46 protein-coding genes and 2 pseudogenes (1 of these 48 only partly in view) are annotated in these 56859 nt (G+C 71.2%); 24 read left to right on the top strand and 24 right to left on the bottom strand.

Annotation, left to right across the window (positions count from 1 at the left end; all coding sequences use genetic code 11):
- Positions 1–953: 953 nt before the first annotated feature.
- From ACFY9I_RS19900 to ACFY9I_RS19910, 3 genes are all read left to right on the top strand, one after another.
- Positions 954–1046, top strand: a complete 93-nt coding sequence (locus ACFY9I_RS19900) for a hypothetical protein (RefSeq protein ID WP_391003691.1) — start codon at positions 954–956, stop codon at positions 1044–1046.
- A 363-nt stretch (positions 1047–1409) separates the two neighbouring features.
- Complete coding sequence (locus ACFY9I_RS19905; protein ID WP_391003314.1) at positions 1410–1931, top strand: MarR family transcriptional regulator; 522 nt, start codon at positions 1410–1412, stop codon at positions 1929–1931.
- A gap of 320 nt (positions 1932–2251) precedes the next feature.
- Entirely contained in the window at positions 2252–3346 is a 1095-nt protein-coding gene (locus ACFY9I_RS19910; protein WP_391003693.1) for a GDSL-type esterase/lipase family protein, read from the top strand.
- A 101-nt stretch (positions 3347–3447) separates the two neighbouring features.
- On the opposite strand, the gene ACFY9I_RS19915 is transcribed toward ACFY9I_RS19910, so the two are convergent.
- Entirely contained in the window at positions 3448–3699 is a 252-nt protein-coding gene (locus ACFY9I_RS19915) for a hypothetical protein (RefSeq protein WP_391003695.1), read from the bottom strand.
- Between ACFY9I_RS19915 and ACFY9I_RS19920 the strand changes: the two genes are divergently transcribed.
- The gene (locus ACFY9I_RS19920; RefSeq protein ID WP_391003729.1) at positions 3625–3843 is read left to right on the top strand and encodes a hypothetical protein; all 219 of its coding nucleotides are present in this window, start codon (positions 3625–3627) and stop codon (positions 3841–3843) included. The two genes, ACFY9I_RS19915 and ACFY9I_RS19920, sit on opposite strands and share 75 nt — an antisense overlap.
- Before the next feature lie 83 nt (positions 3844–3926).
- On the opposite strand, the gene ACFY9I_RS19925 is transcribed toward ACFY9I_RS19920, so the two are convergent.
- Positions 3927–4076 carry a TIM-barrel domain-containing protein gene (locus ACFY9I_RS19925; RefSeq protein ID WP_391003316.1) on the bottom strand — a complete coding sequence of 50 codons (150 nt, stop codon included), beginning with the start codon at positions 4074–4076 and terminating at the stop codon, positions 3927–3929.
- Between the two features lie 298 nt (positions 4077–4374).
- On the opposite strand from ACFY9I_RS19925, the gene ACFY9I_RS19930 reads away from it, so the two are divergent.
- From ACFY9I_RS19930 to ACFY9I_RS19940, 3 genes are all read left to right on the top strand, one after another.
- Positions 4375–5421, top strand: a complete 1047-nt coding sequence (locus ACFY9I_RS19930; RefSeq protein ID WP_391003318.1) for an alcohol dehydrogenase catalytic domain-containing protein — start codon at positions 4375–4377, stop codon at positions 5419–5421.
- Between the two features lie 36 nt (positions 5422–5457).
- Positions 5458–5967 carry a gluconokinase, GntK/IdnK-type gene (locus tag ACFY9I_RS19935; protein ID WP_391003320.1) on the top strand — a complete coding sequence of 170 codons (510 nt, stop codon included), beginning with the start codon at positions 5458–5460 and terminating at the stop codon, positions 5965–5967.
- Between the two features lie 933 nt (positions 5968–6900).
- On the top strand, positions 6901–7353 hold the full coding sequence (locus tag ACFY9I_RS19940) for an NAD(P)H-dependent oxidoreductase (protein ID WP_391003322.1): 453 nt from the start codon (positions 6901–6903) through the stop codon (positions 7351–7353).
- A 312-nt stretch (positions 7354–7665) separates the two neighbouring features.
- Here ACFY9I_RS19940 and ACFY9I_RS19945 read toward each other — a convergent pair whose 3' ends face one another.
- From ACFY9I_RS19945 to ACFY9I_RS19955, 3 genes are all read right to left on the bottom strand, one after another.
- Positions 7666–9228, bottom strand: coding sequence for a mucoidy inhibitor MuiA family protein (locus tag ACFY9I_RS19945; protein ID WP_391003323.1), 1563 nt, complete (start codon positions 9226–9228; stop codon positions 7666–7668).
- Positions 9229–9234: 6 nt separating this feature from the next.
- Positions 9235–11367: a DUF4139 domain-containing protein gene (locus ACFY9I_RS19950; RefSeq protein ID WP_391003696.1), complete on the bottom strand. Its 2133-nt coding sequence runs from the start codon at positions 11365–11367 to the stop codon at positions 9235–9237.
- 269 nt (positions 11368–11636) lie between these two features.
- Positions 11637–13415: an FAD-dependent oxidoreductase gene (locus tag ACFY9I_RS19955; protein ID WP_391003325.1), complete on the bottom strand. Its 1779-nt coding sequence runs from the start codon at positions 13413–13415 to the stop codon at positions 11637–11639.
- Between the two features lie 208 nt (positions 13416–13623).
- Between ACFY9I_RS19955 and polX the strand changes: the two genes are divergently transcribed.
- Complete coding sequence (polX, locus tag ACFY9I_RS19960; RefSeq protein WP_391003698.1) at positions 13624–15384, top strand: DNA polymerase/3'-5' exonuclease PolX; 1761 nt, start codon at positions 13624–13626, stop codon at positions 15382–15384.
- 3 nt (positions 15385–15387) lie between these two features.
- On the opposite strand, the gene ACFY9I_RS19965 is transcribed toward polX, so the two are convergent.
- Both ACFY9I_RS19965 and ACFY9I_RS19970 read right to left on the bottom strand, forming a co-directional pair.
- Positions 15388–16803 carry a cysteate synthase gene (locus ACFY9I_RS19965; RefSeq protein WP_391003327.1) on the bottom strand — a complete coding sequence of 472 codons (1416 nt, stop codon included), beginning with the start codon at positions 16801–16803 and terminating at the stop codon, positions 15388–15390.
- A 444-nt stretch (positions 16804–17247) separates the two neighbouring features.
- Positions 17248–18153 carry a family 16 glycosylhydrolase gene (locus ACFY9I_RS19970; protein ID WP_391003328.1) on the bottom strand — a complete coding sequence of 302 codons (906 nt, stop codon included), beginning with the start codon at positions 18151–18153 and terminating at the stop codon, positions 17248–17250.
- 216 nt (positions 18154–18369) lie between these two features.
- Between ACFY9I_RS19970 and ACFY9I_RS19975 the strand changes: the two genes are divergently transcribed.
- The 4 genes from ACFY9I_RS19975 to ACFY9I_RS19990 all read left to right on the top strand — a co-directional run bounded on the left by ACFY9I_RS19975 (position 18370) and on the right by ACFY9I_RS19990 (position 21517).
- Positions 18370–19368, top strand: a complete 999-nt coding sequence (locus tag ACFY9I_RS19975) for an SDR family oxidoreductase (protein ID WP_391003330.1) — start codon at positions 18370–18372, stop codon at positions 19366–19368.
- Positions 19369–19663: 295 nt separating this feature from the next.
- Positions 19664–20071 (top strand): DUF2243 domain-containing protein, encoded by a 408-nt coding sequence (locus tag ACFY9I_RS19980; protein WP_391003700.1) that lies wholly within the window; start codon positions 19664–19666, stop codon positions 20069–20071.
- Entirely contained in the window at positions 20068–21036 is a 969-nt protein-coding gene (locus ACFY9I_RS19985) for a cytochrome c oxidase assembly protein (protein WP_391003332.1), read from the top strand. Before ACFY9I_RS19980 ends, ACFY9I_RS19985 begins: the two co-directional genes overlap by 4 nt.
- Positions 21029–21517 (top strand): DUF5709 domain-containing protein, encoded by a 489-nt coding sequence (locus ACFY9I_RS19990; RefSeq protein ID WP_391003334.1) that lies wholly within the window; start codon positions 21029–21031, stop codon positions 21515–21517. Before ACFY9I_RS19985 ends, ACFY9I_RS19990 begins: the two co-directional genes overlap by 8 nt.
- Before the next feature lie 531 nt (positions 21518–22048).
- On the opposite strand, the gene ACFY9I_RS19995 is transcribed toward ACFY9I_RS19990, so the two are convergent.
- Complete coding sequence (locus tag ACFY9I_RS19995) at positions 22049–22975, bottom strand: LysR substrate-binding domain-containing protein (RefSeq protein ID WP_391003336.1); 927 nt, start codon at positions 22973–22975, stop codon at positions 22049–22051.
- A gap of 72 nt (positions 22976–23047) precedes the next feature.
- Here ACFY9I_RS19995 and ACFY9I_RS20000 point away from each other — a divergent pair.
- Positions 23048–23359: pseudogene (locus ACFY9I_RS20000) on the top strand (RidA family protein); the annotation flags it as partial.
- A 90-nt stretch (positions 23360–23449) separates the two neighbouring features.
- The gene (locus tag ACFY9I_RS20005; protein ID WP_391003702.1) at positions 23450–23833 is read left to right on the top strand and encodes an antibiotic biosynthesis monooxygenase; all 384 of its coding nucleotides are present in this window, start codon (positions 23450–23452) and stop codon (positions 23831–23833) included.
- A gap of 90 nt (positions 23834–23923) precedes the next feature.
- On the opposite strand, the gene ACFY9I_RS20010 is transcribed toward ACFY9I_RS20005, so the two are convergent.
- The 3 genes from ACFY9I_RS20010 to ACFY9I_RS20020 form a co-directional block, all read right to left on the bottom strand.
- Positions 23924–24097 carry a hypothetical protein gene (locus ACFY9I_RS20010; protein ID WP_391003338.1) on the bottom strand — a complete coding sequence of 58 codons (174 nt, stop codon included), beginning with the start codon at positions 24095–24097 and terminating at the stop codon, positions 23924–23926.
- A gap of 92 nt (positions 24098–24189) precedes the next feature.
- Positions 24190–24783 (bottom strand): hemerythrin domain-containing protein, encoded by a 594-nt coding sequence (locus tag ACFY9I_RS20015; protein WP_391003340.1) that lies wholly within the window; start codon positions 24781–24783, stop codon positions 24190–24192.
- A 10-nt stretch (positions 24784–24793) separates the two neighbouring features.
- Complete coding sequence (locus ACFY9I_RS20020) at positions 24794–25993, bottom strand: hypothetical protein (RefSeq protein ID WP_391003342.1); 1200 nt, start codon at positions 25991–25993, stop codon at positions 24794–24796.
- 361 nt (positions 25994–26354) lie between these two features.
- Here ACFY9I_RS20020 and ACFY9I_RS20025 point away from each other — a divergent pair, with 361 nt between their 5' ends.
- On the top strand, positions 26355–26828 hold the full coding sequence (locus ACFY9I_RS20025; protein WP_391003344.1) for an SPW repeat protein: 474 nt from the start codon (positions 26355–26357) through the stop codon (positions 26826–26828).
- A 734-nt stretch (positions 26829–27562) separates the two neighbouring features.
- Here ACFY9I_RS20025 and ACFY9I_RS20030 read toward each other — a convergent pair.
- The 5 genes from ACFY9I_RS20030 to ACFY9I_RS20050 form a co-directional block, all read right to left on the bottom strand.
- Positions 27563–27736 (bottom strand): hypothetical protein, encoded by a 174-nt coding sequence (locus ACFY9I_RS20030; protein ID WP_391003346.1) that lies wholly within the window; start codon positions 27734–27736, stop codon positions 27563–27565.
- A gap of 49 nt (positions 27737–27785) precedes the next feature.
- A complete protein-coding gene (locus ACFY9I_RS20035) occupies positions 27786–28769 on the bottom strand; it encodes a cytochrome c oxidase subunit II (protein ID WP_391003348.1) in 984 nt (327 codons plus the stop codon).
- Between the two features lie 142 nt (positions 28770–28911).
- Entirely contained in the window at positions 28912–31341 is a 2430-nt protein-coding gene (locus ACFY9I_RS20040; protein WP_391003350.1) for a prolyl oligopeptidase family serine peptidase, read from the bottom strand.
- A complete protein-coding gene (locus ACFY9I_RS20045) occupies positions 31314–33098 on the bottom strand; it encodes an N-acetylglutaminylglutamine amidotransferase (RefSeq protein ID WP_391003352.1) in 1785 nt (594 codons plus the stop codon). Before ACFY9I_RS20045 ends, ACFY9I_RS20040 begins: the two co-directional genes overlap by 28 nt.
- A gap of 139 nt (positions 33099–33237) precedes the next feature.
- The gene (locus ACFY9I_RS20050) at positions 33238–34416 is read right to left on the bottom strand and encodes a YbdK family carboxylate-amine ligase (RefSeq protein WP_391003354.1); all 1179 of its coding nucleotides are present in this window, start codon (positions 34414–34416) and stop codon (positions 33238–33240) included.
- 297 nt (positions 34417–34713) lie between these two features.
- Here ACFY9I_RS20050 and ACFY9I_RS20055 point away from each other — a divergent pair, with 297 nt between their 5' ends.
- From ACFY9I_RS20055 to ACFY9I_RS20080, 6 genes and pseudogenes are all read left to right on the top strand, one after another.
- Positions 34714–35274, top strand: coding sequence for a sigma-70 family RNA polymerase sigma factor (locus tag ACFY9I_RS20055; RefSeq protein ID WP_391003356.1), 561 nt, complete (start codon positions 34714–34716; stop codon positions 35272–35274).
- Positions 35271–36095: a zf-HC2 domain-containing protein gene (locus ACFY9I_RS20060; protein ID WP_391003358.1), complete on the top strand. Its 825-nt coding sequence runs from the start codon at positions 35271–35273 to the stop codon at positions 36093–36095. The genes ACFY9I_RS20055 and ACFY9I_RS20060 overlap by 4 nt, the downstream gene beginning before the upstream one ends.
- A 53-nt stretch (positions 36096–36148) precedes the next feature.
- A pseudogene (locus ACFY9I_RS20065) lies at positions 36149–36383 on the top strand (ABC transporter ATP-binding protein); the annotation flags it as partial.
- Positions 36384–36706: 323 nt separating this feature from the next.
- Positions 36707–37894 carry a hypothetical protein gene (locus tag ACFY9I_RS20070; RefSeq protein ID WP_391003359.1) on the top strand — a complete coding sequence of 396 codons (1188 nt, stop codon included), beginning with the start codon at positions 36707–36709 and terminating at the stop codon, positions 37892–37894.
- Positions 37895–37987: 93 nt separating this feature from the next.
- Positions 37988–38833 (top strand): GNAT family N-acetyltransferase, encoded by an 846-nt coding sequence (locus tag ACFY9I_RS20075; RefSeq protein ID WP_391003361.1) that lies wholly within the window; start codon positions 37988–37990, stop codon positions 38831–38833.
- 314 nt (positions 38834–39147) lie between these two features.
- A complete protein-coding gene (locus tag ACFY9I_RS20080; protein ID WP_391003363.1) occupies positions 39148–39711 on the top strand; it encodes a hemerythrin domain-containing protein in 564 nt (187 codons plus the stop codon).
- 88 nt (positions 39712–39799) lie between these two features.
- Here ACFY9I_RS20080 and ACFY9I_RS20085 read toward each other — a convergent pair whose 3' ends face one another.
- The 3 genes from ACFY9I_RS20085 to ACFY9I_RS20095 all read right to left on the bottom strand — a co-directional run bounded on the left by ACFY9I_RS20085 (position 39800) and on the right by ACFY9I_RS20095 (position 41955).
- Positions 39800–39970, bottom strand: a complete 171-nt coding sequence (locus ACFY9I_RS20085) for a hypothetical protein (RefSeq protein WP_391003365.1) — start codon at positions 39968–39970, stop codon at positions 39800–39802.
- 96 nt (positions 39971–40066) lie between these two features.
- Positions 40067–40951 (bottom strand): SDR family oxidoreductase, encoded by an 885-nt coding sequence (locus ACFY9I_RS20090; protein ID WP_391003366.1) that lies wholly within the window; start codon positions 40949–40951, stop codon positions 40067–40069.
- Positions 40952–41295: 344 nt separating this feature from the next.
- Entirely contained in the window at positions 41296–41955 is a 660-nt protein-coding gene (locus ACFY9I_RS20095) for an ANTAR domain-containing protein (RefSeq protein ID WP_391003704.1), read from the bottom strand.
- Between the two features lie 353 nt (positions 41956–42308).
- Between ACFY9I_RS20095 and ACFY9I_RS20100 the strand changes: the two genes are divergently transcribed.
- On the top strand, positions 42309–43466 hold the full coding sequence (locus ACFY9I_RS20100) for an aromatic acid exporter family protein (RefSeq protein ID WP_391003368.1): 1158 nt from the start codon (positions 42309–42311) through the stop codon (positions 43464–43466).
- A gap of 496 nt (positions 43467–43962) precedes the next feature.
- On the opposite strand, the gene ACFY9I_RS20105 is transcribed toward ACFY9I_RS20100, so the two are convergent.
- The 4 genes from ACFY9I_RS20105 to ACFY9I_RS20120 all read right to left on the bottom strand — a co-directional run bounded on the left by ACFY9I_RS20105 (position 43963) and on the right by ACFY9I_RS20120 (position 51247).
- Complete coding sequence (locus ACFY9I_RS20105) at positions 43963–45459, bottom strand: family 43 glycosylhydrolase (protein ID WP_391003370.1); 1497 nt, start codon at positions 45457–45459, stop codon at positions 43963–43965.
- The gene (locus ACFY9I_RS20110; RefSeq protein WP_391003372.1) at positions 45456–48746 is read right to left on the bottom strand and encodes a discoidin domain-containing protein; all 3291 of its coding nucleotides are present in this window, start codon (positions 48744–48746) and stop codon (positions 45456–45458) included. Before ACFY9I_RS20110 ends, ACFY9I_RS20105 begins: the two co-directional genes overlap by 4 nt.
- Positions 48747–48970: 224 nt before the next feature.
- The gene (locus ACFY9I_RS20115; RefSeq protein ID WP_391003374.1) at positions 48971–50095 is read right to left on the bottom strand and encodes a SpoIIE family protein phosphatase; all 1125 of its coding nucleotides are present in this window, start codon (positions 50093–50095) and stop codon (positions 48971–48973) included.
- Positions 50096–50212: 117 nt separating this feature from the next.
- Positions 50213–51247: an alcohol dehydrogenase catalytic domain-containing protein gene (locus ACFY9I_RS20120; protein WP_391003376.1), complete on the bottom strand. Its 1035-nt coding sequence runs from the start codon at positions 51245–51247 to the stop codon at positions 50213–50215.
- A 689-nt stretch (positions 51248–51936) separates the two neighbouring features.
- On the opposite strand from ACFY9I_RS20120, the gene ACFY9I_RS20125 reads away from it, so the two are divergent.
- Positions 51937–53649: a dihydroxy-acid dehydratase gene (locus tag ACFY9I_RS20125; RefSeq protein ID WP_391003378.1), complete on the top strand. Its 1713-nt coding sequence runs from the start codon at positions 51937–51939 to the stop codon at positions 53647–53649.
- A 320-nt stretch (positions 53650–53969) separates the two neighbouring features.
- On the top strand, positions 53970–56660 hold the full coding sequence (locus tag ACFY9I_RS20130) for a LuxR C-terminal-related transcriptional regulator (protein WP_391003706.1): 2691 nt from the start codon (positions 53970–53972) through the stop codon (positions 56658–56660).
- 162 nt (positions 56661–56822) lie between these two features.
- On the opposite strand, the gene ACFY9I_RS20135 is transcribed toward ACFY9I_RS20130, so the two are convergent.
- Positions 56823–56859 carry the 3' portion of a hypothetical protein gene (locus tag ACFY9I_RS20135; RefSeq protein ID WP_391003380.1) on the bottom strand. 440 nt of this gene lie beyond the right edge of the window, so only the last 37 of its 477 coding nucleotides appear in the window; the start codon falls outside the window, past its right edge; it ends in the stop codon at positions 56823–56825.

Here is a 56859-nt window from a genome sequence, read left to right on the forward strand (position 1 = left end):
ACCACCCCCCCCACCCCCCCCCGCCTGCTTTGTATGTGGGTTACGGTGTATTTTTAATGTGTACCCCCGGGGGGGGGGGGCCCCCCCCCGCGCGGCGCCCCCCCCCCACGGCCATGTCCGCCGTCATTCGATGAAACGTACTCATCGAGGCTGATCCAAAGATGCGGCGAGGAAATAGGCATGTACATGCTTTCCTGGGTAGCGCCGACGCTGAACAGCTGCCCCGCGGACGGAAAGACGCCCTCCATCCTCAACAGGGAAAGAAAAGCAGGTAGATACACCTACCCACGCGCCCATCAGGGCTATGCGACAGCGGCCACCAGCTGTCGACCTGGAAATGAATACTACTCATCATGGTCAAATTGATCTTGTGTGTCGGAACCATTGACGAGGATCCCGCGTGACATCTACTTTCCTCGTCAGAGCCGCGCAGCTCTTCGTTTCGCCCCTTGGTCCTTCCCTGAGGAATCCGATGCTCAGACGCGTCTTCAACGTGGTACATCGCCGACGCCACGGCCTACGGCTCCAGACCGCGTACGTCCTGCCGGCCCAGGGCACCTCCGGCACCGAGTACCTCTACATGGGCGACCGCTGGGGCAACTCCTTCGGGCAGGACGTCAACGCCTCCCAGTACGTCTGGCTGCCGCTGGAGTTCCCTACCGACACCACCATGACCATGGACTGGTACCCGCAGAGCACCGTCGACACCGCCACCGGGAAGGTCGACGGTGTCGGAGCGTGGGAGCCCCTCGCCGCACGGCGCAGCGGCAAGTGCCTCGACGTACCCGGCAAGTCGGTGAACGACGGCGTCCAGCTCACCCAGTACACCTGCACGGCAGCACAAGATCATCCAGTGGGGTTGCTCCACCGGCACCAACCAGCAGTGACAGCTGCAGGGCACCGGCGACGGCTACGTCCGGATCGTCTCCCGGCTGAGCGGCAAGTGCCTGGACATCAGCTCGGCATTCCTCGACAACGGCGCCAAGCTCATCCAGTGGACCTGCGGCGCCGGCGCCAACCAGCAGTTCCAGCGACGGGCCGCCTGACGGCGGGAGCGCAACCGGAGCCCGGCGGGCAGCGGTGCATGCTGCCCGCCGGGCTCCGAACCGTTCCGCACCGGGCCTCTACCCGCGCCCTGGCCGAGGTGCAGAGCAGATCGTCGCGCGCGGCGACAGCCAACTGTCAATTCCTCTTGGGCGCCCTCGCACCCGCACCGGCCGGCCTCGGCGGTCAATCCAGCGCCCTGCCCGTGGTCGTGTCCGTCCTCGGCCTCACGCCGGCCGTGGCGGGCTCCTTCCTCACCCTCTGCCGCCCCTAAAGCCGGGTCCCCGACCCGCTGACCCGGTGCGCCAGAGGTAGAAAACCGCATCCGCCCTCATCGTAAACGCCTCAGGAAACGAGCCTTCATTATGGAAGAAGCACCCTTTGCGGCAGACATTCCGGCCTACGAAACTTTGGCGCTGCTCGGCCGCCTTGTCGAAACCGCGGTGAACCGATCTCTGCAGCAGCAGGCCGGCATCACCTGGGAGGAATACCTGACCCTTTCTCACCTGCACAGAAATCCGCACCATTTTCTTCACATGACGGAACTCGCCACCCGACTCGGATTCTCCAGAAGCCGCGTATCCCGTGCCGTCGCCCGCCAGGAGCTTCGCGGACTGATCACCCGATCGGCATGCCCCAGGGACGCACGCGCGGCCCACGCGACGGTCACCGAACAGGGTGTCACCTTCCTTCTCCAGATCAGGAGCACGTACGAGGCCGCCGTCCGCAGCTGCCTGACGGAACTCCGCGTAGGGGCGGACCGGATGGAGGTCCTGGCGAAGCAACTCCACCCGCTCACTGACCACTACGGCCGGCCGGCGGCGCTCACCGGCTGCGTCGGGGCACCGACGCCACAATGCCGTCCATTGGCCATCACGGAGAGATGAGTTACGAGCGGGTCGGGTCACGAATTTACGACCGAACGGACCCTTCTGACACTTACACGTGTCATAACAGGCTTCAATTTGTCCTGCTCACAGGCCCAAGTGGATCTCGAGCCCACTACATTGATCCACGCGTCTCCAGTACGACGTCGGGCAGCTCCCGCACTCGCACGGGGGCAGCACTTCTCCCCCTGCCTTAACCAAGGCGATTCATCGGATGCTCGGGACTGCAGCGTTGAGTGTCGCTCCCTCTTCAGTCGCATTTCGCGCCGTTCTCTCCGGCATCCGACCCCTCCCCCCAAAAAATGGAAAGCGCGTAAGTGATGAGAATCCTTCAGCGGTTCGGCCCGGGACTCGCCGTCTCCGCGTTGACGGTCGTGCTCAGCACGCCCGGCCTGGCCGCCGCCGACGAGGCGACCAGCAGCAGTGACACCACGTACTACATCTCGCTAGGCGACTCCCTGGCCTCCGGCTACCAGCCGGACGTGGACAAGGACACCGATCTCGCCTACACCGACCAGCTCTACGCGCAGCTCAAGCAGCGCGACCCCGGACTGAAGCACATACGCCTCGGCTGCTCCGGGGAGACGACGGAGTCCCTGCTCAAGGGCGGGAAGTGCGACTACCCGCAGGCCAAGTCCCAACTGGACGCCGCCGTGAAGGCCATGGCCCAGCACCACGGCAAGGTCGCCTACGTCACCCTCAGCGTGGGCGCCAACGACATCCAGGCATGCGTCAGCCCGGCCGGCACCCTCGACGGGGCGTGCCTGAACACCGCCAGCCAGGCCATGAGCCAGAACCTCGCCCAGGTCATGGGCGCGCTCCGCAAGGCGGGCACGAAGAACACCCAGTTCGTCGGCTCGACGTACTACAACCCGTTCCTGGCGAGCTGGTTGCTGGGCGACGCGGGGCAGAAGGCCGCCAAGGAGTCGGCTCCCCTGATCAAGGCCGGCAACGCGGGTATTGCCCAGGTGTACAACTCCACGGGTTTCAAGGTGGCGGACGTGGCCGGGGCCTTCTCCTCGGACGACTTCGGCACCCTTGTCGACCTCCCGAACGCGGGCAAGGTGCCGGTGAACGTGGCCAAGGTCTGTCAGCTGACCTGGGCGTGCACGCCGAAGAAGGATCCCCACCCCAACGCCGAGGGCCACAAGGCGATCGCGGGCGCCTTCGCGGCCGTGCTCTCGACGAGCGAGGCGCCCGGCCCGGGCACGTCTCCGACCCCCACCACGTCGGCCACGCCCGGGACCGGCGAGGGCGGTGCGGGAACGAACGACCCGAAGACGAACGGTGATCTAGCCGAGACGGGCGCGTCGAGCAGCGCTCCCATCATCGCGGGCGCCGGTCTCGCGGTCGTGGTGGCCGGCACCGGCGCGGTCTACTTCGCGCGCAGGCGCCGTACGGCCGGCCAGAGCTGACGGCCAGAGGACACACCCTGAGGAAGCAGGCCGCTCGCGATGTCGCGGGCGGCCTGCTCGTCACCGGGGCCGTTCAGCGGTGCGCGGCCTCCCGAGACGGATCAGCCGCGGAGCCGAACGGCTTCACCCCATTGCACGCGCACGTCAGTACACCTGCGTCCCGGTGAGAGGTGACCCGGCGCGGACGAAGACGGGTATGCGCTCCAGTGGCGCGGCGACGGGCAGCGTCCTGCCCCCCTCGTGTTCCGTCCCGGTCGCGGGGTCGATCCAGTGGACCCGTGCGGCAGGTGGACGGCCCGCTCGCGGGCGCCCGCCTCGACCACCGGTGCGACGAGCAGGTCGGGGCCGAACATGTACTGGTCGTCGACGTCCCAGGCGGTCTCGTCGTCGGGGAAGTCGAGGAACACGCGGGCGCATGGGCGGGGTGCCGTGCGGTGGGCGGTCTCGGCGAGCTCGTGGAGGTAGGGGCGCAGGCGTTCGCGCAGGAGGAGGTGTAGCGCAGGGTCGGGCAGGCCTGTTCGCGGTACGACCAGACCTCGTTGGGGTCGCCGGTCATCCACGCGCTGAACGGCTGGTTCGGTTAGCGGTCACCGTGCAGGCGCATGACGGGGCTGAAGGTGCCGTACTGGAACCAGCGGATCAGCTGTTCCCGGTAGGCCGGGTCGTCCGGTTCGCCGCCCAGGAAGCCGCCGATGTCGGTGTGCCGCGAGGCCGCGCCGCATGGCGGCACGGCCCCCTCTGAACGTCCTGCCTCACGATGTGATGCCGCCGCCCCTCCGCCGAAATCGGCTTCCTGTGGGGCTTTCAGCCCGGGTCCTATGCGGGCACGGGCCTCACAGGGCATGGACCAACCGCCCGGCCTCGGACGCGATCTTCCGCAGCCACATGTGCGCGGGTTCGCGCTCGTGGAGTGGATGCCACCACAGTGACTCCACCAGCGGCTGCGGGAAACGCGTCAAGGCGGGACATACGTCAAGACAGCGGCGCTCGGACATCAGGCGTCGGCGGACGAGAGGGGCGACTTGACGATGCGTGCATTGACCGTGCGACCTGGCGAAAAGGACTCCCTGGAGGTGCGGGATGTGCCTGAGCCCGTCCCCGCTTCCGGGGAACTGCTGGTGGAGGGCCTGGCGGTGGGGGTGTGCGGAACGGACAGGGAGATCGTCCGGGGTGAGTACGGTTGGGCCCCTGCGGGCCGTGAGTGGCTGGTGCTGGGGCATGAGTCGCTCGGGCGGGTGCGGCAGGCGCCGCACGGCAGCGGCTTCGCGGCCGGTGACCTTGTCGCCGGGGTGGTACGCCGCCCGGACCCCGAGCCGTGTGGGGCCTGCGTTCGTGGGGAGTTCGACATGTGCCGCAACGGCCGTTACACCGAACGCGGTATCAAGGAGATCGACGGTTTCGGCGCGCAGGTGTGGTGCGTGGAGGCCGACTACGCGGTGAAGCTGGAGTCGCATCTGCAGCACGTCGGTGTGCTCATGGAACCGACCACCGTGGTGGCGAAGGCATGGGAACAGGTGGAGCGTGTCGGTGCCCGTTCGTGGTTCGAGCCGCGCCGCGTTCTGGTGACCGGTGCCGGGCCCATTGGTCTGCTGGCCGCCATCCTGGGCACGCAGCGCGGACTGGAGGTGCATGTGCTCGACCGGGTGACCGAAGGGCCCAAACCCGCTCTGGTACGGGACTTGGGTGCCATATACCACGCGGAGGACATCGAGCAGGTCGTCTCCGCCGTGTGCCCGGATGTCATCGTCGAAGCGACGGGCGCGAGCGACCTCGTCCTCGCCTCGCTGACGGGCACTGCGCCCTACGGGGTGGTGTGCCTGACCGGTGTGTCGCCCGCCGGCCGCCGGGTGAGCGTGGACGCGGGCGCCATCAACAGGGAGGTCGTGCTGCAGAACGACGCGGTAGTGGGCTCGGTCAACGCCAATCTGCGGCACTACCGCCAGGCTGCCGATGCGCTGGCGAAGGCAGACCTGTCATGGCTGGAGCGCCTGATCAGTCGGCGGGTTCCCCTGGAGCGGGCGATGGAGGCGTTCACGCCACAACCGGACGACGTCAAGGTGGTCATCGAGTTGTAGCGGGCAAGATCCGAACGCAGGCCCTAGCCTGGAGGGATGTCTCACAACAGTGCTCCATTGGTCGTGGTCATGGGCGTGTCGGCCTCGGGAAAGACCACTGTGGGCCAACTGCTGGCGCAGCGCCTCGGTGTTCCTTACGCCGAGGCGGACGACTTCCACCCCGCGGCCAATGTGGCGAAGATGCGAGCCGGTCATCCGCTCGATGACGAGGACCGCCGCCCCTGGCTGGACGAGATCGCACGGTGGCTGACCGGGCACGCGGGCAGTGGTGGAGTGGTGTCATGTTCGGCGCTGAAGAGGCGCTACCGTGACCGGCTGGCTTCCGCCGCGCCGTACGTCTTCTTTCTTCATCTCGATGGCTCGCCTGAGCTGATCGCTGCACGGATCAGTGCGCGGAAGGGCCATTTCATGCCGCCCGGCCTGCTCGCTACGCAGTTTGCCGACCTCGAACCGCTGGGCGACGACGAAGCGGGCGCGGCCATCCCGATCGACGGTACGCCGCAGGAAACCGTAGCCCTGGCTCATACGGCCGTCACCGCCTCCTGAACCGTTCAGGGCGTGCAGCCCGCTTCTGCCCTGCGAACTGCCTGGCGGCCAAGTAGAGGCATTGCCGCCGTTGCTGTTCCCTTGCTCCGTGTCGAAGGGCAGTTCACCCGCCACGGCGCGGCAGCTCTCCCGTCGGCGTCCTTCTCATCCGCGTTTCCCGAAAGGCCCGGGTTGCACGGTGTGCTTCGACGAGTTCGCGTGGGTGGACTTGACACTGCGCCCTGATGGCGGCGACGGCCTGTCATCCGTTGTGGCGTCGGTGGTGAGCAGCCGGGTTCCCGCGTTGTCGAGGCCGGCGATTGCTGTGGCATCCGCACCGATGCGTGCCAAGAAACGTGCGACAAGTTCCCGGGCGGGTGTCCAGGACTCGGTGACCATGAGGGACACCAGTGTGGTCGCTCCGGATGCCGTCCCTACAAGCGCCGCGGCGCCACCGCCAGCCGGGAGGCCGAGGCAGAGTCTTCCCCCAGAAGATCGTTGACAAGGAACGCGTCATCCTCGCCTTCCTTTACCTGCGAGACCTGTGCACCCTGGACGTTCTCGCCGACGCTCTGGGCGACGTGAGCAGATCCCTGATCGGAAACGTCATCCGCGACATCCGCCCCTGCTCGTGGAAGGCCGACTCCTCCCTCCTCCGGCCACCACCCGCTACCGCACGCAGCCGATCTCCTCACTGCCGCGCATGGCGAAGACGACACACCGACACGTTGATTTTCGTGTCGGCGCTGCCCACGTCCCTGAGACCGCGAGAGAGAAGAGGAAATCCTTACTCATCCTGTTCAGCCGTGGCTGCGCACACCGTGCGGGACCACGGCGTGCGATGCCGGGCGTCCGGCGTGGCCGTGTGCCGCAAGGCGTTGCGGAAGCGCCACGTGGTGGGGTCCGCCGCTGCGCTTCTTGCGGTCGGCCGGGTCGGGGGGCAAGGTTCGAGGTGTGGCCACTTTGCTGATCGTCCATCACACGCCGTCGCCCAACTGCCAGGCGATCTTCGAAGCCGTCGTCTCGGGCGCGACGGCACCGGAGATCGAGGACGTCCGGATCGTGCGGCGACCGGCATTGTCCGCCACGGTGTCCGACGTGCTTGACGCCGACGGGTACCTGCTCGGGACCCCAGCGAATCTCGGCTACATGTCCGGCGCACTCAAGCACTTCTTCGACCAGATCTACTACCCCTGTCTGGATGCTTCCCGAGGTAGGCCCTTCGGCTACTACGTGCACGGCGGCAGTGACGTCACCGGCACGGTGCGGGGAATCGAGTCGATCACCACGGGCCTTGGCTGGCGGCGTCAGGCCCAGGCCGTCATCGTGACAGGGGAGCCGAGCAAGGAGGACATCGAAGCGTGCTGGGAACTGGGAGCGACGGTCGCGGCCCAACTGATGCGCTGACCAGCCGTGGGCCGGACCTCTGCGACCTCGGCACGCCCGCGCTCTCATGTCCACGTCCACGTCCACGTCCGCGTCCCCGTTCTCACGTCCACGCCACGTCCACGTCCAGGTCCGCGCCCCCGTTCTCACGTCCACGTCCAGGTCCGCGCCAGCCCCACACCCACACCCACCCCGCGCCTTCGCCCGGCACCGGCCACACGGGAGCGCTGTCCGCCGTCCCGCGGGGAGGCCCGCCCAGACAGACGGATATCCCTCGGCTCGGGGCGGAGCCGGAACAGGCCCGCGTCAGCGGGTGGGCTCAGCCCTCAGCGCTCAGAGCCCGGTGACCTTGGAACTCGCCGACACCTCGTAGACCAGGGTGACCGTGCGGTGGCTGTCGGGCGGGAGAGTGACGTCCCAGCGGGCGATGCCCTCGTCGTCAACCACGTCGGGCGCCGGGGAGCACGCATCCTTGTGCAGACGTACCTCGACCGCCGCGACCTCGGAGACCGGGATCCGCTCCCGAAGGACGACGAGCCGGTCGCCGTGCTCCCCCGGAGAGGAGAACCGTGACAGGTGCAGCCGGACCGTCCGGGTGACCACGGTCCGCTGGGTGATTCCCGCGGAGTCGCGGGACTCCTCGGCATGCCGGGACACCCTGTAGTCGTCGCGGCTGCCGAAGGCCAGTTCGACGGGGGCGCCGGGGGAGGTGAAGTCCAGCGTGCCACGGCCGCTGAATCCGCTGCCGCGGACCAGATCCACAGGCCCGGCGAGCAACGCGTGGCCGGACAGGTTGTCGAACCGCACCACCTGGGTGACCAGCGGCGACACCTCGGGCACGCAGGCGTACTCGCTGCTCGCGGCCGTCGTGAACACGGAGAGCGGCACCCGGTGGGCGCGGCCGTCTCCGGGCACGGAGACCGGCGGGGGGGACCTCAGCACCCGCGCCTCGCCACCGTCGTCCACGCCGGGCAGACCGAGCACCGGGGCTGGTCCGAGGTCCCCGATCTCCTCCTCACGCAGTTCGACGTCGACGGTGCGACGCTCCGCTGCGGAGCGGTCCACCAGCGTCAGCCGGTCCTCGCCCAGCCGTGGCGGATCGCCGGCCAGCGCCGAGCGGGCCGTCGACAGTGTCAGTCGTACGCCCGACCAGTCCTCACCGGTGCGCTGCCAGACCATCGCATCGGTCTCCAGCGTCAGGGAGTCCCCGTCAAGCACGGCACGGTAGGCGGGTCGCCACAGCGCGCACGGGGTGAGGTGGCTCAGGCGCAGACCGACCGTCCCGGCGACCGCGGCCTCCACGGTCAAGTCGACATGGCCGACCAGCTCGGCGGGCTCCGTCTCGGAGAGGTGCATGGCCCGCTGGACTTCCCCGAGTTCGGCAGCGAGGGCGGCCAGCCGCGCCTCCACGGTTCGGAGTTGCTCGCCGTACGCGTCACGCTCGCCGTCCACCCGATCCAGTTCGCGGGCCCAGCGGGGCCGTTCGCTCTCCCCGGCGCCGGTGCCTTCGCCGATCTCCCGCAGCAGATCGGCGGCGAGGCGGCCGAGCAGGTCGAGGCGGGCACGCAGCCGGTCGCGTCGCTGTCCCAGCGCGAGCCGCTCCTCTTCGAGGGCGTGTACGCGGTGGCGCAGGGCGGAGTCGTCGTCGGTGGACGGCAGCGGCCCGCGTGGCGTCCAGCTGCGGACGATCCGCGCGTCGAGCACGGTCGCGGAGTGATCGGCGGTCAGCTCGGCATGGAGGGTCCGGTCGACTGCGAGCGCGCTGACCGGACCGAGACGCAGCCGCTGGACCCCGGCCTCCAGGTCGAGCACGGTGGCGCGCTCGATGTGGGCGCGATCCTCCAGGCACGTGACGGCGGTGACAGGGAGGGCGATCGGCTTCGGGGCCGTGGACATGGTGTGTCAGCTCCTGCGGTTGCCGCCGGCCAGGGCCTTGCCGGTCGGGATGCGGATCTCGTAGCCGCCGTCGAGGGCGGCAGCGGCGCCTGCGGGCAGCTCCAGGCGCCAGACGCGCGTGCCCGGCGCATGACGATCGGGTCCCGTACCTTCCTCGGGTGCCGTCCAGTCGGCTCGTTCCTCGATCCGGACGCCCGGTTCGGAGGTGACCGGTACCCGCTCGCGGATTTCGACGGTGACGGGCCGCGCGAGCCGGTTGGCCAGCTCCACGTGGACACGGTGGTCGAGCACGGTGGTGTTGTTGCGCAGGCCGGAGGTCGACTCGTGCACGCTCGTACGACGGGTGACCCGGATGCCCTCGGCCGGCCCCAGCCCCACCCGGCGGACACTGCCGGGGGCGAGTGTGGGCAGGGCGGCGGTCAGGAGGAAGTCGTCATCGACGGTGACCTCCACGGGGCCGGCCAGCAGTGCCTGGTCGGTGGCGTTGGAAATCACCAGCGTCGCGTACACGGTCTGCTCCACGGACGGCACGCACAGATACTCGGCGCGCAGGCCGACCGGGATCTCGCCGACGGTGACGGTGTGCCAGGTGCCGTCCGACGGAATGTCGGCGCGGGCGGTGGCATCGAAGCGGTGGTCGAAGGAACCGGCTGACTCGCGGGGCCGCACGGCCTGTCCGGGCAGCTGCAGCGTGGCCACCGCTTCGGCGCGGCGGCGGTACTCGGCCGCCACCGGGTCGAAGGAAGAGGCGGGAAAGACCCGGCCTCTGCGACCGCCCTGCTCGTCGGGGCCGCCCAGGACGAGCGCGGCGTAGTCGAGCTCGGCGTCGCTCGGCTGTGGTGGACCGGCCACCGGTACCGGAGGGGGTGGCGGTGCGGACCGGCCGGGAGCCGCGGGCCCCATGGGCGCCGGGGCACCCGCGAAGGAACTGCCGCCGGTCCGCGGCCGGCCGGCCGGCCGCGAGGGGGCCGGCTGCGCGAGGTCGACCATCTCGCTGCCGAACGACTTCTGGGAGGGGCCGTACCCGCCACCTGGCACCGGGACCGCGGCCGGTGGACCGCCGTAGCCCTGCGGTGCCGACGGCGGGGGAGGGGGCGGTGGCGGAACGGGACCGGACGCGACCGCCACGGGCGCGTAGACGTCCGCGGCACCCACGGGCGCGGAGCCGACCACGAGGGCCGCCGCTGCGGCCGTCGGTGCGGCCGTCGGCGTAGGGCGTGGGCCGGCTGCGTCGTATCCGGTGAACAGGTCGGCGAGCCCCGCCGGAGGCTCGCGCCAGCCGGAGGGCGCGGGAGCCGGCTGACGACGTCCGATCCGGAGCGAGCGGAGCCTCGGCAGGTCGGTGCGGCGCCGAAGATCGGCGGTGGCCAGGGCGATGCGCACGCCGGTCCAGTCCTCGCCCGTCCGCTGGGCGACCGAGGCGCGCAGCACCAGACGGCCGGTGCCGTCGCCCTGATGGTGCGTCAGACGGTAGGTCGGCACCCAGACGGCGCCCGGCACCCCGTATTCCAGCTCCAGTTCCACCTCCGCGTCGTCGGCGCCGACGAGCGTCAGGACGGCGCACACGGTGGTCTCCACGTGTGCTGACGGTGCGTCGGTGGAGGCCCGGGCGAGTCTGTCGGCGGCGACGGAGAGTGCGTGTTCGGCGTGGCGCAGCGCCTCCTCCAGCTCGACGAGGCGGACATGCAGGCCCGTCAGCCGCTCGTCCACGAAGTCGGCGAGCTCCAGCCAGGCGTCGACCGGGGTGCGGCGGTGCGGGTCCTCGCGCCTGCGGGCAGGGGGGACCGGATGGAGTGCCCTGACCTCCTCGATCAGGCCGAGCTGCCGGTCCCGGCGTCCCCGCGCCGCCGCGTACTCGTCGCCCAGACGATCGACCTCGCGCCGCAACTCGTCGGGTGTGCCCGTGTCGAGCGGCTCGGCCTCGATGTCCACCCGGGCCTCGGTGACACGCGTCCCGGGGGAGTCCAGGACCCGGGCCCGCAGCGAGCCCGGGTCCAGCGAGCGGGGCAGTCCCGTCACCCGTACCCGGCCGTCGGGCGGCACAGCGCCACGGGCCAGGCGGCGGCAGAGCGCGCCCTGCGCGTAGACCACGACCGCGTCGAGGGTCGACCCCCACCTCTGTGTCGACTCAGCCGTCATGTGCTCCGCCCCCGTCGTGTCCATGCTGAGCGAAGCCTACGCCTGGGCGGTCTGCTGGTCCGCGTCGACTCGGGAGGATGGCGCCCAGGTCCAAGGGCGCGGGTGGGCCATGGGTGGCGTCGGATCGCCCCGACGGAGTTTCGCGGATACGAACACGGAGTTTTGCGGATACGAACAAGGACAACCCGGATCGCCAGGTTCGGCTGTCGTTCCCCGGCCGAGGGGCGGGGGTGACGACCGCCGGGCTGAGGTGCGTCCGCCGGTGGCCGTCAGCCGACGTCGAAGAGATTCGGCAGTCGCAGGAGGTGACGTGTGCGGTCGTGGCGTTTGAGCGCCTCGAACTCGGGGGCCCGGTACAGCGGGGTGACCGTGCATCGCTCGGCGGCCGAACCGATCCCGTCCAGGAGGGCGTTGACCGCCTGCCGGGCCGAGGTGTTGGCGCCTTCCATGGTGGCCAGGTCGATGGGAACGGCCACGTAGTCGCCGGACAGGAAGAGGTTGGGGATCTTCGTGGCCGACCGCGGACGGTGGTGAAACGTACCGACGGGATGGATGAGCAACTGTTCCTCGTTGACCGGGTGCGGGGTGCCGAGTCCGTCCACGGCCGGATCGAGGAACCAGGAGTGCAGCACGGAGTCCTTCAGGACCGTACGTCCGCTGTCGTTGAGGGCGGCCTTGAGCTGTGCCCAGACCTCGCGGGCGACCTCGGTGCGCGTGCACTGCTTGGCCGTCCTGCCGTAGAGGATGCCCGGCTGGTCCCACTCGGAGACGTCCACGGACAGGCAGTCCGCGACCGTGCCGTCGCCGAAGTCGGAGGGGAAGTCATGGTGCGGCCAGTGCTGGGCCTGGGCGATCGCGGTCAGTGACCAGGGCGAGTCGATCAGGTCGAGGTGGCCGTGCAGGATCGGCGTACGCTCGGTCAGATAGAACTGGATGCCGGTCATCCAGTCCGTCTCCAGGCGGTCGCACGCGGCCAGTTGGGGGTCGGCGGCGCGCAGGGCGGAGTTCCAGGTGCGGCGGGCGTGCTCGACCGGCATGGCCGAGACGTAGTGGTCGGCGACGACGGTTCGGCGGGCACCCGAGGGGTCCTCCATGACGGCGCCGGCGATCCGGCCCGCCTCCAGGGTCAGATCCCGGACGGTCCAGCCGATGTGGAACTCGACTCCGAGCGACTTCAGGTACGTCACCCAGGGATCGATCCAGGCCTCGTTGGTGGGCGCGTTGAGGATCCGGTCCAGCGGTCCGTCGGCGCCGCGCCCGAGGAGGTTGAAGACGAAGGCCTCCAGCAGGGTGGCGACCGTACGGGTGCTGGCCTCCTCCGCCTTGGTGGCCACGATGTTGCGGGTGATGCCGACGGCGAGGATCCGCTGGTAGTCGTACGACATCCGTCCGGCCCGTACGAACTCCCACCAGGGCGTCTTCTCCCAGGTGTCGTCGCGGCGTTCGTCGCAGCTCGTGAGGAAGACCAGGAAACGGTTGGCGAAGTAGAGGGCCTCGTGGAGGGGGAGGTTGAAGGCGGTGTCCAGGACCGAGGTGAGAGCGCGGCGGACCTCGTCGGGGGTGAGTTCGGCCGGGGTGCTGTCCGGCCAGGGAAGCGGGATCCGGATGTCCTCCCGGCCACCCGAGCGGGCGAACAGCATCTCCTTGGGGGCGACGAGGTTGTCGTGCACACCGTTGGGGTTGCCGGGGAAGGGAATGCGTCGCATCGTGTCGGGCAGGTTGTGGTAGATGCCGGGGATGAAGCGGAAGCCGTGCTCCCCGGGCAGGGGACCGCGACCGCCCGTGCCGGTGCCCGGCACGTCCATGCTGCGGGCCTTGCCGCCCAGTGCCTTGCGTTCGTAGACCGTGACCCGGAAGCCGCGTTCGGCGAGTTCGTGCGCGGCCGTGAGCCCGGCGACGCCCCCTCCCAGTACGGCCACGGTCTGTGTGGCCACGGTCTGTGCGGCGGTGCCCTGCCGGTCCGGGGCCGGCTGAGGGGTTCCCAGGGGGATCGCGCCGCCGGCGGCCGCGGCCGTGCCCAGGAACCCTCTGCGTGTGGTGCCGCCCATCACTACCCCTTACCGTCGGTAACTACTGGCGCACGAGGATAGGAGCGGCGCACCGAACTCGGAAGGCGACCGACGTCGCTCGGGTCACTTTGGCTTGATGCCGCAGGGGTACCCGTGGCGGACGGCGGAGCCGGAGACCGCCGAGCACCGGGCGAGAGAGCGTCTCATGGCCCAGCGCGTACGCGACATCCTGAGTGGGGAGGCCCCCATGACCCGGCCCAACGACGAGGTCGCCGCACTGTTCCAGGAGTACGCGGATCTGATCTCGATCACAGGAGGAGAGGCGTACCGGGTACGCACCTACGAGAAGGCAGCCCGCTCCATCGGCGGCTACCACGCCGACGTGTCCAAGCTCGACGGCAAGGGCCTTCAGCAGATCCCCAACGTCGGCAGGTCGATCGCCGAGAAGGTCGCGGAGTACCTCCGCAGCGGTCACGTGTCCGCGGTCGAGGAGCTGCGGGCCAGGATCCCGGCGGGGGTCCGGCGACTGACGGCCGTCCCCATGCTCGGTCCGAAGAAGGCGCTGGTGCTGTACGAGGAGCTGGGCATCTCCTCGATCGACGAACTGACGGACGCCATCCACGGGGAGCGGCTGCGCGACCTGAAGGGTTTCGGGCCGAAGACGGAGGAGAACATCCTCCACGGCATCGCGCTCCTACGGGCCGCCGGGGAACGCGTCCAGCTCGACGTCGCCCTGGACCTCGCCGAGGACATCGTCTCCGAGCTGTCCCGGGTGACCGGCTGCCGACGGTGTGCCTACGCCGGGTCGCTGCGTCGCCTCCGGGAGACGGTCGGCGACATCGACGTTCTCGCCACCGCGGAGAAGCCGGGACCGCTGATGCGGGCGTTCACGGAACTGCCCTACGTCTCCGAGGTGATCGTGCGCGGTGAGAAGAAGACGTCGGTGCGCACCACCAAGGGTCTCGCGGTCGACCTGCGGGTCGTACCGCCGGACTCGTGGGGAGCGGCGCTGCAGTACTTCACCGGCTCCAAGGCGCACAACATCCGCACCCGGGAACTGGCCGTGCGCCAAGGGCTCAAGCTCTCCGAGTACGGGCTGTTCGACACCGAGAGCGGGGAGAAGATCGTCTCGGAGACGGAGGAGGAGGTGTACGAGCGGCTCGGCCTGCCGTGGATTCCACCGCCGCTGCGTGAGGACCGCGGCGAGATCGAGGCCGGGCGGGCCGAGGAGTTGCCCGCCCTGGTGGCCGAAGGCGACATCCGGGGAGATCTGCACACGCACACCGACCTCACCGACGGCCTCGCCCCGCTGGAGGAGATGATCGCCGCGGCGGCCGAGCGCGGCTACGCCTACTACGCGATCACCGACCACGGACCGAACCTCTACATGCAGCGGATGACGGACGAGCGGATACTGGCCCAGCGCGAGCGCGTACGGGGCCTCGACCGCGCCGGCCGCGAGCACCGAGGCCGGCGCGCCGTGCGGCTGTTGCACGGCGCGGAACTGAACATCGACCCCGACGGCGACGTGGACTGGCCCGAGGAGTTCCTCGCCGGCTTCGACCTGTGTGTGGCCTCCGTGCACTCGCACTTCCACCAGGCGCGCGAGGCGCAGACCCGCCGACTCGTCCGAGCCTGCGAGAACCCGTACGTCAACATCATCGGCCACCCCACCACCCGGATCATCGGCAGGCGGCCGGGCATCGACGCCGACCTCGACGAGGTGTTCGCCGCCTGCGCCCGTACCGGTACGGCCCTGGAGATCAACGCCCATCCGGACCGGCTCGACCTGCCCGACGAACACATCCTGTCGGCCAAGCGTCACGGGGTGAGGTTCGCCATCGACAGTGATGCCCACTCCGTCGTCCACCTGACCCACATGCGCTACGGCGTGGGGACGGCACAACGGGGCTGGCTGACCAAGGACGACGTGATCAACACCTGGCCGGAGGGACGGCTGCGGCGCTTCCTGCGCAAGGGACGGCCGCCGCGGCACGCAGCGGCGTGACGCTCAGCGGTGCTCCGCCAGGTCGGGCTCCGGGGCCTGGACCGAGCGTGACTGGGGCGGTGGCAGTAGGTGTCCGACCTGCGCCGCGACCACACTGGGGCCGGTGCCGTCGGTGAACCAGGGGACGCGTAGCCACGGGTCGGCGGGGACCAGGGGGAGGTCCTGGGCCCGCCGGGCCCGGCCGCCTCCGGTGATGTTGAGGAGCACCAGCTCGTCCCGGTCGACGCGCCCGGCGCGTACGGCGTCGGCGAGGGCGGCCAGGGCGACTCCGGCGCCGGGTTCGATGTCGATGCCCTCGGTCTCCTCGAACAGGGCCATGGCGGCGAGCGTGGCCGCGTTGTCCGCGCGCAGTACGTCGCCGCCGCTCTCGGTGAGCACCTCGCGCACCCCGCCGCGTACGAGGAACGGCGGACGGCGGTTGGTCAGTTCACGGGCCAGGGGCTCGTGTTCCCGCTCGGCCGGAGCCGGGCCGCCGGTGCGCCAGGCCTCGAACAGGGGGGCGAAGGGGGTGTTCTGGCACATCAGCAGGCGTGGCGGCGGTTCGTCGTCCGTCCGGATCCGGCGCGCGGTCTCATGGGCGCCGATCGCTCCCGTCCCACTGCCGACGGCCTGCACGTAGGTGCGCGGGAGGCGGCCGATCGCCTCCACCGCCGTGAGCATCACGCTGCCGAGGCCGTCGCGTCGCCCCACGTTGCGGCAGCCGCCCTCCGCCACGTGGCCGGGCATCCGGGCCAGCGACTCGGCGCAGACGATGGCGTCGCTGTAGGTGGCACGACCGTCCAGGACCACGACGCGGACGCGAGGGTCGAGCGGGGCGGGGAAACGCAGGCCGTCCAGGGCCGGAGCGGGGACGACGATCAGACACGGCACCTGGTGGAGCGAGGCGGCCCAGGCGAAGGCGGCGGCGGTGTTGCCCGCCGAGGGGATCACCAGGGCGGGCGGATCGGCGGGCAGCCTGCCGAGCACCGTGTAGGCCTCCAGGTCCTTGAACGTGCAGGTGGGCAGCCAGGCCCCGCGCTGCGGCCAGTACCCGTTGAAGGCGACCCACAGCCGGGAGAGACCGATCCGGCGGCCGAGCCGGTCGGCGTGGTACACGACGGGGCCGGGCACACCGGGGAACGTCCGCGTCACCGGCAGCGAAAATGTGTGTCGGAACAGTCCGGTCACGGTGGGGCCGACTGCGTCGGCCCAACCGTCGGACGTGACGGGCCCGTCGTGCCCCAGGTACTCGGTCCGCAGGAGCGCCGGTTCGTGCGGCACCGCGCAGTCGAGCATCAGGCCGTCGTCCTCGTAGCGGGCTCCGCACGCCGAGCAGACGACCGTGTAGTGCCGATTCCCCGGGGCCGCTTGGGGGCGTACGGGAGGTACGGGGCGTACCGGGTGTACGGGGAGTGTGCGGGACGTTTTCCTTGCCTTCACCGAAGGACTGTCGGACACACCCGGTGCACACAGCCGCTGCGACACGCCGGGCGCCGAGACCCGGTGTCTCTCCCCCGGGGGAAGGGGTGATGGTCTTCGGCGTGAGGTCGGTCCGACGGTGCCGGGAGAGGTGGGATCGTCCCTGCGGGAGTGCGGGAGTGCGGGAGTGCGGGAGTGCGGGAGTGCGGGAGTGCGGGAGTGCGGGAGTGCGGGAGTGCGGGAGTGCGGGAGTGCGGGAGTCCTCGTCCAGCTCACGCAGCACCGACTCGCACTTCTCGTGCGCGCCGTTCTCGTGCGCGCCGACCGCCTCCAGCAGACGGAAGGCCTCGCCGCACGGACGTGATGAGCGTGGCACCGGGGCCGTCGTGAGCAGCCATACGACCGGCGTGCGCCGGGTGCGCCGGGCAGGCGAGCCTCACCCGGGCGAGGCCGGGGCGGGGGCGATCACTTCCACCCGTACGCGTAAGCGGCGACCCAGGTGATGTCGAGTTGGGCGCTGCTGCCCGGAGCCGCGCCCGGTCCCTGCAGGGCACTCTCGTTCTGGAGCACCCAGGACAGGGGCCGGTCCGGCACATCACGGGTGTCGTGCCCCACCTGTCGGCCGTCCACGAAGAACCGCACATGTCCGGGCGTCCACTCCGTCGACACGGTGTGCCACCGAGTCCAGTCGTCGCTCCCGGGGAAGTAACCCTGTTCGCCACCACCGCACGGATGGTGGAAGGCGGTCAGGTCGCCGGTCCACTCGCCCTCGGGGTGGTCCATCTCGCAGCCCCCGCCGTAGTGCAGCCAGGCGGACTTGTATCCCGGAGCCAGCTTCGTCACCTTGATGCGGGCGCTGTACTTGCCGTACCGCATCTGCATGACGGCACGCGGTACCACTGCCGCCGCGTGCACGGGTCCTCCGTCGGCGGGCCGCCACATCCGGATGTACATCCGCCCGTCGCCGTTCTCCGCAGGGCCGACGCTCACCGTGTCCTCCGGGTGGTAGACACCCACGACCTCCCGCCCCCGGTCGTTGGCCGTGTCGCGCCAGCCGGTGGGGTAGGCCCACCAGTTGTCGCGGTACTGGCCGCTCAGGCCCTCGCAGTGGGCGGCGGACGTGTCGGCGCGGTGGTCGCAGTCGCTGAACGCGCCGAGCGGCACCCGGTCCCCGTCGAAGTCCTCCGCCAGGACCTGCCAGAAGGGCCCGCAGTCGCCGCGCGGCAGCGCGGTGCCGGTGGTGCGGCAGGCGTCGGCCGACCCGGGTGCGCCGTCGGCACGGGGGACACCGAGGAGCACGGCCAGGAGCAGGAGGCCCAGGGGCGCGGACAGCTTGCGTCCACGGTGTTTCGGTGCCGCGTGCGAACCCATCGGACAGCCCCTTCCGATCCACTGCGGGAAGTGCGGTGCGAGGGAGCATCCTCACCGGACGACCGGGGCCGCGCCATCCCCGCGACGGGCCGCGTTCCGGACGACCGCCGTCCGCCGAGCTGGGGGAGGTGACTCGGTGGTTTCGGGTACTCGGCGGTGGCGAGCCGGACGCGAGCCGTCCGGGACGGGCCACTTCCGAGGAGGTACGCGATGCGCATGCGGGAGCAGGTAGTGGTGGTGACGGGGGCGTCCGGCGGGATCGGCCGGGCCACGGCCGAAGCCTTCGCGCGCAAGGGGTGCGCCGTGGTACTGGCCGCGCGCCGTGAGGAAGCGCTGGAGGTGACCGCACGGGAGTGCGAGAAGCATCGTGGGGCCAGGGCGCTGGTCGTACCGACCGACACGACGGACGCCAAGGCCGTCGAGGACCTGGCGCGGCGCGCCGTGGAGGAGTTCGGCCGGATCGACGTGTGGGTCAACAACGCGGCCGTCAACGCCTTCGGCCGCTTCGAGGACGTGCCGTTGGAGGACTTCCGCAAGGTCATCGACGTCAATGTGATGGGGTACGTGCACGGTGCGCGCGCGGCTCTCCGGGTCATGCGTGAGCAGGGGGGACACGGCACGCTGATCAACATCTCGTCCATCGTGGGCGCCGTCTCCCAGCCGTACAGCCACCCGTACAGCCACCCGTACAGCATGTCGAAGCACGCCGTCCAAGGGCTCGGATCGAGCCTCCGGCAGCAGCTCAGGGTGGAGGGGGTGAAGGGCATCAGGGTGTGCACCGTGATGCCCGCGACCATCGACACGCCCCATTTCGAGCAGGCGGCCAACTTCACCGGCCGCAAGGTCGTCGCCATGCCGCCCGTCTACAGCCCCGAGCGGGTGGCCCGAGCCGTCGTGGATCTGGCCCGTCACCCGCACCGTGAGGTCGTGGTGGGCCCGGCGGGCAGGGCACTGGTGCGCCAGGCCCGCAGGACCCCGGCGCTCGCGGAGCGGGTGATGGCACGGCAGACCGACAGGACGCATCTGTCCCACACGGAGGATGCCCCGGCCACCCATGGAGCGCTGCATGTACCGGCTCCCGGTGAGGGAGCGGTGCACGGCGGCTGGGGCGGCCGGCGGCGCACCGCGATGCGCCGGACGGCCGTCGCCGCGCTGGTGGGAGCGGGCGTCACCGCCGCCGGGCGCCGCATCAGCCGTGGGGTGCTCGCCGCCTGACCAGCCCCACCGAACCGGTCCCGCGAACGGCCGCCCGTAACCGGTCCCCGGGGTGGACCACCTGGCCGTCCCCGTGCCTCGTCGCGTCATCGCGGCGTACCGGGTATTCGGCGCCTGTCCGGCCGGTGGGGGACCGACCCGGCAGAAAGGGTGAACCGACCGCATGGATGATTCCGACCGTCCGCACAACCGTCGGCCCGTCCGTGGGCCGAGGCGCCCGCAGACCCGCCCCGACGTCGTCTCCGCCCCGCGTCCGGAGCCCCGGCGGTCCCTGGCCGTGTGTGCCCTGATCGGCATGGCCCTCATGGCGGCCGTCGACGAGATCGTCTTTCACCAGATCCTCGGCTGGCACCATTTCTACGACCGTTCCACCACCGACGTCGGCCTCCTGTCAGACGGCCTGTTGCACACGGCCGAGCTGCTGGCCCTCGTCGCCGGATTCTTCCTGTACGCCGACCTGCGCCGCCGCCGCGCCCTGGCCGCCGCACACGCCCGGGCCGGACTTTTCCTGGGCCTGGGCGCCTTCCAACTGTTCGACGGCGTCGTGGACCACAAGCTGCTGCGGGTGCACCAGATCCGCTACGGGGTCGACGTCACCCCCTACGACTGGGCCTGGAACCTCGGCGCTCTTGCTCTGCTGCTCATCGGAGGCGTCCTGGCCCTCCGAGCGGCCCGCCGCTCCCGTGGGGAACCGACGGCGTGACACCGGACCAGGTCCACCCCGCGCCGACCGGCACAGGCCCGGACGCGAGTGGTCTGGTCGGCCTGTGCTTCGCGGCCGCCGCGGTACTGGCGGCCGTCGCGTACCTGCTGGCCGCCCGTCGTCTTCGGCGCCGTGGGGACGCCTGGCCCTGGCCACGGGACGCGGCCTTCACCGCCGGCGGCCTGGCCGTGGCCTGGGCGATGGCCGCCGACCCGCCGGGCGGGCCGTTCACCGCGCACATCACACGGCATCTGCTCGTCGGCATGGCGGCCCCGCTGCTTCTCGTCCTCGCCCTTCCGCTGACCCTGTGCCTGCGGGCGTCGCCGCCCGGCCGTGCACGACGAGGCCTCCTGCGGGTGGCGCACGCCCGGCCCGTCAGGCTGCTGCTCCTCCCGCCGGTGGCGGCCGTGTTGGACATGGGCGGCCTCTGGCTGCTGCATCGCACCGGCCTCTTCGCCGCCACGCACCACCAACCCGTCCTGTACGCAGTGACGTACCTTCACGTTCTGGCCGCCGGGCTGTTGTTCGCATTCGTCATCTGCCAACTCGACCCGGTGCGCCGACGCTGGGGCCTCGCCGTGCGCGGGGCCACCCTGCTGGCCGCCGGCGCCGCCCATGCCGTACTGGCCAAGGGGCTGTACGCGCTGCCGCCGCCCGGCACCGCCTTCACCACCGGTGACCTGCGCACCGGTGCGCAGGTCATGTACTACGGCGGCGATCTCGCCGAGGTCGCCCTCGCCGTCGCCCTGGCCGTCCAGTGGTACACGCGGCGGGCGCGCGTCGCCCTTCGGGCGGGGACAGGGGGAGTCCCCCTGCTACCCCCTGCGTTCCTTCAGCGGCACCCCGTCGACGATGGACTGAGCCCGCGCTCCGCCTGCGAGAACGTAGGTGTCACACCCGGCGAACCAGGTACTCCGCACGGAGGCACGAACCAGTCGACCGTCGCGGGAGGCGAACATGAGTGACGAGAACATGGCGGACGACGCCTACCAGCCCACGGGCAGCAACGAGGACCAGGAGGACGCCACCCCTCTGGATCTCCAGGACGCGGTCGACGAGCGCACCTACGACGACATGCTGGACGAGGGCTATTCCCCACCGGAGAAGCCCCTGGGGGTGACCAAGAGCGGCACCACGGCGGCCGAGCAGCACGAGGGGGAGTCCCTTGACGACAGGCTGCGACAGGAGGTCCCCGATGTGGAGGTGCCGCTCGGCGACGGCATCGGCGACCTGCCGGGCGGCGAGGGCGAACCCGTCGACCCCGAGGCCGGCGCGGACCGTGCCGGTCGCCTGGTCGCGCCGGACGAGGGCGCGCGAACGGACACCACCAAGGAACTCGTCGCCGAGGACGAGGGCATCGCCGGTGGGGCGGCAGGAGCGGAGGAGGCAGCCATGCACATCGTGCCCGAGGGACGCATGACCTCGCGGGACGACCGGGAGGACTGACCGGCTCGGCGGCTGTGGCCGGGATGTGGACCGTGCCATCGGTCTGGACGAGGGTGGCGCGAAGGCAGGACTGGAAGGCGTCTCCGGCGCCGATGGTGTCGACGGCGCGCTTCGGCGGTGTGGGGGTGCGGGGACGGTGACCTGGGGGTGCGCGGTGAGGGCGGTCGCGCCCTGGGCGCCCTGGGTGATGACGGCCAGGCGCGGGCCAAGGGCGAGCAGGGCTTGTGCCGCGGCTTGGGGAGTGAGGTCGGGGTAGAGCTGGGCCGGGTCCTCGTCGCCGGCCTTGACGAGGTCGGCTGCGGGTGAGCCGGTGTGGATCAGGGTGGTCTATGGGGTGGGAGGGGATGTCGACGGGGTCCCAGGGGGCGAGGAAGCCGTAGTGGGCGCTGCCGGTGGTGTCATCGAGGTAGGCGAGGGCGAGGGTGGTGCGGCCGGAGGCACTGGGCAGGCGGTGCACGTCGACGCCGATGGAGTCCAGGTGCGCGCGGACCAGTTCACCGGGCGGGTCGTCGCCCCAGCAGGTCATGATCATCAGCCCGGCGAGCGGTTGGGTGTGCTGTTTGGCGCATCTTGGCTGATGGTCGCCAGCAGGCGTGTGACCAGAGGATTCTGGTCGTCTTCGCGCCAGGCGACGGCCACTCGAGTGCGGGCGGTGCCGGGTTCGATCCTGCGGAAGGCGACGCCCTTGAGACGGATGCGTCGGATGCTCGCCGGGGCCAGGGAGACGCCCAGGCCGGTTTCCACGAGGGCGCACACGGTCTGCCACTCCACCGCGTGCTGGACTATCTGCGGTGTGAAACCTGCTGCGGAGCACAGGCCGATGATCTGGTCGTGCAGTGACGGGCCGACCGAGCGGGGCAGCAGAACGAAGGGCGAGTCCGCCAACTGGGCAAGCTGTACGGTCCGTTGGGTGGCCAGAGGATGGGTAGACGGCAGCACGGCCACGAACGGCTCACTGAGTACCGTCCTGAAGCCCAGCTCTGTCTCGTCGGCGGGGGGTTCGCGCAGTAGACCGATGTCGATGGTCTTGTCATGCAGGGCGGCAATCTGCGGAGCGGTGGTCATCTCGTGGATGTCCAGGTGCACGCCGGGATAGTGGTGACGGAAGCTACGCAGCAGGCCGGGCAGGATCGTCAGGGCGAGGGAGGCGGCGAAGCCGATCCGTAGGCGGCCGGCCCTGCCGCTGCCGACGGCCCGGGCTGCGGCCAGGCCGTCCGCGAGGTCGGTGAGTGCCCGCCGGGCGGCGGGCAGGAGTTCACTGCCGGCTGGTGTCAGGCTGACTCGCCCTGGGCCACGGGTGAACAACGCGTGGCCGACCTTGTCCTCCAGACGGCGGATCTGCTGGCTCAGCGGCGGCTGGGCGATGCCCAGGCGGGCGGCCGCGTGACCGAAGTGGAGTTCCTCTGCGAGCACGACGAAGGCGTGCAGCTGCTTTGAGGGAAGTTCGGGTCGCTCCATACGCCTACAGATATCAGCTCATGCATGCGGCCGTATTAGACGTATCAGTGCTGGTCACTTAGCGTTCGGCGCATGACAGAGCGACGCGCGGTCCTCAGCGGCTCGACCTTTGAGGAGCAGATCGGCTACGCCCGTGCTGTGGTCGACGGAGACTGGGTGCATGTGTCCGGGACGACCGGGTTCGACTACGCCACCATGACGATCTCCGACGATGTGGTGGAGCAGGCCGAGCAGTGCCTGCGCAACATCGAGGCAGCACTTGCCGAGGCGAAGTGCACCGTCGCCGACGTGGTGCGCGTGCGCTACCTACTGCCCGACCGCGAAGACTTCGAACCCTGCTGGCCGGTCCTGCGCCGCTACTTCGGCGACGTTCGGCCGGCCGCCACGATGCTCATGTGCGGTCTCGCCGACCCGCGGATGAAGATCGAGATAGAGGTGGACGCGCGGCGGCACATCCCGCCTCACGGCGGCGCCATGAGCAATCAGTCGGAAGCGCCTGTCGCGCCCGTCGGGGCCTATGAACCCCCCTACTACGTGGCTGTCTTCACCACTGTGCGAAGCCAGGAGCAGAGCGGCTACAGCGAGACCGACGCACGCCTGGAAGACCTGGTGAAGGACGTCCCCGGGTACCTGGGGATGGACCACGCGCAGACTCCCGGCGGGCTGGGCATCACCGTCAGCTACTACCGTGACGCCGACGCACTCACGGAGTGGCGTACCGACACCGAGCACCGCGCGGCGCAGCAGCGCGGGCGAGACGAGTGGTATCAGAGCTACACGCTGCACGTGGCGAGAGTGGAGCGGAGCCACGGGTTCACGCGGGCGCAGGCCCCGCAGAGCCCGACAGAAAACTGCTGACCAACCGGGACCATGCTGCGGCCGCTGAGCGGACGGTTGTGGTCAAGCGCGAGTTCCCTCAGGTACAGGACGGGTTCGTGTCCGCGTCCCTCAGGTAAAGGGCGGTTCAACGTACGCGCGCGTCGTCAGCGGAGGACGTGGTGGTCGCGGGGCGAACTGGCAGGCATCCGGGATGCAGGGCCGGAAGCGGGTGTCGATCAGGTCGGCGCGGTGCCGATGAAAGGTGGCGTGTGGGATGCCGGGCAGCCGCTCGATCGCGGTCACCGCGGGTAGCCGTCGGCGCGTGGCGGCCTCGGCGAGGACGAGATGACCGGCAAGGTTCTGCCGGCCGTGAGCCCTCCTGGTCAGCCGTTCAGTCAGCTGTCCTTGCCCATCGCCTTGCGGACCGCGTCCTTGGTGCGGTCCATGAGGGCGGCGACCGGCCCGAGCGCGATGTTCGCCGCCCCCGACTCGACACCCGGGTGAGGACGAGTGGGCGCCATGGCCTCGGCGGCCTTGACGGCCTTGGCCATGGCGGCGAGCTGCGTGACGTTGGTGCTGCGGCGGATGTGCGTGAACTCGTAGCGTTCCTCGGCCCGCGCGTGCTCCTGGACCTCCTTGCGCAGCTTTCTCAGCTGCAGCATGAACTTCGGGTCGTCGGTGTCGGTGTCGTCCAGCGCGGCCAGCGTCTCCTTGGCCGCGCGTTCCTCGGCGAGCCGGTCCTCGACCACCTGTGCACCGCCGGCCAGGGCCTGGCGGGCGAAGGGGTGTACGACCTCCTCCTCTGCGGTCTCGTGCACGGCCAGCAGCCGCACCAGACGACGGAACGCGTCACGGCGCTCCTGACCGCTGGACGCCTCCACCTCGTCGAAGAGGTTGCGGATGTCACCGTGCTGCCGCATCAGCAACGCCACCACGTCGATGTCCCCGGCCCGGTCGTCACCGGCCTGCGGGGTGTCGAGCTCGGTCATCTCGGCTCCCTCACTTCTCGCGCATCGCGGGGTCGGGGTGTTCACCCTCGGACTGGACGCGGTACTCACGGCCGAACATCTCGTCGTGCTCCGCCATGACCCGATCGCTGGGCGGAGCCTCCCCGCCGTGGATCTGCTCCTGCATCTTCTCGAACCGCTCGTGCGCCTCGCGCACATAGCCGGCCCCGAGCGTCGTCAGGTCCATCTGGGTGTCCAGCAGCTCGCGCACGTACTGCTTGTTCGGCTCGAACGTGAGCACGTTCGGCAGTTCCGGCGCCAGCACCGAGGCGGGATCGCGCCCGTCGTGGCGGCGCATCAGGTCGCAGGCGGAGTGGAGGTGCTCCAGCTCCATGTTCAGATGCAGTTCCCAGATGGCCTTGATCCTGGGGTCGCTCTCCTGCTCCATGAAGGAGTAGTAGAGGTAGCACTCGTTGTACTCGTGGGTGACGAGCTGCTCCCACCACGTCTCACCCGGGTCGACGAGGGACTCGTAGTGAGTGACGTGCTCCTCCTCGATGAGCCCGATCTCCTGGTAGAGCTGGCGGGCGATCGGCTCCATGTAGGTCGGGCCGGTGTTCATGTAGAAGTTCATGGTCTGCTGCTCCGCCGACATGATCGTCAGCGCGTGCAGCTTCGACAGCGGGTTCGTCTCGTCCTTGGCGTACGGGTCGCGCACGTTGTCGTACGGGTCCCGGTGGTGGAACTTCGTCGGCCGACCGGGCATGACCTCCGTCAGCCCGTCGACGATCGACTCCGCCTTGCGGTGCTCGATCATCTCGTACAGGTTGGCGTACCGGTACAGGTGATCGAAGTCCTCCAGCACACCGAACTGGTACGCCTGCTTCAGGTACGGGTCCGGCTCCATACGCGCCACCCACGCGGTGAGGTCCACGGCGACCTGCTCATAGGCGATCGTCGTCTCCAGCACCGAGGACACGCCGGGCAGCAGCCAGTTCACCACCTTCTGCTGCTGCGCCTCGATGTAGCGGGTCCGGGCGAGCTGGCGCTTGACCTCGGGGTCGATGGTGTTGCGGGCGAGCTGGTGGCTGAAGAGGATCGCCTCCACCTCGATCCCGTTCATCGTGATGATCCGGCACCGGGTGTACGGGTCGCAGCGGTCGGGATCGATCGGCTGCACGTTCAGTTCGCGCCAGCCGCGCAGCTGGCGGTCCAGCGGGATGCCCCGCTGCTCCAGGGGATTGAAGGTCATCGAGGTACTCCTCGGGAAGGCCGGGGAAAAGCGAACGGGCGAGGTACCCCGGTCGTAGGGTGGTACGTCCGCGACGCGGGACACCCCGGCCATGTTTCAGCCATCCGGTTCCACTGGCCACGGCACACGCCCGGACGGCTGAAGCGGTCCCCCTTTCGAGCTGGTGGAGGGACTGACCGGCTGAACCCGGCTGGCGTGACGACGTGCCGACCGCGTGGACGAGAAGCCGGGGATGCGACGACATCACCCATTACCTCAAGGATTGCGTCCGCTTTGGTGTGGTTTGAGGCTGTCTGTTGGGTACCCGAGGTGCAGCCACCGGGGACGCGTGGATCGTGGACCCCTGATTAAGGAGGCGGGCATGACCGAGCGGACCCAGACCACCCCCCTGGAGTCTCACCCGGACATCATGGAGATGCGGGAGCGCCACGCCCGGGCCGAGCGGGCGGCCAGCACCCAGCAGGGGCAGACCGTCGAAGCGCTGGCCCTCGTCACCGGCCTGTACCTGGCCGCATCACCCTGGATCGCCGGGTTCAACGGTTTCAGCACCCTGGCCGTGAACAACCTGATCACCGGTATCGCGTACGCGTTCCTGCTGAGCGGCTTCGGCCACGCCTACGAGCGCACGCACGCGAGGGCGTGGGCAGCCGCGCTGATCGGAATCTGGACCATCGTCGCGCCCTGGGTCGTGGCAGGGAACGTGGACACCACACGGACCGTCGTCAACAACATCATCGTCGGCGCCCTCGCGTTGCTGCTGGCGCTGGCCGCCAGCGCGGCGGCGAACAAGGCAGACAGGAGTGGCCGCACGCGCTCGGCCCGGCCCGGACGCTGACACAGAGCCGCTGACACGGAGCCGCTGACACCGAGCAGGCTGATCCATCCCGCGAGGCGCCGCCCCGCCCCGCGGGGTGGTACGGCCTGCCATGCGTACGTGCAGCGTTCGTGCGGCGAGCGGTCGTGCAAGCAGCGGTCGTGCGAGCAGCGGACGCGCGAAGGGCGGACGTGCGAGGAGCGGTCGCTTACCGGCCGCATCCTCACCGGCGGCCTGCCCGGGAGCCTCGGTAGGTACGCGGCGCGGCGGCTCACGGCCACGGCGGGGGCCGGCGTGAAGCCGCGGGCGTCGTGGTCGTAGATGTCGAAGTCCAAGGACCGGTGAAGTCCAAGGACTGGTGGGGATCCTCCGCGCACAGGTCGAAGCCGAGCGGTCCGGCGGTGTTCAGGGCCGTCTTCAGGCTCACCGGGTCCCCGGCACGGGCCCGTGCCGGGGACGGCGGGAAAGGCGGCGAGGATGCTGGGGCAGCCCATTATCTGGGCGTCGGCGCGGGGGAGCGGCAGGTGCCTGGTGCCCCGGCTCCTGCCGCTGCTCGTGATGCTCGTGAGGAGCGGGTCCAGGGAGGGGCGGTCGGGGCCGTCGGCATCGTCCACGCGCACCGCCAGCCCCCAGTCCGTCCGGCAGCCGCTTGGGCAGGCCTGCCGCTCGCGAGAGACGCACCATGGCGTCGTACCGCGCCGACCCGTCCAGCCACGGCACGCCCCGCACGTCGGCTCCTCACGTCCGTCGGCTCCTCACGCGTAGCTTCCTTCCCCGTCCGTGTCGTCGCCCTCGTCCTCCCCCTCGTCCCCCTCCGTCTGCGAGGGGGTGGTCCGGGGCGTGTCGCGACCGGACGTCCGTGGCTCGTCGTCCGTGCCATCGGGCGGTTGTCGCTCGCCCTCCGCCTGGGACGGTGTCTGCTCACTCATGAAGGACTCCCTTCGTGAGGTCGGCCGAGTATCCCGGCCTGGACACGCCTCACAGTTTGCGGGGCTCGTTGTTCCTGGCCGGGTCGGTGATCTCGATGCCCGCCGGGATGAAGCCGCGTCGGCCCCGGTCGGCGAGTCCCCGCAGATGCCGCTGGTAGCGCTCGGGTGAGACGATTTTGACGTTGAAGAGCATCCGGGCGTGGTCGACGCCGCACAGCTCGGCGCACTTGCCCCGGAAGGTGCCCTCCTGCGTGGGCGTCACCTCGAAGACATTGACGTTGTGGCCGGGGAAGACGTCCTGCTTCATCAGGAACGGCAACACCCAGAACGAGTGGATGACATCGCGGGAGGACAGCACGAACCGGACCTTCTCGCCCTTGGGCAGCCACAGGGTCGGACCCGGGTTCCCGGTCTGAGGGTTGCGGCTGCCGGGGACACCGACGTCGAAGACGCCTTCGGCTCCAGGAGGGAAGGCCCTGCGATATCTGTCCGGGACGATGCCCAGGTCCGGTTCCGCCCGCGCGTCGCCCGTGTCCGCCTCGCCGTCCACGTCCTCGACGTAGTTGAAGCCCCAGCTCCACTGGAAACCGACCACACCCACGGTGTGAGCGGGCTTCTCGGAGAGTTCGAGGAGCTCGGCCTCGTCACGGGCCGTGAAATAGAAGAGCACCGAGACGATGATCAGCGGGACCACGGTGTACAGCACTTCGATGGGCATGTTGTACCGGGTCTGCGGGGGGACCTCAATCCTGGTCCTGCTGCGCCGGTGGAAGACCGCGGCCCAGATGATCAGACCCCACACGAGCGCGCCCACGGCGAGCGCGGCCGCCCACGAGCCCTGCCACAGGAACAGGATCCGCGGTGCCTCTTCCGTGACCGGGGTGGGCATCCCCAGGCGGGGGAAGTCCCGCCAGGTGGCCTCGCAACCGGAGGCGGCCGCCACTACCAGGCCCGCGCTCAGTGCCCGTGGTAGTACCCGACGCGCCCGGGGCATCGGACGGCGCGGCGATCGGTCACAGCTGTGGGGACTCACGTAGTGCCTTCCCGAGACTCTCAAGGTAGGTGTCTTTATGCGGACAAAACCTACTGATGCCCGGGGTCGGGGAGCGCCCAACGCGCCGCGTGGCCAGTGCGCGTGGCGAGCGCCCTTACGCCGCGGAGATCCAACAGACGCCCTAGACGGCGAGGTGGCGCTCGATCCAGTGGGTGGCGGTCCGGCGGAAGATCCTCCGGCTGTCCGCGCGCAGGAAGTCATGGCCCTCGTCGCGCAGCATCAGCAGCTCGGCCTCCAGGCCGCGCTCGCGGGCCGCGCGGACGAACTGCTCGGACTCGCCGAGCGGCACATTGGTGTCATGCTCACCGTGGACCGCGAGGAGCGGCACCCGCAGCGCGTCGACACGGGTCATCGGGGACAGTGCGCGCAGCAGCTCACGGTCGCGTTCCGGGTGGCCGTACTTGTGCGCCGCCGATTCCGCGATCCATGGCTCGGTGCCGGCGTAGAAGGTAGCGAAATCGGACATACCGCAGGCCGCCACGCCCGTCCGGAAGAGCTCCGGGTGCCACACGAGGGAGGCCATCACCAGGTAGCCGCCGTAGGAGCGGCCCATGACGGCCAGCCGCCTCGGGTCGGCGAGACCGGTCACGACGACGTGGGCGGCGCAGGCGGCGACGTCCTCGATCGCGGCGAACCGTCCCGTGCCGAGGTCGGCGTCGACGAAGGACCGGCCGTACCCCGAGGATCCGCGCACATCCGGAGCGAAGACGTCGAGTCCCCGGCCCAGCAGCTCGTGGTAGAGCGGGTTGAACACGGGCCGCTCCTGCTCTTCCGGACCGCCGTGCAGATGGAGCACACAGGGTGCCGGCTCCCCGGCGCCCCGGCCCCGCGCCCGGTAGTACCAACCGTTCAGCGGCAGTCCGTCGCGCGCGGACAGCCGCAACGGCACGGGACGCACGGGCGGACGGCCGGGAGGGACGGCGTCCTCGTCGCGGGACGACCACTCGGTGCGCCGTGCGGTGCCCTCCGCGAACCACCACACACCGGGGCGGCGCTGCGAACCGGACAGGGCCAGCACCGGCCCTGCGGGGCCGCCGACCTGCGGGATACGCGTCACCACCTCGTGCGGCAGCTCCACGGTCATCGACGGCCCCGTCCGGGGGTCTTCGGTGGACGCCGCCGTGACGGCGGTGAGCTCCAGCTCACTGGCTCCTCGGACGTTCCAGGCCAGGGCCGCGGTGCGCCCGTCGTGGCCAAGGGCCAGCAGTTCCAGTCCGCAGTCCTCGCGCTCCGCGGCGACGGTCAGCCCCAGCGACTGCCCGTCGGCATCCAGCCGGACGGCGAACAGCGCGGCGAACTCGCGTGCCGCGTCGCTGCGCAGCCACAGCGTCGTGGCGTCCGGGGAGAACCGGCCGATCCACGGGTCGCCGTCGGCGACCGGCAGGGCGAAGGTGATCCGCAGATCGGCGGTGCGCACGACGAGGGCTTCCCGGCGTCCGCGCGGGCCCCGGCGCAGCAGCGCCAGCCGCCCGTCCCGGCTGATGTCGCACACCCGCAGCGTCGCGGCGCCGCGTTCGACCGCCAACAGGGTGGGCGCCGCGACACCCAGGGGGTCGACGAGGTAGGCGGCCAGCCCTTTGCCGGCCGTCACCTCCGGGACCACCTCGCCGTCCTCGTCCTGCTCGGCACCGGGCAGGGACGGCCCGCGCCCGGACAGGCCCGCCGATCGCGCACCGTCGCCGGCCCCGCCGCCTCCTCCGGAAAGACGGCCGGCGGGACCGGCGTCACCGCGGTGCGCACCGCCCAGCAGTACGGCCCGGCCGTCGCGGCAGGTCCAGCCCGGCGGATGCGGGACCGTGTACGTGTCCGGATCGGCGAGGCCGGGCTCCGTGGGAGCGGCCCCCTCCTCCGTGTCCGCCCTGCCCGGCACGGGCAGCGGCGCCAGAACCGGCTCGGCGACGGTGACGGCGACCCCGGAGCCGTCGTGCTGCCAGCAGCCCAGGTACGCCGAGCTGCCGGGTTCGCCGCCGGCGAGGACGCGTCGCCCGGTTCCGTCGGGGCGTACGCACAGCACCCGGGTGTGTTCACCGCCTCCCGGGGCGGTGGTGTAGGCGATCCAGCGGCCGTCGGGCGACCAGGCCACCTCCTTGACCGGGTGGGGATCGGAGTCCAGCAGATGGACCTCGTGTCCGCCGACCGGTCCGGTCCAGAGCTGCGGAACCCCGCCGCGGTCGCAGATGAACGCGATCCGTCTGCCGCTCGGGTCCACCGACGGATACCAGCAGCCGTGGGACCGCAGCGGTTGCGGTGTGTCCAGCGGCCCGGCGGTGTCGGGCAGCGGGACCGGCTCGGGGGCCAGGGAGGCCGGCACCGAGGTCAGGGAGGTCGGCATGGCGGCGGTGACCGCCCCCGCCCGGCCGTCGGCGCCCTCGGCCGTCGGTGCGGCGCCGGTGCCGTGTTCCGCGGGCCGCCACGGCGCCCCGTCGACGATGTCCTCGCCGCCGGGGGAGTGGACGGGAGAGCCCGTGGACGGACGCGGTGCCACCGTCGACGGACGCGGGGGACGAGCCCCTTGCGCCCCGGTCAGCGGATTCCGTGCGTTTGCAGCCATATCTCCAGCAAAGCTACCTGCCACAGCGCGTTAGCCCCACGCTTGGTGCGGTGCTCGTCGGGCGCCGACAGCAGCCTGGCCACGTACGCGTCCTGGAAGACACCCCGTGACCTGGCCTCGGGCGCCGACAGAGCCTCACGGACCCGCCCCAGCACCGGGCCCGCCATATGTTTGACGGCGGGGACGGGGAAGTAGCCCTTGGGCCGGTCGACGACCTCGGCGGGCAGGACCCGGCGGCCGGCCGCCTTGAGGACTCCCTTGCCGCCGTCGGCCAGTTTCAGCTCCGGCGGGCAGGCGGCGGCCAGCTCCACCAACTCGTGGTCGAGGAAGGGGACACGGGCCTCCAGCCCCCAGTCCATGGTCATGTTGTCGACGCGTTTGACCGGATCGTCGACGAGCATCACCTCGGTGTCGAGCCGCAGTGCCGCGTCGAGGGCCGTCTCGGCGCCCGGTCGCGCCATGTGCTCCCGTACGAAGCGGCCGGACACGTCGTGATCGGGTGTCACCTCGGGCCGCAGGATGCGGGTGAGGTCGGCGTGCGGCCGGTCGAAGTACGTGTCCGCGTACGTCTCGGGCTCCCGCTCCCTCGGGACGTCGGCGAGGTCCGGGTACCAGTGGTAGCCGGCGAAGACCTCGTCGGCGCCCTGACCGCTCTGGACGACCTTCACCTCCTTCGCAACTTGCTCCGACAGCAGATGGAAGGCGACCACGTCATGGCTGATCATCGGTTCGCTCATCGCCTCGATAGCCGAGTCCAGCGCCGTCGACACCCGGTCCGAGGGCACCATCAACTGGTGGTGGTCCGTGCCGAAGCGCCGGGCGACCAGATCCGAGTAGCGGAACTCGTCGCCCTCCTCGCCGCCCTCCGACTCGAAGCCCACGCTGAACGTCGCGAGATCGCGCTGTCCCTCGTCGGCCAGCAGCGCCACGATCAGGCTGGAGTCCAGCCCGCCGGACAGGAGCACTCCGACGGGCACGTCGGCGACCATGCGCCGGCGTACGGCGGTGCGCAGCGCGCCGAGCACCATGTCCCGCCAGTCGTCCGCGCCCAGCCGCCCGTGCTCGGGACGGCGGGTGTACGACGGCTGCCAGTAGCGGATGTCTCGGTGGCGGCCGTCCGGCTCCATGACCCGCACGGTGGCCGCCGGCAGCTTGCGCACCCCGGCGAGGACGGTACGGGGCGCGGCGACCGTGGCGTGCCAGCTCATGTACTGGTGCAGCGCGGCCGGATCGAGCGAGGTGTCGACGCCACCACCCGCCAGCAGGGACGGCAGCGAGGAGGCGAAACGCAGCCGTCCCGGTGCGTGGGCCAGGTACAGGGGCTTGATGCCCAGCCGGTCGCGGGCCAGGACGATGCGTCCGGTGGCCTGTTCGACGATGACGAAGGCGAACATCCCGTAGAAGTGATCGACGCAGGCGGTACCCCACTGCTGGTACGCCTTGAGCACCACCTCGGTGTCGGAGCCGGAGAAGAAGCGGTGGCCGAGACCGCGCAGTTCCTCGCGCAGCTCTTGGTAGTTGTAGACGCAGCCGTTGAAGACGCCGGCGATCCGCCCCGACGGGTCGGCCATCGGCTGGGCTCCGCACTCGGACAGATCGATGATCTTCAGACGGCGGTGACCCAGTGCGACGGCGCCCTGTGACCACAGGCCCCTGCCGTCCGGTCCCCGGGCGGCGAGCCGGTCCGTCATCCGCTCGACGGCCGCCAGGTCGGGCCGTCCGCCGTCGAAGCGGATCTCTCCGCTGAGGCCACACATCAGGCCGCACCCCCTCGCAGGGGACGGCTTTCGCTCGTGCTCGAGGGGGGTGCCCCGAGCGAGCACGAGCAGAACCGTTTCGCGTTGATGTCGCTGGTGCTGCTGGGCATGCGAGTGCCTTTCTTCATGGCCGCGCGGGTCAGCCGCCGACGGCTTCCACGGGGTGCGGTGCCGGGGCCCCGGACGGGGCCGCACCGGTTGCCGTGACGGGTCGGTGTACGGCTCCGGGGTGCCCCCGCTCGCCGCGGGTCTCGGCGACCAGCGTCCGGGCGCAGGCGAGCAGGCCCTGATCCTTCGCGATCCCCCGCAGTCGGCGGGCCGCGCTGCCTCCGGCCAGTGCCTCATCCAGGAGAACGCGTACGGTGTCCCAGTCGCCGGAGGCCTCCAGGGTCGGACGCAGCATGCGGAGCATGTCGCGCAGTACGGCGGGGGCGGGGGCGGCGAGGCGGGTGACCGGGTCGACGAGGGTGCCCTCCAGGCCCGCCTGGGCCGCGCGCCAGACCGCGGCCCTGAGCCATTCGTGCCTGCCGTCGCAGACCCGGCCCGGACGCTCCAGCCGGGCCCGCGCGTCCTCGACCAGGGCGCGGAACAGTCCGGCGATGAGCACGACCGTCTCGGTGCGTGGGCAGGCGTCGCAGACACGCAGCTCCAGGGTCTGCTGGTGGGCGCACGGCCGTACGTCGTAATAGACCATGCCCGGATCGCTGATCACGCCGGAGCGGACCAGCCCCTCGACCGCCGCGTCGTACTCGGCGGCGTCGGCGAAGCAGCCGACCGGTCCGGCGGTGGGCCAGCGCTGCCACAGCATGGTGCGCCAGCTCGCGTACCCCGTGTCCCTGCCCAGCCAGAACGGTGAACTCGCCGACAGCGCGAGCAGCGGCGGCAGCCACGGAGAGACGGCGCACAAGAGCCGGACGGCCGTGTCCCGGTCGGGCACGTCGACGTGGACCTGCGCGCTGCACACGAGATGCTCGTCGGCGACCTGCCGGTATTCGTCGACCATGTGCCGGTACCGGGGGTCGGGGGTGGGGTCACCGGACGCCAGCCGCGCCAGCGGTACCGTGCCCGCCGCGACGACGGCCAGCCCCAGCGGAGAAGCCGCCGCGTCCAGCCGCCGCCGCGCACCCGACAGATCGGCGTGCAGGGAGTCCAGAGAGGCGTGCACCCGGCTGTTCCACTCCACGGCCGAGCGCTGCAGCTCGGTCTTGAACCCGGATTCGCGCAGGCGACCGAGGACCACATCGGCGCCCGGGACCAGCCGCCCGCTCTCCGCGTCAAGAACATGGAATTCTTCCTCTACGCCCACACGAACGGTCACGGCCTCTCCCTCGTCCGTACCCGGGATCGCCCGCCGGTCCGAAGACCCACGGCGACCGTTGCGCAGTGCGAGTTCCCGGCAAACACATAAATAAGCCCCAAAAGTTCACGTACGTCACCGGAGCGCCGCACGCGCGGGGGCTCGCACGGGTAGATCGAAAGATCGACCGACACCTCGCCGGTACCCCTGTCGCCGTCGGCAACCCCGTAGGTGGCGACGCCGAGCCGATCTTCCCGGCCTGTGACGGGGATCACGCTCCGGGGGAAACCCGACACCGAGGCTCCGCGTCTAGCGGGTGTGAGATCAGTCAGGAAGACGCCCGGCGAGCCGGACGAGGAGCGTCTCGTCCGGCTGGTCGCCAGGGGCGACCGCGCGGCCTTCGAGGAGCTGTACCACCGCACCGCGCCATGGCTCGCGGTGCGGCTGCGCCGTCGCTGCGCCGACGAGCAGATCGTCGCCGAGGTCATGCAGGAGACGTATCTGGCGGTCTGGCGCGCTGCGGGCGCGTTCGCCGGCGCCGCCGTGGGAGGAACGGCCGTCGGCTGGCTCTGGACGATCGCGGCACGCCGTCTCGTCGACGCGTTCCGGCGCCGGGCCCACCACGCGGAGCCGCCGCCCGCCGCCGCCGCGCAGCCCGTGGCGCCCGCCGCCGAGGAGGAGGCGCTCGCCACGACCGTCGGCGGTGACGTCGGGGACGCGCTGCGGCGCCTCGCGCCCGAACTCAGACAGGTACTGCAGGCCATGGTGCTCGACGGACTGTCCGTCCGGGAGACCTCGGTCCTGCTCGGCGTGCCCGAGGGCACGGTGAAGACCCGCGCCCGCCGGGCCCGGACCGAGCTGCGGAAGGCGCTGGCATGAGCGTGGAACACGCGTCGACACGGATCATCGACGGCTACGCACGCGGCGACACGGACATCGCCCCCGACGAGGTGTGGGCCCTGGAGGCCCATCTGGAGGCCTGCGGAGCATGCCGCGACCGGCTGTCGGCCGCCCTCACCACGACGGCACCCGCAGTGACGGCGCTGGTCGGCCACGTGTGGGCCGACCTCGAACCCCAACTGGCCGCCACGCCCACGATGCCCCGCCGAAGGCGCTGGTCGGCGCGGCTGTCGAGCTGGCTGACACCCGCCATGGGACCCTGGCTGGCCATGGTGGCCGGCGTGACCCTGCTCGCGCTGCTGCTCGACCTGGCCGACACCGGCCCCGCCGCCGACGAGGTGTCCCTCGTGCTGCTGCTCGCCCCGGTCCTGCCCGTGCTCGGCGTCGCGGCGTCCTGGTCGCGGGGACTGGACCCGGCGTACGAACTGACGGCCTCGGTGCCCAGAGCGGGGCTCCAGCTCGTGCTGCGGCGTACCGCGTCCGTACTCGCCGTGGTGGTGCCCGTGCTGCTGCTGGGGGGATGGGCGACGGGGGTGACGGCCGCGCAGTGGCTGCTGCCCTCTCTGGCCTTCACCTCGACGACCCTGGCGCTCGGCGGCCTCGTGGGCGTGACCCGCGCCGCCCTCGCACTGGTGGCCGTGTGGGCGGCCGTGGTCATGGCGCCGACCCTGGCCACCAGCCGTACGACCTTCGCCCTGCGCACGGACGGACTGCCCGTGTGGGCGCTGGTGCTCGCGCTCGGCATCGCAGTCGTCGTCGCCCGCAGAAACGCGTACACCGTGCTGGGAGCCCATCGATGAACCGGGGAAGGAAACACCCCATGACGTCCGCATGACGTCCGCATGACGTCCGCATGACGTCCGCGCTGAGCGCGGCCGACATCACGCCGACGGCCTACGCCTGGGAGATCCGGGCCACCGGGCTCAAGGTCAGGGGAGGGCGCAGACGCATGGCCGTCGACGGTCTCGACCTGTCGCCGGCCACCGACCGGCGCCCACGGCCTGCTCGGACCCAATGGTGCGGGCAGGACCACCCTCATCCGTGCGCCGGCAACCGTGCTGCGCCCCGCCGAGGGCACTCCGGAACTCGCCCATCGCCCGGCTGTCGTTCTCGGTCCTCGCCCCGCCCCCGACGGGCACGTCGATGCGGGCGGCCACCTGGATGCTCCTGCCGCCCGGGCACCACGGCCGCGACCTGGGGGACGGCCCTGACCCTCGGGTCACCGGCACCGTGGCGTACGCCTGGCGGGCCCCAGACGCTAGCCGGCACGAGCCCTCACCGACGGCGGCCGGACCGTCCGGTCGAGTGCCAACCCGGGGCTCGGGGCACCGGGTTGGCTCACAAAGATCACCTGCGCCTAGCATGTGCACGCCACTGACCGGCCATCAAACCGCCTCGACGAAAGCGAACCATGCATCTCAAGCGGATCATCGCAACGACCGCCGCGCTGGCTTCCTTCTCCCTGATCACCGCTTGTGAGGACTCCGACGCCGGGCGTACGACCGCCGCGACCGACCCTTCCACGGACAGCGGCGCCGACACCAGCACGCTCGAGCGGGCCCAGGTGTACGTCCAGCGGTACGCCTCGTGCGAGCGGATGAGTACGGACGAGTCGGACAGCCGACTGCCGCTCAGCGAGTTCACCGCTGTCGGCAAGTGGTCGGTGACCGAGCGCGGGGTGTGCAGCGACCGCGTCCAGGACGGCGAGATCGTTCTCTACGCGTTCTCCGACCCGAAGGCGTTCCAGGAGGGCTACAAGAAGCGCGTGCTGGCGAAGATCGCCTCCGGTGACCGCGACTACGGCCTGTTCAGCCGCGTCTTCGTGGGGAAGGACTTCGCCGTCACGCCCACCGAGACCAAGACCGCGCTCAAACTCTCCCGCTCGGACCTGCGCATACTCACCTGCAACCCCACGGCCGTGGTGCCCGAGGGCTACAAGCGGGAGAAGGCCGCCGTCGAGGGCTGCGTCCTGAGCGACTTCGTCGCGAGCGAAGGCGGGGAGGGCAGCCCCAACTTCGAGTCCCCGCAGGACCCGGCAGGGGAAGGCGAGTCCGGGAAGCCGGGCCAGCCCCCCGCGGGGAGCCTCGGCCTGCCACGCGCGGGGAGCCTGGCCGAGCTGAAGCGGTTGGTGCACCCGCACACGGTCGACTGCACCACCTACTCGACCGCCCCGGCCGCCCTCGCTGTGGAGTCGATCGACTATCAGCCGGTGATCACCGGCGCCCACCGCCCCTGGGGCGTCGAGGAGCGGGCGATCTGCGGCGAGCCCGGTGGAGCCCAGCGCGCGCACAACCTCAACTGGCTCGACATGGTGAGCGACATGGAACTCCTGCAGAGCCGGGCGAAGGCCGCCCAGCAGGAGGATCTGAAGGACGACAACCGTCTGAAGGCCACCGCGAGCAGGCTGCTCGTCGGTGAGAACATCGCGGTGGAGACCAATGACCCGAGCATCCGCGGCGGGCTGTACCAACTGCAGTTCCTCTCCCTGAACTGCGAGCCCGGGTTCTCCGCCCCGGCCGGCTACCGCGTGGAGAAGGCGAGCGTCGAGGACTGCGTGCTCACCAACTACGAGCCCGGGGTCGAGGTCGGCGGCCAGTGACGGCGCGTCGCTGACGCGGTTCGCCGGGACGCGAGCCGACACCCGGTGAATCCCGGGTGCGGTGCCGTGGGGTCCCGTGGTGGGATGCGCCCCATGAGTGAGACGCCACGTGCCCGTGTCGAGCGGTACTACGCCACCGTGCCCCTGCTGTTCGCCGACGCCGAGGACTTCGGGCCGCTGCGTCTGTTCGTACGCAAGGAGCCCGGCGCCCCGTACTACGGCGGGCCGGGCCACGCACAACCCACCTACGAGGGGACCTCGGCCGTCACGGGCGCCGACATCGCCGGGGTGCGGGCCCGGCAGCGCGAACTCGGCGTGCCGGAGGCGTTCGAGTGGTTGGCCGAGGCGGCGCCGTCGCTGCGTGCCGGCATCGAGGCGGCCGGACTGCCGGTGGCGGAACGCCCGTTGATGGCGCTGGATCCGCACCGGTCGGTCCGGCCCCAGCCGTTGCCGCACGGTGTTACGGTCCGGGTGCTCACGGCCGATGATCCCGCGCTGCCCGAGGCCCTCGCGCTGCCCCGGCTTGCCTTCGCCAAAACGGGCACCGGGGTGGGCCTCGCGGGCCGTCGGGAGCTGTTGTCGGTGGCGGAGGAACTGACCGCGGACGGCACCGTGGAGACGGTCCGCCCCAGCCTCCGCGCCGGACACAAGACACTCGTCGCCGCCCTGGGCCCGGACGGCACCCCGCTGGCCTCCGGCCACTACCACCCGGCGGACGGCACCACCGAGATCGGGGGCATCGGCACCCTCCCCACCGCCCGCCGTCAGGGGCTGGCCGCCGCCGTCACCGCCGCCCTGGTCGCGCACGCGCGCGACCACGGCGTGCACACCGTGTTCCTCGCCTACGCGGAGGACTCCGTCGCCCGCATCTACACCCGTCTGGGTTTCCGCCCCGCCGACTGCACGCTCCTGATCGCCAACCAGCCCGCCCGCTCGTAACAGGCTTCAGGCCGTAGGGCGGCCCCAACCCTCAGGCCCCAGGCCCACGGTCGGGCGGCGAGGCGGTCGTGGTCCCGCAGGCCACCGCGGGGTCAGGAGTCCCCGCACCTGCCCGTCACCGCCGGGTTCCCCGTGCGGCCGTGCGGTACGCCCGTGTGGTTGGGCCGTTCGTGGGTACCTGGGGTCGATCGATCCGGCCGTCCGCTCCTCGGCGGTGTCAATGCCTGGCATGCGAGGGCGGAGGCGTTTCACTGACCCCCGCAAGGGACCCCGCCGGGACGGACGGCCGGGAGTGAGAGGAAGGGAGCGAGGACATGGGACACGGCGGAGACGTCATCGCCGAGCTGATCACCGACCACCGCGAGGTGGAGGAGATGTTCGGCGAGATCGAGGCACTGCCCTCCGGTGATCCGCAGCGCAAGCAGTACGTGGACAAGGTCACCATCGAGCTGGTGCGTCACTCGGTCGCCGAGGAGGCCTACCTCTACCCGGCGGTCCGGGAACACATCACGGACGGTGACATGATCGCCGACCGGGAACTGGAGGACCACGCCGAGGCCGAGCGCACCATGAAGGCCCTGGAACGCTGCGAGGCCGACGACCCGGACTTCGACCTGCTGATCACCCAGCTCATGACCGAGATCAGGTCGCACATCCATGACGAGGAGAGCAACCTCTTCCCCCGGCTGCGCGAGGCCTGCTCGGCGGACGCCCTGAACAGCCTCGGTGAGAAGGTCCGCACGGCCAAGAAGACGGCGCCCACCCGGCCCCACCCGGCGGCACCGGACACCCCTCCGGCCAACAAGCTGCTCGCGCCGGGCATGGGCCTCGTCGACCGGATGCGTGACGCTCTGACCGGCCGAGGAAAGGACGACTGACGCACAACGACCATGGCGGAGGGCCGGCCCCGACAGCTGGCTTGTCGGGGCCGGCCCTTCGCCATGGCCCGCCCTTGGTCCGGAAAAGTCAGTCGTCACCCCTGACGATGTTCGAGTCCGCCTCGGCCTCCGTGGCACGACGGCCGTCCGGACCCGTGAGGGCGGGAAGGCACAGGCGCACACCCTTCCCGCGCTGATGGCGGGCCTTGGCCCAGCCGCTCTCGCGGACGACGAGCTTCTCGACGGTGTGCGTGCTCACGACACCTCATCCTCTTTCCGGTCCGGGGGGCGGGCCGCAGCCCTCGTGTGCGCCCCTCGGGTTCCCGTCGCCGGAGCTCCCAAACGTCGGGGCTCGTCAGGGCAGGGGAGTGCCGCCGGTCGCGTTGAGGATCTCCGCCGTGACGAAACTCGCCCGTTCGGAGGCGAGGAACACATAGGCGGGCGCCATCTCGGCCGGCTGCGCGGGCCGTCCCAGGGGCGCCTGCTTGCCGAACTCCTGGGTGTCCGGCAGCGTCGCCGGGATCAGCGGCGTCCACACGGGCCCAGGCGCCACCGCGTTGACGCGGATGCCGTCCGAGGCGACCGTCTGCGCCAGCCCCTGGGTGAACGTGACGATCGCGCCCTTGGTCATGGCGTAGTCCAGGAGGTGCGGGCTGGGCTTGTACGCCTGGACGGAGGTGGTGTTGATGATCGACCCGCCGGCGGGGATGTGCGGCAGGGCCGCCCGGCACAGCCAGAACATGCCGTAGAGGTTCGTCCGTACCACCCGGTCGAACTGCTCCGTGGAGATCGCCTGGATCCCGTCCGGCTGTGACATCTGGTAGGCGGCGTTGTTGATCAGCACATCGATCCGGCCGAACTCGGCGACCGCCCGTTCGACCAGGGCACGGCACTGCTCCTCGTCGCGCACGTCGCAGGGGACGGCGATCGCCTTCCGCCCGGCGTCCTCGACGAGCCGGGCCGTCTCCCGGGCGTCCTCCGCCTCCTCCGGCAGATGGGTGAACAGCACGTCCGCGCCCTCCCGGGCGTACGCCACCGCGACCGCGCGGCCGATCCCGGAGTCCCCGCCGGTCAGCACGGCCTTGCGGTCCTTCAGCAGCCCGCTCCCCCAGTAGGAGTCCTCCCCGTGGTCGGGCGGCGGGTCCATGGGGCCGGTCCAGCCGGGATGCTTCTGGTCCTGCTGGGGGAAGTCCGGCTGGGGGTGCCGCTCGACCGGGTTCCGCCGCTCGTCGTCGCTCATGAGCACAGTCCTTCGCGCGTGGGTGCGTATGCGTATGCGTGGGTGCGTGGTGAATGGGTGCCTAGGGCGTCGGGATCCGCGCCGTCCCACGGATCCCGCCCGCCCCGAGTGCCCCGCCCGACGGTGTCCATACGCGGCTGCCGCACGGTACGCGGCCTGCGCACGGTCCTCTCCGGCTACCCGCACCGACCTGCCGCGCGGTCGTCGCGTTCCGGGAGGTGTGGGGAGCCGGGGCGGGGGGACTTGGTGAGCAGGTCGGGTTCAACGGCGTTCCCATGGGGGCCGGCCCGACCAGGCTTCTCTGGTTCAGACAACGTGCCGGAGGAGCCGTCCGCCCGAGGTCGTCAGAGGCTGCCCTGTTCGCAGACGCGGCGGGCGACCTCGCGGAGCTTGATGTTGTTCTCCTGCGAGAAGCGGCGCAGCACGTCGAACGCCTCCGTCTCGGTGAGGTGGTGGCTGCCCATGAGGATGCCCATGGCCTCGCCGATCACATGACGGGTGGCGACGGCCTGCTCCAGTTGGGCATGGGTACGAGCGCTGGAGAAGGCGACGGCCGCGTGGGAGGCGAGCAGCCAGCCGGCCAGCTCGCTGACCTCGGTGAACGCACCGGGCTCATGGGAGTACAGGTTCAGGGCGCCGAGGTCCTCGTCCTCGGTGAACAGCAGGAAGCCCATCATGCTGCCCACTCCGAGGCGCTTGGCCCGGGGGGCGTAGGAGGGCCAGCGCGGCGGTTGTGCGGTGAGGTCGGCGATGCGGAAGACCTGTTCGCCCCGCGAGCCGACAGCGGCGTCGAAGCAGGGGCCTTCGCCCAGTCGCTCCTGCAGCAGGTCGCTGTCGACGACCAACTGGTCGGTGGGGGCCAGCGTCCGCACCTTTCTGCCGTGCAGCACGAGCACTCCCGCCGCGTCACAGCCCTCCACCAGTTCGGTGGCCGAGACGGTGATCCGCTCCAGCGTGGCATCGACCGACTGCTGCGCCAGAAGATCCCGCGCCAGAGACGCCATCTGCTGTGCGAACCGATCCCAGTCCACACCGTCCTCCGCTTCGCGCCGTCCGGAATGAGCCGGTAACCAGCCTCGCACGGGCGCCGTGGAGACCGCTGCCGCAGCCGCCTCCACGGCGTCGGCGTGGCGTCCGCCGAGGTCGTGGCGGACGGAGCCGTCACCGCCGGCGTCCGAGTCGTTGGGCGGGGTGGTTCGTCGGCGACCTGCGGTGCGCGCCGTGCCGTGCTTGCACGCCTCGCGTGCCCATCCTGGTGGCGGACACGCCATGCTTCTTCGGCGCATCGGCAGGGTTCGTCCGTCGAAAGTCGTGGTCGGGGGGTGCGGATCGTCCTCGTCGTGGCACTTGGTGTGCCATGGAGTGGACGGGCAGGACGGTACGGGCTATACGGCGACGTGGTGCGGACGTCGTGCGGACAGTGCGATGGGCCTGGGCGGAGCCGGGCCGTGAGCGGGATCTGGTGGCCCAGGCGGGCAAGGCGGCGCTGGCCGCCTGGATCGCCTGGGCGGTGGCAGGCTGGTGGCTGCAGGCCCCGATGGCGTTCGTGGCGCCCTGGGTGGCGGTCGTCATCGTGGAGTCCACGGTGTACCGGTCGGTCGCGCACGGGCTGCAGCAGGTCGCGGCCATCGCCGTGGGCACGGTGGTGGCGACGGCCGCGGCCCTGGCGCTGGACAACACGATGGTCACGATGGCCCTGGTCCTGCCGACGGTGCTGCTGCTGGGGCAGTGGCAACGACTGGGCAGCCAGGGGGTCTACGCGGCAACCGGCGCGCTCTTCGTGCTGACCGGCGGTCAGGTCACCGTCGCCGCGTCGGCCGCCCGGATCGCCGAGGCGCTCTTCGGCGCGGTGGTCGGTGTCGCGGTCAACGCGTTGATCCGGCCTCCGGTGTACCTGCGTGACACCCGCGCCGCGTTGACGGACGCCGCCCGGGAGGCCCAGGAGATCCTGGACGCGGTGGCCGACGGGCTGGCCGAGGGCGAGTGGGACGCGCACCAGGCCGGCGACTGGCACGAACGCGCCCTGCGGTTGGGCCGTCTGGTCGACCAGGCCGGCTCGGCGATCGGCTGGAGCCGGGAGAGCATGCGCATCAACCCCTGGGCACGCCGCAAGCACGCCCTGGCCCCGCCCGGCAAGGCGTACGCCGACGCGCTGGCCGTGCTCGACTACGTCGCCGTCCACACCGCCGGCGTCACCCGGACGGTGTGGGAGACCGCCGACCACAACGTCGAGGCGGCCCGGCCCGCCGAGGCCCTCGCCCAGCCCTACGCGGTCTTCCTGCGCCACACGGCGCGCGCCATCCGCCTCTACAGCGAGACCCGGTTCGCCTCGAACGGCCACGACGACTCCGCCGCGCGGGAACTCCGCGAGGCCGTCGGAGAACTCCAGCGCACGCTCGACGCATTCCGCCGACGACTGCCCGGAGCCGTCGCGGACGATCCCGACGCCCTGGTGACCTACGGAACGCTGCTGGCCCAGGCACACCGGCTGGCCGGCCAACTGGTCCAGGACTGACCCACGGCGCCCCGCAGACCGCCCGGCCCCGCGCGCCGCCGTACCGCAGGCACCCGGACCCGCCCGCACCCGTCAGCAGTTCGCCACCCGGAGTTGACGTGCAGAAGAGCCGTGGGATCGGGTTCCCGGCCCGGCAGGAAGGGCTCCAGCGACCGGGGCCCGGGCGGCAGCGCGTACGGCCTGGTCCCACCGGCGTCCGTGTCCCGGCCCCAGCGGCCGATCACGGTGACCTCTTCGGATGCAGGGAGGTGACGAGCGCGGGCTCACGGTGCATCGCGGCGGAGCTGCCCGGTCCACGATGACGGCCACGGCCCCCCGCCCCAGCGCGGCCGCAGCCGGCCCGCCGCGTGCGCGTCGCCGGGCGACGGGCCGCCACGCGCGCGCAGGGGCACCAGCTCCACCTCGTGCAGCGGCCCTTGCGGTCGGACCGTGCCGACCGCTCTGGGTGCAGCGGCCCTTGCGGTCGGACCGTGCCGACCGCTCTGGCTCGCTGGGGCTATTCGCCCGACGGCGCGGTCAAGGTGGCGCCGAGCGGTACCGGGGTGCCGAAGTTCGGGGTGCCGTCGGCGTTCCACGTGAACTTCTGCGCCCTGGTCGACCGGTTCATGTCGCAGCCGCCGGAGGCGGAGCTGTTGGCGTGGTACACCATCCAGTCCTCGGTCCCGTCGGGCGACTTGAAGAACCCGTTGTGGCCGGGGCCGTACACACCGGCAGAGTCGGACCGCTGGAAGACCGGGTTCGGCGACTTGACCCAGGACGACGAGTTGAGCGGGTCACCGCCGTTGTGGGTCAGCATGCCCAGCTTGTAGTCGGGTGTGGAGCAGTGGCTGGCCGAGTAGACGATGAACGTCCTGCCACCCCGCTGCAGGACCTCGGCGCCTTCGTTGACCGCGCCGCCGACCGTCTCCCAGCCGTAGGTCGGCGTGGACAGCACCCGGCGGGTGCCGTTCGCCGTCCACGGGTTCGACAGCGGCCGGATGAACATGGGCTGGGAACCGTTGTAGTACGTGCCCAGCAGGTACAGCTTCCCGTCCAGTTGCAGGATTCCGGGGTCCAGCTCCCAGGTGTTGTCCTGCGTCGGGTCGAGCAGGTCGGCCTTGAAGCTGTACGGACCCATCGGGTCCAGGCCGGCGCTCTCCAGGACGTGGATCCGCTGGGTGCCCAGGTCGAACGGTTCCCGGCCGGCCGTGTAGTAGAAGTACCAGCGCTTGCCGTTGGGGCCGTCGAGCAGATGGAACTCCGGGGCCCACATCGTGCCGGCCCCGTTGGGCCGGGTCAGGCGGAAGACGACCTGCTCGGTGGCCGTGGCGAGCCCGGCGAGGGTGCTCGACCTGCGCATGGTGACCGTCGAGTTCCAGGTCGTGGTGGCGAGGTAGTAGAAGCCGTCGTGGTACGTCAGCCACGGGTCGGGGCCGCGCTGGGCCAGCGGGTTGGTGAACGTCTTCGGGGCGGTGCCGCCGCCGGTGAACCCGGGAAGCCGCCACACCCTGCCGTTCGCCGCCGAGCACGGCAGTTGGACCAGGTCGGTGTTCGAGGCCGACGAACCGCCGCTGGGCGCGACGCACTTGCCCGAGCCGACGGAGACCAGGTTGAAGGTCTTGTCCGTGCCGGAGACCGACACCGGGGCGAGCCGCCACCGCTGGTTGCTCGCGCCGTGGCAGGGCCACTGGATGATCGCGGCGTCGTCCGCCGTGGAGGCGCCGTACACGTCGACGCACTGTCCGGACCGGGTGGTGATCGTGTAGGTGTCGGCCGCTCCCGAGACAGGTGTGAAGCTCAAGCCCTGGTTCGCCCCTCCGTCACAGGTGAGGGCCCGTAGCCGGGTACCGTCGGCCATAGAGCCGCCCGGCAGATCGAGACAGTTGCCGCCGTTCTGGTTCACCCCCGTCGAGGTGAAGGAGACGGCGGCGGCAGCGGGCGGTGGCGCCACCAGGAAGGCGACGGCCATGGCGACCGAGGCGATGAGCGCGGACAGGGATCTGCTTCGGGTCACGGTCCGTACACCTTTGCTTCGAGGAGTCCGACGGAGTTGGTGCCGTTGCCGGTGAGCAGCACCCGTAGCCGGGTGGTGCTCGTGGCGTCGAAGGTGACGGTGTTGTACTGGTTCTTGGCCGACGGATAGCTCCCGGCGCCCGGCACGTCCACGTACGCACCGCCGTTCCAGTACTGCAGCTTCCACGAGGCAGGCATGTCGATGCCCTGGTCGTCGTCGAAGAAGTACACCTCGGCCCTGTTCAGGGTCTTCGCGGCGGGCCAGGTCAGCTCCGCCCATTGCTGTCCGGTCTCCGGCCAGGCCCCCCAGCGCGGGTTCACGGTGTCGTCGGACGACGGCGGATCGATTCCGTCGTTCACGGCGGTGACGCTCTCCCAGGGAGAGGTGTACGACGCGGACGCCGTGGCCGAGGCCGCCTGGTTGGCCGGCGGCTGGACGCCGCCCCGGTTGAACACCTTCACCTCGGTGAGGCCCGTCCTGGCGCCGGAGGCGTTGGTGGCCAGTACCCGGACGCGCTGGGCGTCGATCGCCGGGAACCGCACCCGGTTGTAGTTGGCCCGTGGCGCCGCCGGGCTCTTCGTCTGGTCGGGGACGTTCACCCACGAACTGCCGTTGTGGTACTGGACGGTGTACGCGGAGGGTGCCCGGTAGGTGGTGCTCGCGGGGCGGCTGTCCTTGAAGTGCAGGCGCACCTCGTCGAGCGTGCGGGTCGTGCCGAAGTTCAGCTCGTACCAGTCCTGGCTGTTGGAGGAGCCGCCCGCACCCCAGAAGGGCTCGTTGGTGGGGTAGCCGTCGACCGCGCCCAGGACACTGCTGCCGGAGCCGGTGTGGGAGGCGGACACGGCCGCGCCGGCGGCCAGGTTGGTCAGGTTCGCGGTCAGGTCGACGCCGGCCTTGGCGAGCATGTCGACCATCTGCGGACTGTCCTGCACTACCTGGGTGGGGGCCTTCAGCCCGGCGACGGCGGTGCGGTGGGTGACCGTGCCGCCGGTGGTCACCGCACCGGTCGCGGGGTCCCAGGTGAAGGGCACCAGCGAGCTGACGGTGGCGGCCCGGTTTCCGTTGACGTAGATCGAGTAGCCCTCCGGGACGCCGGGGTAGCGCACCACGCCGTCGGCCGGGTCGTCCCAGACGATGGACAGGTCGGCGCCCCGGTAGCGGAGGTTGTTGATCGTGAAGTGGCTCCAGCCGATGTCGATCGGGGAGAGTTCCACCTTGGCGTCGTCGCGCGGCCGCAGTCCGGCCACGTCCTCGATGACGGTCCAGTTGCTGCTGCCCAGGATGTTGTGGTGGATCCACGAGCGGTAGTCGATCGAGCTGCCGTTCCAGTCGGCCCAGAACTCGTTGGCGTCGGGCCACTGGGTGTTGCCGCCGACGTACTGCGCCCAGGTGTTCCAGTAGAGGAGCTTCTTGTAGTCGGTCGCGCTCATCCAGGAGTTGGGGTAGTTGCGCAGCACCGACGAGTACAGCCGGAACTGCACGGTCGAGTTGATGGTGGAGAAGTTGTTGGAGCCCGGCTCCCCGGCGTCGGCCGCCGCCTTCTTGTCGACCTGGTTGGCCGTGTAGAAGGGGAAGATCGGGTACTGGGCCGGATCGTCGTACAGCCGCAGTGCCTGCCGGTACGTCGCGGTGTTGGGGACGGCGCCGACCGAGAACGGGTAGTAGTTGTTGATCTCCTTCCAGGGCACCCATTCGTTCGTCGACTTCAGCCGGTGCTCGAACAGCTGCCGGCCCGGGTTCCACAGCACGTTGACGATGGCGTCCTTGATCTGGTTGGCCAGCGTGCGCATCTCGGTGGCCTTCGCCGTGTCGCCGGTCGCCTCATAGGCCTTGGCGGCGGCGAGCGCGCCGCTGTACTGGTACGCCGACTCGGCGCGGTCCATGTTGCCCGACTTCCAGTGGAAGGACACGGCGTCGGCGTCGTTGCCGGTCAGCGCGCCCCAGTCGTACTCGATGAGCTTGTTGCCGTCGTGGTCGTAGTGCGCGAGCTGTCCTTTGACGTCGCCCTCGGCGTAGCGGGCCAGGTTGGCGGCGATGCCGGGCTGGCCACCGTGGATCTGGTAGCTCTTCCAGGCGGCCTCGGCGATGTACTGGGTGTAGCTGTTGGACCAGTTCTCCGGGTCGCCCGGGTTGTCGAGGAAGCGGCCGCCCTTGGAGGTCTGGCCGACGCTCAGCCAGTCCCCGTACGCGTAGGCGGGGTTGCGCAGGTACTTGAGGTCGTCGATGTGCATCGGCTGGGTGAGCGCGACGGCGTTGTTGTAGCCGAGGACGCCCTCGGTGGAGGTCGGGAACTGGAACGTCTGCCCCGGGATGTCCGCGTCGAGGCTGTTGAAGCGCATCAGCCACCAGCGGTAGTAGATGTTCTTCTTGATCGCCGGCTCGGGCACGTCGATGTAGGGCACGTTCTGCGCCCACCACAGGTTGTAGGCCCGGACGTGGGTGGCGAAGGCGGTGGCCGGCGAGTGGCCCGCGTACGCCGTGTACTCGGTGAGCGACTGGGGGATCTCGTCGGTGACGAAGCCCATGACCACCTTCGCGGTCACCGTCGCCCCGGCCGCGATCGTCACCGACCGGTTGAGTGCGCCGTTCGAGGCGCTGAACCCGTCGCCGGTGAGCCGGGGGCCGAGGGTTGTCAGGTTGTTGTAGGCGTTGACCTGCCCGGTCAGCTCGCTGCCGCTGCCGGAGGTCGCGTACGGGGAGGTCGCCCGCAACCGCAGCGTCGTGGCACTGGAACCGTTGTTCCTGATGGACAGGTTGGTCACGGCGACGTTGTTGTCGGTGATGAACTTGGTCTGGTCGACGGTGATCGAGCCGCTGGTGTGCACGCTCTTCCAGTGGCTGGGCGTCTGCCGGCGCTGGGCGACCTGCTCGGTGAAGGTGCCCGGTGTGATCGCGACGGTGTAGGCGTTGCTGTCGTTGATGCTCTCCCAGTAGGCGACCTTGCCGCCGAAGCCGAGCTGGGAGGGGTTGTGCTCCTTCATGAAGAGCGCCCGCCCCCGGCTCATCAGCCAGGGCCCGGCGGGGTCGTTGCCGGGGCGGGCGAGCAGACGGTCCATCCAGAAGTCGGTGCCCGAACTCTCCGCGTCGTAGATGGCCTTCATCATGTCGCCCGGTGTGTGGGCGACGGGTGGCGCCGGGATCGCGGGTCCGCCGAAGGTGGGGAGCCCGATGGTCTGCGCGGCGGCGGCCGGCGGCGCGGCGACGACGGAACAGACGCTGAGTACCAGCGCGACGAGGAGACACCTCGTGCGCCGGCGTCGTACCAGGAGGACGTGCGGTCTTCTCATCGGATGCTCCCTGTCCCGTTGACAACACGCGTTCGCTCGCGATGGCACCGACGTTCATGAACCGGGGAGTGTGGAAAGGACCTAAAAGGTTTTCGCAACGTAGAAGCGCACTGTTGAAGTGTCAAGAGAGGTGAGTGAGAGCGGAGTTGACAGAGGCGGTCCCGCCAGCGGAAATCCTTTTCGGTTCTTTTCCGACGGCCGGTCCGAGGCCGTGGCGGTCGTGATCAGAGACGTGGTGCGCGGCGGACCGTCAGGACGGCGACGTCGTCGTGTCGGCCGCCGCCGCCCGCATAGGCGCGGGCGTCCTCGTACAGGGTCCGGGGCAGGTCGGTGGGGGAGAGGTCGAGGCGCTCGGCCAAGCGTTCGTCGACCGGGTAGAAGGTGCCGTCGGCGGCGCGGGTCTCCGTGAGGCCGTCGGTGCTGAGGAGCAGCGTCGCGCCGTCCGGGAACGGGAACCAGCCCACGGTCGTGGGTTCGAGGGCGAGTTCGGCGAGCCCGAGCGGTACGCCCGACTCCAACTCGGCCGTGGTGACCGTGCCTTCGTGCATGACGTGCGGCAGGACGTGCCCGCAGTTGACGGCCTGCACCTCCTCGCTGTGCGCGTCGACACCGAGGACGAGGGCGGTCACGAAGCGCTCGTCGTCGCCGGTGAGTTCGGCGTAGGAGTTGTGGCGGACGACGGCGGCGTCCAGGGCGTCGACGAGCGCGGTGAGCGTGGGCTCGCGGTGAGCGGCCTCACGGAAGGCGCCGATGACGGCGAACGCGGTGCCCACGGCGGCCAGCCCCTTGCCCTGGACGTCCCCGATCAGCACCCGGGTCCCCCAGGGCGAGGCGACCACGTCATAGATGTCGCCGCCGACGAGCCGGTCCTCCTGCAGCGGTTCGTAGACGCCGTTGACCAGGACGTCGTCGGTGAGCAGGGGGAGGGGGTGGAGGATGTGCCGCTGCATGGCGGCCGCGGTGGAGCGCAGCCGGAGCATCTCGTGCTCGCGTTTGATGCGCCGGTGGCAGGCGTAGACGGAGGCCACTCCCAGGGCGAGGGTGAGCAGCACCAGCAGGAGCCGGTCGAGCCAGCGGTCCGCGTCGACGTTGCGCACCGCCGCGGTGGTGGTCACGACGAGCGTGGTCCACGCGGCGACGAACGCCGTCTGCCGGACGGTGCACAGCGCCGACGCCGTGCCCGGCAGGAACACCAGCAGCCCGAGCAGCCACACCTCGGACCCGGACAGCACCCCGAGGGCCTCGACCAGGGCGGACACCGCCAGCACGCTGAGGACCAGTTCGACGTTGCCCGGAGGCTCGATGGCCTCGAACGGCTCGACGGGTCTCTTCCGGCGGCTACCGGCCATGCGAACTCCCGGACGGATCGTGACCTCCCCGTCTCCCGGACGGATCGTGATCTCTCCGTACGGTAGTCCGGGCCCTGCCACGTGCGAGAACCGCCCCGCCGACAGCGCGGCGGCCGCTCAGGGGCCCGGTCGCGCCCGGCCGGGCCGGGGGTCGACGTGGATCTTCGGGCCGGGACCGGCGCCGGCCGGTCGTTCTCCGGCGAGCACGGGGCCCACCTCGTCGAGACCGACCGTGGCGGCGACCAGCGGTCCGGGGTCGACCGAGCCGGTGGCGTACGCGCTGATGGTCGCTTCGAGGCCGGGAGAGGCGGACAGAATGCCGACGGCCGTGACGTCCTTGAGGACGAGCGTGCGGGTGTCGATCCGGCTGGGCTCGCCGGCCAGTCCGATGTACACCACGCGGCCCCCCGGCTCCACAGACTCCAGGGCGCTGTTCGGCAGCCGGGCGGCGTTCGTGGCGTCGACGACGGCGTCGAACGGCAGGTCCGGGACGGAGTCCTCCGTCCAGGCGTGAGCGAAGCCCAGGCCACGGGCGAAGGCGAGGGAGGCGGGGGCCTGGCCCATGAGGTGGACCTCGACACCGGCGGCTCGCAGGAACATCGCGACCAGCAGCCCGATCGTCCCCGGGCCCAGGACCAGCACACGGTCCCCGGGCCGTGCCGCGGTCGCCCGCGCGGCACGCAGGGCGTTGCCGCCCGGCTCCACGAGCGCCCCGAGCACGGCGTCCACGGAGTCGGGCAGGGCGTGCAACGAGGAGGCGGGGACGGCGAGTCGCTCGGCCAGGGCACCCGCCTGACCCCCGCGTATGCCGACCTCCCGGCGCCGTTCGCACACATGCCGGCCGCCCCGCAGGCAGCGACGACAGTCGCCGCAGCCCAGCATCGTGTCGCCCATGACCCGGCGTCCGACCCAGCCGGGGTCGACCCCGGCGCCGACCGATGTCACCCGCCCCGCCCACTCGTGGCCGAGCCGCATCGGATACGAGGAGTGACCTTGGTGGAGGTAGGCCATCGTGCCGGTGAAGAACTCCATGTCGGTGCCGCACACCCCGACCCGCTCGACGTCGACGACGACCTCGCCCGTGCCCGCGACCGGCGCCGGGACCTCCTGGACCTCGAACGCGCCGGGGGCGGTGAGGACGAACGCGCGCATGAGGGACACGGTCTTGTCTCCAAGGTGGGGGCCGGGTGTGAGTCGGGTCTTCGGCGGTTCTCGGCAGGGCTTCGGCGGGGCGCGGCGGGTCCTCGGGAGGAGGCGGGTCCTCGGCAGGGTGCCGGCCGGGCGTCGTCGGCTGGACTTCTACGGGGCGCGTCGCCGGCCCACCGTCGAACCTCCTCCAGCCTGCCCAACAGCCTGCGAAGCAAGCGTCGGTGGGCGGGTCCGCCTCGGCGCGGTGTACGACCTCACGGCCGTCGAGCACCATGTGGGGCGGCGTCTCACCGAAGGGGTTCGCCGACGCTTCGAGCGTGGGCCGGACGCGGAGGTGCTCGGGGCGTGCCTAGTGGTGGGCGAAGGCCAGGCGCGGAAACTCGTCGCCGAGGCCGAGGGGCCACGGGCGTCCTGACCGGCCAGGCCGGCCCGGCGCAGCGCGCCGAGAACCTGGTCCACGGTCGGCTCGGGACTGCCGATCACCCGGGTCAGCCCCTCCAGCCCCATCCCGTCGGGGTACCCCGACGGCTCCTTGAGGACCGCCGGCACCCGGCCCGCCCCCACGAGCCGATGCCTCCGGAAGCCCTCCGGGCCGCCCGCACCGCGGTCTGCCGATCTCTCGCACGCCTGCGTATGCTTCATCGCGTTCCGGACTGTAGACCGCCGTACCGACGGTCGGAAGGGGCTCCGTGGTGACGCTCCGCAGCGCGCAGTGGTACGAGGGGCAGGACCGCAACGCCTACATCCACCGGGCGTGGATGCGACGCGGCGTGCCGGGCGACGCCTTCTCCGGCCGGCCGCAGATCGCCATCGCCAACACGGCCTCCGACCTGACCCCGTGCAACGCGCACCTGGACGAGGTGGCCGCGTCCGTCCGCAACGGTGTGTACGAGGCGGGCGGCATCCCCCTGGACCTGCCCGTGGTCTCGCTCGGCGAGACGAACGTACGGCCCACCGCGATGCTCTGGCGGAACATGGCCGCGATGGCCACGGAGGAGATGCTGCGGGCCAACCCCATCGACGGAGTGATCCTGCTGGGCGGCTGCGACAAGACGATCCCGTCGCTGCTGATGGCGGCCGCCTCGGTGGACCTGCCCGCCGTCGTGGTCCCCGGCGGCCCGATGCTCAACGGCACCTTCCGCGGCGCTCCGCTGGGCTGCGGCACGGGTGTGTGGCAGTTGTCGGAGGAGGTCCGGGCGGGCACGCTCTCCCAGGAGCAGTTCACCCGCTCCGAGTCGGCGATGATCCGCAGCCGGGGGCACTGCAACACGATGGGGACCGCCTCGACGATGGCGTTGGTGGCGGAGGCCCTGGGCACGGTGATCCCCGGTGTGGCCGGGACGCCCGCCCCCGACAGCCGACTGCTGCAGGCCGCGCACCACACCGGCCGGCTGGCCGTCGACCTGGTGAGCGCCGACCGGCGGCCGGGCACCTTCCTGACGAAGGCGTCGTTCCACAACGCGATCGTCGCGCTGGCCGCGATCGGCGGCTCCACCAACGCGGTCGTCCATCTGCTGGCCATCGCCGGACGCCTGGGCATCGACCTCACCCTCGACGACTTCGACCGCGTCGGCTCCCGGGTCCCCGTCCTGGTGGACCTCCAGCCGGCCGGACGCTTCCTGATGGAGGACCTCCACCGCGCCGGGGGGCTGCTCGCAGTCCTGCGCGAGGTCCGTGACCTGCTCGACCCCGACGCGACGACCGTCACCGGCAAGCCCCTGGTAGACCATCTCGACGACGCTCCGGTCTGGGACAGCGAGGTCATCCGCCCGCGCGCCGAACCGCTCGTCGCCGAGGGCGGCATCGCGGTCCTGCGCGGCAACCTCGCTCCCGACGGCGCGCTCGTCAAACCGGCCGCCGCCTCCCCGCACCTGCTGCGCCACCGGGGCCGAGCCGTCGTCTTCGACTCCGTCGAGGACTTCCACGCCCGCATCGACGACCCCGACCTGGACGTCGACGCCGACTCCGTCCTCGTCCTGCGCGGCTGCGGCCCCAAGGGCTATCCGGGCATGCCCGAGGTCTCCAACATGCCCCTGCCGAAGAAGCTCCTCGAACGGGGCGTCCGTGACATGGTCCGCGTGTGCGACGGCCGGATGAGCGGCACGGCGTACGGCACGGTCGTCCTGCACGTCGCCCCCGAGGCTGCCGCCGGCGGCCCCCTCGCCCTCGTGCGGACCGGCGACTTCATCACCCTCGACGTGGAGGCCCGGCGCATCGACGTCGACGTAACCGACGAGGAACTCGCCCGCCGCGAGCCGAACCGGGCCACGCTCGACGGCTTCGCCAACCCCCGGCGCGGCTGGGAACGCCTCTACGTCGACCACGTCCTCCAGGCCGACACCGGTGCCGACCTCGACTTTCTCATCGGCTCCAGCGGCTCCGAGGTGACCCGCGAATCGCACTGACCGAGCCGCCGGGGACTTCGCACCGCCGGGTGGTGCGCCCTGCGCCGCCTCGTCGATGGGGCCTCGCGAGGAGACCGCCGGGGAAGCTCGGCACGGCGTGCCGCCCCCGGCCCAGCCCAGCCTCCAGCCCGCCAACCTCCGGCTCCGCCTTCGGCCCGGCTCCGCCTCTGGCCCGGCTCCGCCTCCAGCCCCGCCCCCCTCCAGCCCCGCCTCCGGCACGGCCGCGTCCCCCGGCAGCACGCGCGGCCGCGCGGGATCGCTGGGATGCTGAACGAGAAGCGCTGCCCGGGAGAGTGGCCTGATGAGCGGTGGTGAGCGCGATGGCAGGGTTGTCGGCGAGCGGTTCGGGTCCCGCCGTCCCGGATGCCGACCCCCAGGGTGACCCCTTCCTGCGGACCCGGTTCGCCGTACCGGCCCTCCCCGCCACGTTCCTCCGCCGTGAACGGCTGGTCGACCATCTCGACCAGGCCCTCCAGACCCCGCTGACCCTGGTCGACGGACCCGCGGGAGCCGGTAAGACACTCCTGGTCGCCGACTGGGCGGCGCGGCGGGGCCGGCCGGTGGCATGGCTCACCCACCAGACCGGCGACCGGCGCCCCGGCATGTTCTGGGCGTACTTCCTCCAGGCGCTGCGCGCGTCCGGTGTGGCGCTGCCCGACGGGATCGGCGGCCCCGCCGACGCCGGCCGCGTGGACCGTACGCTGCTGACACGGCTCGCCACCGAGCTGGACGCCCGGGACCGGCCCGTGCTCGTGGTGCTCGACGAGTACGACAGGGTGACCGACCCGGCCATCGCGGAGCAGCTCGAGTACGTGCTGCGCCACGCCTCCCGGGGCCTGCGCCTCATCCTCGTCACGCGCACCGATCCGCTGCTGCCCCTGCACCGCCACCGGGCGGTCGGCGACATGACGGAGATCAGGGGCGCCGAACTGGCGTTCACGCCCGAGGAGGCGGAAGCACTGCTGGGGCTGCACGGCCTGAGCCTCCCCGTGCGTGCGGCGGAGGCACTCGTGGAGCGGACCCGAGGGTGGGCGGCCGGTCTGCGGCTGTGCGCCCTGGCCGCAGGGCAGGAGCCGGACCCCGAGACGTATCTGAAGCGGTTCGAGGCCGAGCGCACGGCGGTCGCCGACTTCCTGCTCGCCGAGGTGCTCGATCGGCAGCGCCCCGAGACGCGGGACATCCTGCTGCGCGTCAGTGTCGTGGACCGGTTCCGTCCCGAGCTTGCGAACGTGCTGACGGGGCGCACCGACGCCGAGGGCATACTCGCCGAACTCCATCGGGGTAACGCGTTCGTCGAGGACCTCGGCCACGCCTGGTACCGGCTCCACCCGCTGTTCCAGGAGATCCTCCGCGCCCACCTGCGCCGACGCTGTCCAGGTCTGGAACCCACACTGCACCGGCGGGCCGCCCGGTGGCTGCGGCGTTCGGGAACCCTCACGGAAGCGCTCGACCACGGCGCCGCCGCGGGCGACTGGGAGTTCGCCGCCGGCGCTCTCGTCGACGACCTCGCCATCGGACGGCTCTTCACCGGCCCGCGCTCCGACGCCCTCGCCGAGTTGTTCTCCCGGATGGGCCCGGAATCCAGGAGCCCCGCCACGGATCTCGTACGCGCGGCCCGTGAACTGTCGCGGTGCGAGCTGGACCGTGGTCTGGCCCACCTGCGACGCGCGGAGCGGAGCCTGGCGGCGCAGGAGGACACGCGGACGGAGCCGGAGGAGGAACCGGGGCCGGCGGTAGCGCGGCTGAGCTGTGCCCTGTTGGAGGCCCTGGCGGCCAGGCTGACCGGCTCGCCGAGCTGGGCTGAGCTGGCCGCCAGGGCGGCCGAGGGCCTACGGCAGCAGGTCCCCGCCGACCTCCTGGACAGGCACCCCGAAGTCGCCGCCCTCCTGCGGACCCATCTGGGTTCGGCGCGCCTGTGGGCCGGGCGCCTGGAGGAGGCACGAGCGGCCCTCTCCCCGGTGGCCGACTCCTCCGGCGACGCGTCGACCGCCCTGCCGCGCGCGGACTGTCTCGGCCGTCTCGCCCTGATCGACTGTCTGAACGGCTGGCCCGACAAGGCGGAACGCAGGGCCATGGCCGCGCTGAGCACGGCCGAGCGGTACGGTCTGCCGGAGCCGTCCGGCTCCGGCCTGGGACGGCTGGTCCTGGCCGCCGTGGCCGTCGACCGGGACGAACTACGACTGGCGCGAGCCCACCTCCACGCGGCGCAGCACATCCGTCCACCGACGCGGGACCCCGTCACCGAGGCCGGCCTGGCCCTCGCCACCACCCGCCTGCTGCTGGCCCACGGGGACACCCGGGCCGCCCTCAGGGCGGCGGAGCACGCCGTCGCCGCCGACGCCGTCTCGCCCTGGGCGCAGGGCCACACCGCGCTCGCCGTCTCCGCCGCCCGCCTCGCCGAAGGCCGGCCCGAGGAGGCCGTCGCCCTGCTGCGCGCGGTGCCCGGGGACCAGCCGGTGTGCGCCGTGCAGGAGGCACGGGCCCACCTCGCCGCGGGCCGGCCTCTCGCCGCGATCGACCTGCTGGGCGGGTTGCGGCCCCCGAGCCGCCTTGGCCCGGCGGTGACCGTACGGGCCCTGCTGGTCCGCGCAGAGGCCGCGACAGCGGTCGGGGACCCCGCCACCGCGCGTCGGCTTGTCGCCCGGGCACTTCACGAGGCCCGAGCGGAACGCCTGCGCCGGCCCTTCGCCGAGGCCGGCGGGTGGCTCCGGCCCCTCCTCGACGCCCCGCCGCTGAGGGGCCTCGCAACCGGCTGGCTCACCCCCGGACCGCCGCAGAACACCGCACCGCCCCTGGCCGAGGGCCGCCCGCCGGTCGTGGAGGAACTGAGCGGACGCGAACGCGATGTGCTGCGACTGCTGGACCGGATGCTGTCGACCGAGGAGATCGCCGCCGACCTGTGCCTGTCCGTGAACACCGTCAAGACCCACCTCAAGAGCGTCTTCCGCAAGCTGGCGGTGAATCGCCGGGCCGACGCGGTACGCCGCGCGCGCGAGCTGCGACTGCTGTGACCTGGCCACCCGGCCGACAGCACGGGTCGACGCACCCGCCGGCCGGTGCCCCTTCCCGAGCCGGGGCCGGTGCCCCTTTCCGAGGACGCGCGGGAAGCCGCGAAGCCCCGGCGGCGGGGAGACCGGGGCTCGCGGCGTCACAGGCGGTGCGGCGTGCCTGGCTCAGCAGGAGCTGGAGCTCTGACGCACGATGTGGGCG

It is taken from the genome of Streptomyces sp. NPDC012510 (assembly GCF_042955065.1).
Lineage (GTDB): Bacteria > Actinomycetota > Actinomycetes > Streptomycetales > Streptomycetaceae > Streptomyces.

Excerpts from the sequence above, each read along its gene's own strand:
- ACFY9I_RS19950 (WP_391003696.1), bottom strand. The coding sequence starts at position 11,367 with ATGACGGCTGAGTCGACACAGAGGTGGGGGTCGACCCTCGACGCGGTC.
- ACFY9I_RS20090 (WP_391003366.1), bottom strand. The coding sequence starts at position 40,951 with ATGAGCGACGACGAGCGGCGGAACCCGGTCGAGCGGCACCCCCAGCCG.
- ACFY9I_RS19975 (WP_391003330.1), top strand. The coding sequence starts at position 18,370 with ATGCGGGAGCAGGTAGTGGTGGTGACGGGGGCGTCCGGCGGGATCGGC.
- ACFY9I_RS20110 (WP_391003372.1), bottom strand. The coding sequence starts at position 48,746 with ATGAGAAGACCGCACGTCCTCCTGGTACGACGCCGGCGCACGAGGTGT.
- ACFY9I_RS20005 (WP_391003702.1), top strand. The coding sequence starts at position 23,450 with ATGAGCAATCAGTCGGAAGCGCCTGTCGCGCCCGTCGGGGCCTATGAA.
- ACFY9I_RS20020 (WP_391003342.1), bottom strand. The coding sequence starts at position 25,993 with ATGACCTTCAATCCCCTGGAGCAGCGGGGCATCCCGCTGGACCGCCAG.
- ACFY9I_RS20100 (WP_391003368.1), top strand. The coding sequence starts at position 42,309 with ATGGAGTGGACGGGCAGGACGGTACGGGCTATACGGCGACGTGGTGCG.
- ACFY9I_RS20015 (WP_391003340.1), bottom strand. The coding sequence starts at position 24,783 with ATGACCGAGCTCGACACCCCGCAGGCCGGTGACGACCGGGCCGGGGAC.
- ACFY9I_RS19995 (WP_391003336.1), bottom strand. The coding sequence starts at position 22,975 with ATGGAGCGACCCGAACTTCCCTCAAAGCAGCTGCACGCCTTCGTCGTG.
- ACFY9I_RS20060 (WP_391003358.1), top strand. The coding sequence starts at position 35,271 with ATGAGCGTGGAACACGCGTCGACACGGATCATCGACGGCTACGCACGC.
- ACFY9I_RS20025 (WP_391003344.1), top strand. The coding sequence starts at position 26,355 with ATGACCGAGCGGACCCAGACCACCCCCCTGGAGTCTCACCCGGACATC.
- ACFY9I_RS20080 (WP_391003363.1), top strand. The coding sequence starts at position 39,148 with ATGGGACACGGCGGAGACGTCATCGCCGAGCTGATCACCGACCACCGC.
- ACFY9I_RS19915 (WP_391003695.1), bottom strand. The coding sequence starts at position 3,699 with ATGTTCGGCCCCGACCTGCTCGTCGCACCGGTGGTCGAGGCGGGCGCC.
- ACFY9I_RS19910 (WP_391003693.1), top strand. The coding sequence starts at position 2,252 with ATGAGAATCCTTCAGCGGTTCGGCCCGGGACTCGCCGTCTCCGCGTTG.
- ACFY9I_RS19980 (WP_391003700.1), top strand. The coding sequence starts at position 19,664 with ATGGCCCTCATGGCGGCCGTCGACGAGATCGTCTTTCACCAGATCCTC.
- ACFY9I_RS20040 (WP_391003350.1), bottom strand. The coding sequence starts at position 31,341 with ATGGCTGCAAACGCACGGAATCCGCTGACCGGGGCGCAAGGGGCTCGT.
- ACFY9I_RS20075 (WP_391003361.1), top strand. The coding sequence starts at position 37,988 with ATGAGTGAGACGCCACGTGCCCGTGTCGAGCGGTACTACGCCACCGTG.
- ACFY9I_RS20095 (WP_391003704.1), bottom strand. The coding sequence starts at position 41,955 with ATGGCGTCTCTGGCGCGGGATCTTCTGGCGCAGCAGTCGGTCGATGCC.
- ACFY9I_RS20070 (WP_391003359.1), top strand. The coding sequence starts at position 36,707 with ATGCATCTCAAGCGGATCATCGCAACGACCGCCGCGCTGGCTTCCTTC.
- ACFY9I_RS20045 (WP_391003352.1), bottom strand. The coding sequence starts at position 33,098 with ATGTGTGGCCTCAGCGGAGAGATCCGCTTCGACGGCGGACGGCCCGAC.
- ACFY9I_RS19990 (WP_391003334.1), top strand. The coding sequence starts at position 21,029 with ATGAGTGACGAGAACATGGCGGACGACGCCTACCAGCCCACGGGCAGC.
- ACFY9I_RS20030 (WP_391003346.1), bottom strand. The coding sequence starts at position 27,736 with ATGAGTGAGCAGACACCGTCCCAGGCGGAGGGCGAGCGACAACCGCCC.
- ACFY9I_RS20120 (WP_391003376.1), bottom strand. The coding sequence starts at position 51,247 with ATGCGCGCGTTCGTCCTCACCGCCCCCGGCGCGTTCGAGGTCCAGGAG.
- ACFY9I_RS19955 (WP_391003325.1), bottom strand. The coding sequence starts at position 13,415 with ATGGGCGGCACCACACGCAGAGGGTTCCTGGGCACGGCCGCGGCCGCC.
- ACFY9I_RS19905 (WP_391003314.1), top strand. The coding sequence starts at position 1,410 with ATGGAAGAAGCACCCTTTGCGGCAGACATTCCGGCCTACGAAACTTTG.
- polX (WP_391003698.1), top strand. The coding sequence starts at position 13,624 with ATGACCCGGCCCAACGACGAGGTCGCCGCACTGTTCCAGGAGTACGCG.
- ACFY9I_RS19970 (WP_391003328.1), bottom strand. The coding sequence starts at position 18,153 with ATGGGTTCGCACGCGGCACCGAAACACCGTGGACGCAAGCTGTCCGCG.
- ACFY9I_RS19930 (WP_391003318.1), top strand. The coding sequence starts at position 4,375 with ATGCGTGCATTGACCGTGCGACCTGGCGAAAAGGACTCCCTGGAGGTG.
- ACFY9I_RS19945 (WP_391003323.1), bottom strand. The coding sequence starts at position 9,228 with ATGTCCACGGCCCCGAAGCCGATCGCCCTCCCTGTCACCGCCGTCACG.
- ACFY9I_RS20115 (WP_391003374.1), bottom strand. The coding sequence starts at position 50,095 with ATGGCCGGTAGCCGCCGGAAGAGACCCGTCGAGCCGTTCGAGGCCATC.
- ACFY9I_RS19935 (WP_391003320.1), top strand. The coding sequence starts at position 5,458 with ATGTCTCACAACAGTGCTCCATTGGTCGTGGTCATGGGCGTGTCGGCC.
- ACFY9I_RS20130 (WP_391003706.1), top strand. The coding sequence starts at position 53,970 with ATGGCAGGGTTGTCGGCGAGCGGTTCGGGTCCCGCCGTCCCGGATGCC.